This window comes from Pseudomonas iranensis (genome assembly GCF_014268585.2).
GTDB classification, from domain to species: Bacteria; Pseudomonadota; Gammaproteobacteria; order Pseudomonadales; family Pseudomonadaceae; genus Aquipseudomonas; species Aquipseudomonas iranensis.
The window spans coordinates 341,125-398,795 of sequence record NZ_CP077092.1; the positions used below are offsets into that span (position 1 = coordinate 341,125).

30 protein-coding genes, 2 tRNA genes, 4 rRNA genes and 1 pseudogene (2 of these 37 only partly in view) are annotated in these 57,671 nt (G+C 59.6%); 26 read left to right on the forward strand and 11 right to left on the reverse strand.

From position 1 onward, the window contains the following. From HU724_RS01580 to rrf (HU724_RS01610), 7 genes are all read left to right on the forward strand, one after another. A protein-coding gene (locus tag HU724_RS01580) for a CaiB/BaiF CoA transferase family protein (protein WP_133335354.1) crosses the window boundary here: on the forward strand, nt 1–339 show its end. Its footprint begins 882 nt before the window's first position; only the last 339 of its 1,221 coding nucleotides appear in the window; its start codon lies off the left edge, out of view; it ends in the stop codon at nt 337–339. A gap of 630 nt (nt 340–969) precedes the next feature. Next, nucleotides 970–2,506: ribosomal RNA gene (locus tag HU724_RS01585) — 16S ribosomal RNA — on the forward strand. 81 nt (nt 2,507–2,587) lie between these two features. Beyond that, a tRNA-Ile gene (locus tag HU724_RS01590) sits at nt 2,588–2,664 on the forward strand. Nucleotides 2,665–2,694: 30 nt separating this feature from the next. Beyond that, nucleotides 2,695–2,770 (forward strand) — tRNA-Ala (locus HU724_RS01595). Between the two features lie 247 nt (nt 2,771–3,017). Beyond that, a 23S ribosomal RNA gene (locus tag HU724_RS01600) occupies nt 3,018–5,911 on the forward strand. 147 nt (nt 5,912–6,058) lie between these two features. Next, nucleotides 6,059–6,174: ribosomal RNA gene (gene rrf / locus HU724_RS01605) — 5S ribosomal RNA — on the forward strand. Nucleotides 6,175–6,279: 105 nt separating this feature from the next. Beyond that, nucleotides 6,280–6,395 (forward strand): 5S ribosomal RNA (gene rrf, locus HU724_RS01610). The 16S, 23S and 5S rRNA genes sit together here with 2 tRNA genes alongside, the layout of an rRNA operon. A gap of 66 nt (nt 6,396–6,461) precedes the next feature. On the opposite strand, the gene HU724_RS01615 is transcribed toward rrf (HU724_RS01610), so the two are convergent. The 4 genes from HU724_RS01615 to HU724_RS01630 all read right to left on the reverse strand — a co-directional run bounded on the left by HU724_RS01615 (nt 6,462) and on the right by HU724_RS01630 (nt 11,806). Beyond that, the gene (locus HU724_RS01615) at nt 6,462–7,640 is read right to left on the reverse strand and encodes a PepSY-associated TM helix domain-containing protein (protein WP_186569842.1); all 1,179 of its coding nucleotides are present in this window, start codon (nt 7,638–7,640) and stop codon (nt 6,462–6,464) included. Between the two features lie 75 nt (nt 7,641–7,715). Continuing rightward, entirely contained in the window at nt 7,716–10,217 is a 2,502-nt protein-coding gene (locus HU724_RS01620) for a TonB-dependent siderophore receptor (RefSeq protein ID WP_186569843.1), read from the reverse strand. Nucleotides 10,218–10,304: 87 nt separating this feature from the next. After that, nucleotides 10,305–11,306, reverse strand: a complete 1,002-nt coding sequence (locus tag HU724_RS01625; RefSeq protein ID WP_186569844.1) for a FecR domain-containing protein — start codon at nt 11,304–11,306, stop codon at nt 10,305–10,307. After that, nucleotides 11,306–11,806, reverse strand: a complete 501-nt coding sequence (locus tag HU724_RS01630) for a sigma-70 family RNA polymerase sigma factor (RefSeq protein ID WP_186569845.1) — start codon at nt 11,804–11,806, stop codon at nt 11,306–11,308. The genes HU724_RS01625 and HU724_RS01630 overlap by 1 nt, the downstream gene beginning before the upstream one ends. Before the next feature lie 312 nt (nt 11,807–12,118). On the opposite strand from HU724_RS01630, the pseudogene HU724_RS27865 reads away from it, so the two are divergent. Both HU724_RS27865 and HU724_RS27870 read left to right on the forward strand, forming a co-directional pair. Further along, nucleotides 12,119–13,144, forward strand: a pseudogene (locus tag HU724_RS27865) (HAMP domain-containing protein); the annotation flags it as partial. Nucleotides 13,145–13,213: 69 nt separating this feature from the next. Beyond that, a complete protein-coding gene (locus tag HU724_RS27870) occupies nt 13,214–13,999 on the forward strand; it encodes a methyl-accepting chemotaxis protein (RefSeq protein ID WP_370593577.1) in 786 nt (261 codons plus the stop codon). Nucleotides 14,000–14,125: 126 nt separating this feature from the next. On the opposite strand, the gene HU724_RS01640 is transcribed toward HU724_RS27870, so the two are convergent. The 5 genes from HU724_RS01640 to HU724_RS01660 all read right to left on the reverse strand — a co-directional run bounded on the left by HU724_RS01640 (nt 14,126) and on the right by HU724_RS01660 (nt 21,130). Next, nucleotides 14,126–14,593 carry an SRPBCC family protein gene (locus tag HU724_RS01640; RefSeq protein WP_186569846.1) on the reverse strand — a complete coding sequence of 156 codons (468 nt, stop codon included), beginning with the start codon at nt 14,591–14,593 and terminating at the stop codon, nt 14,126–14,128. Nucleotides 14,594–14,615: 22 nt separating this feature from the next. Beyond that, nucleotides 14,616–18,008 carry a non-ribosomal peptide synthetase gene (locus tag HU724_RS01645; RefSeq protein ID WP_186569847.1) on the reverse strand — a complete coding sequence of 1,131 codons (3,393 nt, stop codon included), beginning with the start codon at nt 18,006–18,008 and terminating at the stop codon, nt 14,616–14,618. A gap of 10 nt (nt 18,009–18,018) precedes the next feature. Continuing rightward, the gene (locus HU724_RS01650) at nt 18,019–18,948 is read right to left on the reverse strand and encodes a diiron oxygenase (RefSeq protein ID WP_186569848.1); all 930 of its coding nucleotides are present in this window, start codon (nt 18,946–18,948) and stop codon (nt 18,019–18,021) included. Next, a complete protein-coding gene (locus tag HU724_RS01655; RefSeq protein WP_186569849.1) occupies nt 18,945–19,721 on the reverse strand; it encodes a DUF3050 domain-containing protein in 777 nt (258 codons plus the stop codon). Before HU724_RS01655 ends, HU724_RS01650 begins: the two co-directional genes overlap by 4 nt. A 698-nt stretch (nt 19,722–20,419) precedes the next feature. After that, nucleotides 20,420–21,130: a GntR family transcriptional regulator gene (locus HU724_RS01660; protein ID WP_016772282.1), complete on the reverse strand. Its 711-nt coding sequence runs from the start codon at nt 21,128–21,130 to the stop codon at nt 20,420–20,422. 196 nt (nt 21,131–21,326) lie between these two features. Between HU724_RS01660 and lapG the strand changes: the two genes are divergently transcribed. Continuing rightward, a complete protein-coding gene (gene lapG, locus HU724_RS01665; RefSeq protein WP_041479715.1) occupies nt 21,327–22,019 on the forward strand; it encodes a cysteine protease LapG in 693 nt (230 codons plus the stop codon). A gap of 14 nt (nt 22,020–22,033) precedes the next feature. Further along, nucleotides 22,034–23,986, forward strand: coding sequence for a cyclic di-GMP receptor LapD (gene lapD / locus HU724_RS01670; RefSeq protein WP_186569850.1), 1,953 nt, complete (start codon nt 22,034–22,036; stop codon nt 23,984–23,986). A gap of 190 nt (nt 23,987–24,176) precedes the next feature. Here the strand turns inward: lapD and HU724_RS01675 are convergent, their stop codons facing one another. Then, nucleotides 24,177–24,515, reverse strand: a complete 339-nt coding sequence (locus tag HU724_RS01675; RefSeq protein ID WP_016772279.1) for a hypothetical protein — start codon at nt 24,513–24,515, stop codon at nt 24,177–24,179. A 149-nt stretch (nt 24,516–24,664) separates the two neighbouring features. After that, on the reverse strand, nt 24,665–39,703 hold the full coding sequence (locus tag HU724_RS01680) for a retention module-containing protein (protein ID WP_217847180.1): 15,039 nt from the start codon (nt 39,701–39,703) through the stop codon (nt 24,665–24,667). Nucleotides 39,704–40,064: 361 nt separating this feature from the next. On the opposite strand from HU724_RS01680, the gene HU724_RS01685 reads away from it, so the two are divergent. From HU724_RS01685 to HU724_RS01755, 15 genes are all read left to right on the forward strand, one after another. Beyond that, entirely contained in the window at nt 40,065–41,417 is a 1,353-nt protein-coding gene (locus tag HU724_RS01685) for a TolC family outer membrane protein (protein ID WP_186568435.1), read from the forward strand. 33 nt (nt 41,418–41,450) lie between these two features. Beyond that, the gene (locus tag HU724_RS01690) at nt 41,451–43,607 is read left to right on the forward strand and encodes a type I secretion system permease/ATPase (RefSeq protein WP_125925871.1); all 2,157 of its coding nucleotides are present in this window, start codon (nt 41,451–41,453) and stop codon (nt 43,605–43,607) included. Then, entirely contained in the window at nt 43,597–44,964 is a 1,368-nt protein-coding gene (locus HU724_RS01695) for an HlyD family type I secretion periplasmic adaptor subunit (protein WP_024011116.1), read from the forward strand. Before HU724_RS01690 ends, HU724_RS01695 begins: the two co-directional genes overlap by 11 nt. A gap of 333 nt (nt 44,965–45,297) precedes the next feature. Beyond that, nucleotides 45,298–46,194 carry a TauD/TfdA dioxygenase family protein gene (locus HU724_RS01700; RefSeq protein ID WP_186568437.1) on the forward strand — a complete coding sequence of 299 codons (897 nt, stop codon included), beginning with the start codon at nt 45,298–45,300 and terminating at the stop codon, nt 46,192–46,194. A gap of 17 nt (nt 46,195–46,211) precedes the next feature. Further along, nucleotides 46,212–47,072, forward strand: coding sequence for an ABC transporter ATP-binding protein (locus HU724_RS01705; protein WP_186568439.1), 861 nt, complete (start codon nt 46,212–46,214; stop codon nt 47,070–47,072). Between the two features lie 20 nt (nt 47,073–47,092). Then, nucleotides 47,093–47,959, forward strand: coding sequence for an ABC transporter permease (locus HU724_RS01710; RefSeq protein WP_122698867.1), 867 nt, complete (start codon nt 47,093–47,095; stop codon nt 47,957–47,959). A 173-nt stretch (nt 47,960–48,132) separates the two neighbouring features. Beyond that, a complete protein-coding gene (locus HU724_RS01715; RefSeq protein WP_016772273.1) occupies nt 48,133–49,050 on the forward strand; it encodes a LysR family transcriptional regulator in 918 nt (305 codons plus the stop codon). Between the two features lie 195 nt (nt 49,051–49,245). Next, nucleotides 49,246–50,784: an MFS transporter gene (locus HU724_RS01720; protein WP_186568441.1), complete on the forward strand. Its 1,539-nt coding sequence runs from the start codon at nt 49,246–49,248 to the stop codon at nt 50,782–50,784. A 27-nt stretch (nt 50,785–50,811) separates the two neighbouring features. Continuing rightward, nucleotides 50,812–51,879, forward strand: coding sequence for an HlyD family secretion protein (locus HU724_RS01725; RefSeq protein WP_186568443.1), 1,068 nt, complete (start codon nt 50,812–50,814; stop codon nt 51,877–51,879). Beyond that, on the forward strand, nt 51,876–53,444 hold the full coding sequence (locus HU724_RS01730; protein WP_186568445.1) for an efflux transporter outer membrane subunit: 1,569 nt from the start codon (nt 51,876–51,878) through the stop codon (nt 53,442–53,444). The genes HU724_RS01725 and HU724_RS01730 overlap by 4 nt, the downstream gene beginning before the upstream one ends. A 78-nt stretch (nt 53,445–53,522) precedes the next feature. Continuing rightward, nucleotides 53,523–53,768 (forward strand): DUF2789 domain-containing protein, encoded by a 246-nt coding sequence (locus HU724_RS01735; protein WP_186568447.1) that lies wholly within the window; start codon nt 53,523–53,525, stop codon nt 53,766–53,768. An 80-nt stretch (nt 53,769–53,848) separates the two neighbouring features. Beyond that, on the forward strand, nt 53,849–54,094 hold the full coding sequence (locus tag HU724_RS01740; RefSeq protein ID WP_186568449.1) for a type II toxin-antitoxin system Phd/YefM family antitoxin: 246 nt from the start codon (nt 53,849–53,851) through the stop codon (nt 54,092–54,094). A gap of 178 nt (nt 54,095–54,272) precedes the next feature. After that, complete coding sequence (locus HU724_RS01745) at nt 54,273–55,742, forward strand: Fic family protein (RefSeq protein WP_186568450.1); 1,470 nt, start codon at nt 54,273–54,275, stop codon at nt 55,740–55,742. Between the two features lie 189 nt (nt 55,743–55,931). Beyond that, nucleotides 55,932–56,360, forward strand: coding sequence for a MarR family winged helix-turn-helix transcriptional regulator (locus HU724_RS01750; protein ID WP_125925889.1), 429 nt, complete (start codon nt 55,932–55,934; stop codon nt 56,358–56,360). Beyond that, nucleotides 56,357–57,671, forward strand: partial view of an FUSC family protein gene (locus tag HU724_RS01755; protein WP_133337580.1) — the 5' portion only. Its footprint extends 749 nt past the window's final position; 1,315 of the gene's 2,064 nt are visible here — the first part of the coding sequence; its start codon is at nt 56,357–56,359; its stop codon lies off the right edge, out of view. The genes HU724_RS01750 and HU724_RS01755 overlap by 4 nt, the downstream gene beginning before the upstream one ends.

The window sequence follows — 57,671 nt, forward strand, 5'->3', positions numbered from 1 at the left end:
GTGCTGATTCCCTTGATTCGCCAGGCGACGGTTTTCAAAACGACAGCCGAGTGGGTTGCACAACTGGAGCTGGCGGGTGTGCCTTGTGGGCCGATCAATGATCTGTCGCAGGTGTTTGAGGATCCACAAGTGAAGGCGCGCGGTCTGGCGATCGAACTGCCTCATGCATTGGCGGGGATGGTGCCCCAGGTGGCCAGCCCGATTCGATTGTCGGAGACCCCCGTTGAATATCGTCATGCGCCTCCTTTATTAGGTGAGCACACGTTAGAGGTTCTGCAGCGGGTGCTGGGTCTGGGGGCGGGTGCGGTGGCTATGTTGAAGGAGGAGGGCGTCCTTTAAGCCTTCTTCTATATAGAAGAAGCTCTTTTCTCATCTGATTGGGTGTTTTTTAACCAATACGCAAGTTATTGAAAGAAAAGCGAAATTAACGGTTGACGGCAGATTTCAGAGGTCTATAATTCGCCCCACTTCCGGCGCAGTCGAAACGGAAAACTCCTTGAGATTCAAAGAGTTACGCGGTTTTCGACAGCGACTTGCTTCAGATCATCGAAGCCTGGAAGGAGTTGAAAGAGCAGTGATGTGTGGCTCTTTTAACGGTTCGATCTTCTCGGTCGAAAGCGGAGAAAAAGAGGTGTTGACAGCAGCGATTAACGCTGTAGAATTCGCCTCCCGCTAACGAGAGATCGGAAGCGCAAGTGGTTGAAGTTGTTGAAGAATTCTTCGATAACTTCTGAAAATAATCACTTGACAGCAAATGAGGCTGCTGTAGAATGCGCGCCTCGGTTGAGACGAAAGATCTTAACCAACCGCTCTTTAACAACTGAATCAAGCAATTCGTGTGGGTGCTTGTGCAGTCAGACTGATAGTCAACAAGATTATCAGCATCACAAGTTACTCCGCGAGAAATCAAAGATGTAACCAACGATTGCTGAGCCAAGTTTAGGGTTTCTTAAAAACCCAAAGATGTTTGAACTGAAGAGTTTGATCATGGCTCAGATTGAACGCTGGCGGCAGGCCTAACACATGCAAGTCGAGCGGATGAAAGGAGCTTGCTCCTGGATTCAGCGGCGGACGGGTGAGTAATGCCTAGGAATCTGCCTGGTAGTGGGGGACAACGTTTCGAAAGGAACGCTAATACCGCATACGTCCTACGGGAGAAAGCAGGGGACCTTCGGGCCTTGCGCTATCAGATGAGCCTAGGTCGGATTAGCTAGTTGGTGAGGTAATGGCTCACCAAGGCGACGATCCGTAACTGGTCTGAGAGGATGATCAGTCACACTGGAACTGAGACACGGTCCAGACTCCTACGGGAGGCAGCAGTGGGGAATATTGGACAATGGGCGAAAGCCTGATCCAGCCATGCCGCGTGTGTGAAGAAGGTCTTCGGATTGTAAAGCACTTTAAGTTGGGAGGAAGGGTTGTAGATTAATACTCTGCAATTTTGACGTTACCGACAGAATAAGCACCGGCTAACTCTGTGCCAGCAGCCGCGGTAATACAGAGGGTGCAAGCGTTAATCGGAATTACTGGGCGTAAAGCGCGCGTAGGTGGTTTGTTAAGTTGGATGTGAAATCCCCGGGCTCAACCTGGGAACTGCATCCAAAACTGGCAAGCTAGAGTATGGTAGAGGGTGGTGGAATTTCCTGTGTAGCGGTGAAATGCGTAGATATAGGAAGGAACACCAGTGGCGAAGGCGACCACCTGGACTGATACTGACACTGAGGTGCGAAAGCGTGGGGAGCAAACAGGATTAGATACCCTGGTAGTCCACGCCGTAAACGATGTCAACTAGCCGTTGGGAGCCTTGAGCTCTTAGTGGCGCAGCTAACGCATTAAGTTGACCGCCTGGGGAGTACGGCCGCAAGGTTAAAACTCAAATGAATTGACGGGGGCCCGCACAAGCGGTGGAGCATGTGGTTTAATTCGAAGCAACGCGAAGAACCTTACCAGGCCTTGACATCCAATGAACTTTCCAGAGATGGATTGGTGCCTTCGGGAACATTGAGACAGGTGCTGCATGGCTGTCGTCAGCTCGTGTCGTGAGATGTTGGGTTAAGTCCCGTAACGAGCGCAACCCTTGTCCTTAGTTACCAGCACGTAATGGTGGGCACTCTAAGGAGACTGCCGGTGACAAACCGGAGGAAGGTGGGGATGACGTCAAGTCATCATGGCCCTTACGGCCTGGGCTACACACGTGCTACAATGGTCGGTACAAAGGGTTGCCAAGCCGCGAGGTGGAGCTAATCCCATAAAACCGATCGTAGTCCGGATCGCAGTCTGCAACTCGACTGCGTGAAGTCGGAATCGCTAGTAATCGCGAATCAGAATGTCGCGGTGAATACGTTCCCGGGCCTTGTACACACCGCCCGTCACACCATGGGAGTGGGTTGCACCAGAAGTAGCTAGTCTAACCTTCGGGAGGACGGTTACCACGGTGTGATTCATGACTGGGGTGAAGTCGTAACAAGGTAGCCGTAGGGGAACCTGCGGCTGGATCACCTCCTTAATCGACGACATCAGCTGCTGCATGAGCTCCCACACGAATTGCTTGATTCATTGAAGAAGACGATAGAAGCAGCCCGAAATTGGGTCTGTAGCTCAGTTGGTTAGAGCGCACCCCTGATAAGGGTGAGGTCGGCAGTTCGAATCTGCCCAGACCCACCAATTTTGTGTGGGAAACGCCTGTAGAAATACGGGGCCATAGCTCAGCTGGGAGAGCGCCTGCCTTGCACGCAGGAGGTCAGCGGTTCGATCCCGCTTGGCTCCACCACTACTGCTTCTGAAGTTTGAAAGCTTAGAAATGAGCATTCCACCGGTATGGTGATGAATGTTGATTTCTAGTCTTTGACTAGATCGTTCTTTAAAAATTTGGGTATGTGATAGAAAGATAGACTGAACGTTACTTTCACTGGTAACGGATCAGGCTAAGGTAAAATTTGTGAGTTCTCTTAGTTGAGAAATTCGAATTTTCGGCGAATGTCGTCTTCACAGTATAACCAGATTGCTTGGGGTTATATGGTCAAGTGAAGAAGCGCATACGGTGGATGCCTTGGCAGTCAGAGGCGATGAAAGACGTGGTAGCCTGCGAAAAGCTTCGGGGAGTCGGCAAACAGACTTTGATCCGGAGATGTCTGAATGGGGGAACCCAGCCATCATAAGATGGTTATCTTGTACTGAATACATAGGTGCAAGAGGCGAACCAGGGGAACTGAAACATCTAAGTACCCTGAGGAAAAGAAATCAACCGAGATTCCCTTAGTAGTGGCGAGCGAACGGGGACTAGCCCTTAAGTTGATTTGAGATTAGCGGAACGCTCTGGAAAGTGCGGCCATAGTGGGTGATAGCCCTGTACGCGAAAATCTCTTATCAATGAAATCGAGTAGGACGGAGCACGAGAAACTTTGTCTGAATATGGGGGGACCATCCTCCAAGGCTAAATACTACTGACTGACCGATAGTGAACTAGTACCGTGAGGGAAAGGCGAAAAGAACCCCGGAGAGGGGAGTGAAATAGATCCTGAAACCGTATGCGTACAAGCAGTGGGAGCAGACTTTGTTCTGTGACTGCGTACCTTTTGTATAATGGGTCAGCGACTTATTTTCAGTGGCGAGCTTAACCGAATAGGGGAGGCGTAGCGAAAGCGAGTCTTAATAGGGCGTCTAGTCGCTGGGAATAGACCCGAAACCGGGCGATCTATCCATGGGCAGGTTGAAGGTTAGGTAACACTGACTGGAGGACCGAACCGACTACCGTTGAAAAGTTAGCGGATGACCTGTGGATCGGAGTGAAAGGCTAATCAAGCTCGGAGATAGCTGGTTCTCCTCGAAAGCTATTTAGGTAGCGCCTCATGTATCACTGTAGGGGGTAGAGCACTGTTTCGGCTAGGGGGTCATCCCGACTTACCAAACCGATGCAAACTCCGAATACCTACAAGTGCCGAGCATGGGAGACACACGGCGGGTGCTAACGTCCGTCGTGAAAAGGGAAACAACCCAGACCGTCAGCTAAGGTCCCAAAGTTATGGTTAAGTGGGAAACGATGTGGGAAGGCTTAGACAGCTAGGAGGTTGGCTTAGAAGCAGCCACCCTTTAAAGAAAGCGTAATAGCTCACTAGTCGAGTCGGCCTGCGCGGAAGATGTAACGGGGCTCAAACCATACACCGAAGCTACGGGTATCACCTTCGGGTGATGCGGTAGAGGAGCGTTCTGTAAGCCTGTGAAGGTGAGTTGAGAAGCTTGCTGGAGGTATCAGAAGTGCGAATGCTGACATGAGTAACGACAATGGGTGTGAAAAACACCCACGCCGAAAGACCAAGGTTTCCTGCGCAACGTTAATCGACGCAGGGTTAGTCGGTCCCTAAGGCGAGGCTGAAAAGCGTAGTCGATGGAAAACAGGTTAATATTCCTGTACTTCTGGTTATTGCGATGGAGGGACGGAGAAGGCTAGGCCAGCTTGGCGTTGGTTGTCCAAGTTTAAGGTGGTAGGCTGAGATCTTAGGTAAATCCGGGATCTTAAGGCCGAGAGCTGATGACGAGTTACCCTTTGGGTGACGAAGTGGTTGATGCCATGCTTCCAAGAAAAGCTTCTAAGCTTCAGGTAACCAGGAACCGTACCCCAAACCGACACAGGTGGTTGGGTAGAGAATACCAAGGCGCTTGAGAGAACTCGGGTGAAGGAACTAGGCAAAATGGCACCGTAACTTCGGGAGAAGGTGCGCCGGTGAGGGTGAAGGACTTGCTCCGTAAGCTCATGCCGGTCGAAGATACCAGGCCGCTGCGACTGTTTATTAAAAACACAGCACTCTGCAAACACGAAAGTGGACGTATAGGGTGTGACGCCTGCCCGGTGCCGGAAGGTTAATTGATGGGGTTAGCTAACGCGAAGCTCTTGATCGAAGCCCCGGTAAACGGCGGCCGTAACTATAACGGTCCTAAGGTAGCGAAATTCCTTGTCGGGTAAGTTCCGACCTGCACGAATGGCGTAACGATGGCGGCGCTGTCTCCACCCGAGACTCAGTGAAATTGAAATCGCTGTGAAGATGCAGTGTATCCGCGGCTAGACGGAAAGACCCCGTGAACCTTTACTATAGCTTTGCACTGGACTTTGAATTTGCTTGTGTAGGATAGGTGGGAGGCTTTGAAGCGTGGACGCCAGTTCGCGTGGAGCCATCCTTGAAATACCACCCTGGCAACTTTGAGGTTCTAACTCAGGTCCGTTATCCGGATCGAGGACAGTGTATGGTGGGTAGTTTGACTGGGGCGGTCTCCTCCTAAAGAGTAACGGAGGAGTACGAAGGTGCGCTCAGACCGGTCGGAAATCGGTCGTAGAGTATAAAGGCAAAAGCGCGCTTGACTGCGAGACAGACACGTCGAGCAGGTACGAAAGTAGGTCTTAGTGATCCGGTGGTTCTGTATGGAAGGGCCATCGCTCAACGGATAAAAGGTACTCCGGGGATAACAGGCTGATACCGCCCAAGAGTTCATATCGACGGCGGTGTTTGGCACCTCGATGTCGGCTCATCACATCCTGGGGCTGAAGCCGGTCCCAAGGGTATGGCTGTTCGCCATTTAAAGTGGTACGCGAGCTGGGTTTAGAACGTCGTGAGACAGTTCGGTCCCTATCTGCCGTGGACGTTTGAGATTTGAGAGGGGCTGCTCCTAGTACGAGAGGACCGGAGTGGACGAACCTCTGGTGTTCCGGTTGTCACGCCAGTGGCATTGCCGGGTAGCTATGTTCGGGAAAGATAACCGCTGAAAGCATCTAAGCGGGAAACTTGCCTCAAGATGAGATCTCACTGGAACCTTGAGTTCCCTGAAGGGCCGTCGAAGACTACGACGTTGATAGGTTGGGTGTGTAAGCGCTGTGAGGCGTTGAGCTAACCAATACTAATTGCCCGTGAGGCTTGACCATATAACACCCAAGCAATTTGCGTCGAAAGGCCAGATTGCGGTGTGTGAAGACGAAACGAACCGAAAGTTCGAAACGCACAAACACCAGCTGTCACATACCCAATTTGCTGAAGCGAGACCATCTGGTCACGAGTCAGTACCCGAATTTCTTGACGACCATAGAGCGTTGGAACCACCTGATCCCATCCCGAACTCAGCAGTGAAACGATGCATCGCCGATGGTAGTGTGGGGTTTCCCCATGTGAGAGTAGGTCATCGTCAAGATTAAATTCCGAAACCCCAATTGCGAAAGCAGTTGGGGTTTTGTTTTAGTAGAAGTTCCTGTTTTTGCTGGCTTGTTACCGTGTTGACGGGTCAGATAAAGAATTTCTTGACGACCATAGAACATTGGAACCACCTGATCCCATCCCGAACTCAGCAGTGAAACGATGTATCGCCGATGGTAGTGTGGGGTTTCCCCATGTGAGAGTAGGTCATCGTCAAGATTGAATTCCGAAACCCCTGTCTGCTAACGCAGACAGGGGTTTTGTCATTTAAGCGTGTACGAAAGATCAGGCTGTTCTTCGGATCCTAGTTTTGCGTCTTGCCTGCCACTTGCACCACCAGATATAAAGTCCCGTCCCTGATAACACCGCAATCAACACACCCAGCACCGCGATCATTACCTGCCCTGTCACCCCGATGATCCTTCCTCCATGTATGGGCAACTGAAGTCGATAGAACTGCTCTCCGAGCGTGCCCTGTCCCGCGATCTCCTGTCCCAATAATCGACCATCGGTACCGTGAAAGAACAACCAGGATTTACCGTGTGCGTCCGTATCGTGCTGTCCAAATCCTGCGCCGTAGAAGTTGTACTCAAAGCTGTAATACAACTCGCCGATTGCCGCCGTCAGTCCTAATCGTTTCCCTTCCTGCAATGCCCTTTGGTACGCCTGTTGATAACTCAACTGTGTCGTACCCAGTTGATTGGCGGGCATTCGTCCTCTGGATTCATATACGCTCGGCTCGATGGGCGAAAACAAAGAAACCGCAGGCTTGAATACCTGGCTCGGCAAGTTCATCGCCACGCTACTAACGGCGATCGGTAAGAGCAGTAGCCACAACCACAATCCGCCAGCGCGATGCAGATCGAAGTTCAAGCGGTAGGCATGCCCGCCTTTGACCTTCCATGCAGTAGCCCACTTCTTCCAGAATGGCTTGCCGCGCGGCAAGGTCAGCCACAATGCGACAAAACAGTCGATCACCCACGCGATGGCCACCAAGCCCATCAACAGCAGTCCCCAGTTACCGGGCAACGTCAGGTTGTAGTGAAACTCCAGAATGAAAGGAATGAAGTTCTCCCGCTGAAAACAGCATTCACCCCAGTAGCGCGCGCCTTTTTGCTCCGCGCTGACCGGGTCCAGATAGAACACCTGATTGAGCTCATCGAACGGCTGGCCCGTTGCTGGATCTTTACGAGGAACGGCCGCCAGTAGCGCCGTATGCCCCGCCTCCTGCGGATACTCCATGTACCAGACTTGCAGTTTCGGATGTGCAGTCTGCACTGCATCTACCAACGCGCCCGGCGACAAGCGCTCACCCACTGATGTCGCCTCGTAGAACTGCGGATTCAGCCACTCATCCAGTTCGTGATTAAACGCCAGCACACTGCCGGTAAGCCCGGCCAACAATAAAAACACCGCACTGGCCAAGCCAATGTACCGATGCAACAACACCAGAAACGCACGCATACAAAACACCCCGAAGATACGACAAAGCCAGCCCCTGATAGCAGGGGCTGGCTTTTTTATGCACAGGACATAGCTTTAAAACTGATAGCTGACGGTCGCCGCTACGTTGCGTTCTTCGCCCATGTAGCAGAAGTTCAGACTGGCGCAGGACGCGACATAGGATTCATTGGTCAGGTTGTTCGCGTTGAGCCGAACATCAACACCCTTCAAACCAATCTTGCCCAGGTCATAACCAATCGAGGCATCGAACAGCGTGTAAGACGGCACCTTCATCGTGTTCTCCGCATCGGCCCAGCTGTAGCCGACATAGCGCACCCCACCACCCAGGCGCAGCCCATCAAGTGCGGCGCTGTCGAACTTGTAGTCAGCCCACAGCGAGGCCATGTGTCGCGGCGCCTGAGTCGGTGAGTTGCCCTTGTTCTCGATTACATCGGTCGGCGTGCTCAAGGTGCTGATCATCGATTTGGAATATTCGATATCAGTGAAGGTGTAACTGCCGAGCACTTTCAAGTTATCGGTCAGTTGCATGTGCGCTTCCAGCTCCAGACCTTGCGAGCGTACGGCACCGACCGCGCGATAGAAGTTTTCCTGCGGCAGTTTGGTTGCGAGGTTTTCCTGGTCGATGCGGAACAGCGAGGCGGTAAACAGGTTATCGGTGCCCGGCGGCTGATACTTCAAACCGACTTCCCACTGTGTGCCATCGGTAGGGGCGAGTGGATTACCGGCGCTGTCGGCATAGGAGTTCGGGTTAAACGACTCGGAGTAGCTGATGTATGGCGCCAGACCGTTATCAAACAGATATAAAGCGCCGGCACGCCCAGTGAGTTTCGTGCGCCGATCATTGATCTCTGTACCCACCGGCCGCCCCGCTTCGGCGATGCGGTTTTCATCGGATGTCTCGACCCAGTCCTGACGCAGGCCCAGCGAGAAGCGCCACTTGTCCATCTCGATCAGGTCTTGCAGATACACACCGGTCTGCTCCAGACGACGCAGATAGCTGGTGTCGCCGTACATCTCGATCGCCGAGTTACCGTACACCGGATTGAACGCATTGATCGGCGCGAGGCCACCGCTGGTCCAGTCGACCACGGTTTTGCGCCGTTGATAGTCCGCGCCCATCAGGACTGTGTGCTTGGTCGCGCCGGTGAAGAATTCGGCCTGCAGCATGTTGTCGACGATGAACGCATGCAGGCGCTCATCACCGCCGGTGTAATAGCGGTTCAGTTCATTGCTGGTCGGGGTGGTCCAGCCATAGGCGTAGACCTGATCCATGTTCACTTTGGAATCGAGATAGCGGAAGTTCTGCCGTGCCGTGAAGACATCGTTGAAGCGATGTTCGAACTGGTAGCCGAACGATTGCTGGTCACGGGAGTAACCATCGATACCCGGCTCGCCCTCGAAGAAGCGCGGCGAGATGCGTTCGCCATTGCGCTGATGGATCGTGCCGTCCGCCGGAACGCCGCCGTGGTAGCCGCCGTCCGGATCGTGTTGCAGATAGGCCTGCAGGGTCAGCGAGGTGTCTTCGCTGAAATCGATGCTCAACGTCGGCGCGAGGGCGAAGCGTTTTTCCTTGTTGTGATCGAATTGCGTGTCGGACTGATCGCTCAATCCGGTCAGACGATAGGCAATGCGCTTGTCGTCATCGACCGGACCGCTGAAGTCAAACCCAACCCCACGCTGGCCTTGCGTCCCCACTGTGGCCTGAACCTGATGATAAGCCTCGTACAACGGCTTTTTGCTGGTCAGCGCGACCAGACCGCCGGGCGAGCTACGGCCGTACAGCACGGACGACGGGCCTTTGAGAATGTCCACACGCTCAAGGAAATACGGATCGACCTGCATGGTGCTGTAGGTGCCGCTGTCGCCCATCGACTTGAGGCCGTCGAGGTAGATGTTGTCCACCGAGCCGTCGTTGAAACCGCGCATCGCCACGTAGTCGTAACGATGGGTGGCGCCATACGGGTTGGTCAGCACACCCGGGGTGTAGCGCATCGCTTGCGAGACGGTTTGCGAGCCTTGGTCATCCATTTGCTCACGCGTCACCACGGATACGCTTTGCGAGGTCTCCAGCAGCGCGGTACTGGTCTTGGTGGCGATCTGGCTGTGCGTGGCGTTGTAGCCGGCCATGCTGCCCAGCGCGTTGCCGAGGGCGAAGCCTTTGATGTCGGTGGTCGGCAAGGCCAGTGCTTCGCTTTCAGCCAGCGGGCGCAGAATGTAGCTGCTGCCGTCCTGGCTGACGGCTTCCAGTCCGGAGCCGCCGAGCAAATGGCTCAAGGCCTGGTCGGTCGAATATTCACCCTGCACGCCGGGAGATTGCTGACCTTGAGTCTGTTGCGGAGTCATCGCCAAGGTGATGCCGGCCTGCCGGGCAAACTGATTCAACGCTTCACCCAATGGCCCGGGAGCAATGTTGTAGCGGTGGCTGATCTCGGTGCCGGTGTTGGCGGCCAGACTCAGGCTCGGTAAAACGCTGACGCCCAGCGCGGTGGTCAGCAGTGCCGCGCGAACCGCATGGCGCAGTAGTGTCGATTCTGCAGTGAAATTCAGAGGGTTCTTACAAATGGCGCGGACAGTCATTGTGGATTTCCGTAGGCAGTCGCGTGGGCTGAGTTGAAGTGCTTACTGACTAAGCCGGACTGCCTGCGAAAACCCGCCAAAAATAAATCACACCGCACGTTCCAGGGTCACCCACCAGCGGGTGCGATAACGCAATTGCACCGGCAGCGTCTGCGGCAGGACCGCCAGCAGCCTGTCGGTGTCCTCCAGACGGAACACCCCAGAAAGGCGCAGGTCTGCGATATCCGCCGAACAATGGAGATAACCCGGGCGATAACGGCCGACTTCAGCGAGGAAGTCGCCCAGCCGCATATTGCGCGTGACAATCAAACCGTCGAGCCAGGCGCCCGCATCCATATCCAGTGTCGGTGCAGCGCGCAAACCGCTTTGGTCGACCAGAAAACTTTGCCCGGCGAGCGCTTCGAGGGAATGACCGCCAGCGCGAACCAACACCCGGCCACGGGTAACGCTGAGCCGCGTGCACCGTTCTTCCTGACGCAAAATGAAACGCGCATCGACCGGCGCATAACTGCCGTGGCGATTCTGTATGCGCAGCGGTCGATCGGTCGCCGCGCCCTCGTCAGAGCCGCCGCAGGTAACGATGATTTCGCCACGGCTCAGTTTGATCAGACGTTGCTGCGCGGTGTAGTCCAGATCCACGGCGCTGGCGGTGTTGAGTTCGATCCGCGTACCGTCGGGCAACTGGAAACCGCGCCGTTCGCCGGTCGCCGTCGCGTAGTCGGCACTCCATTGCTGCCAGGCGGCGCTGTCCTTGGCCAGCCACGCGGCGGAGCCCATCAACAGCGCGCCCGACAATAACTTCAAGGCCTGGCGTCGGCCCAGCCCCTGCGTACTGTTTTCCAAGGTGTTGAAAGCGACCTGCGCACCCGGCACGGCGCGCAGACTGGAGTTCAATTCGGCTTGCAGCGACTGCACCCGCTGCCAGGCGATTTCATGTTCGTGATGCTCGGCGCGCCACTGCTCGCATTGGCGAGTCAGCCGCGAATTGCCGTGGTTGTTGCGTAGCCGCAGCAGCCAGTGAATCGCTTGCTTGACCACCTGTTGCCGCGGTTCGACGCGGCGAGCGAGTGAGAGGTTATCCACAGGCATCAGCTTTCATACCGCAACACATAGCAGTGATATAGCGCGTCGGCGACGTAGCGTTCCACTGAACGTACCGCCACGCCCAACTGCTCGGCGATCTGTTTGTGAGTCAAACCTTCGCACTGCGCCAGGAGAAACGCCTGACGCACTTTCGGCTTAAGTCCTTCGAGCATGCGCGCAATGCTTTCCAGCAGTTCCAAGACCAACGCGCGCGATTCGGCGTCAGGTACTTCGCCTTCAGGCAAGTGAGCAATGGTCTCCAGATAGGCCCGCTCGATTTCCTCGCGGCGCCAATGATCGATTACCAGACCGCGCGCGATGGTTCGCAGGAAAGCTCGGGGCGCTTTCAGTTCGAGGCGTTCGGTACGTTGCAGCAGGCGCAGGAAAGTGTCCTGAGCCAGATCCGCTGCATCCGCTGCGTTGCCCAGCCGCGCGCGCAGCCAAGCGTTGAGCCAGCCGTGATGACTACCGTAAAGCGCCTGTACGACCAACTCAGGTGAAGACATGACCACGCCAGCCCGAACGTCACAAATGATAATTAGTCGCATTGTCATCAAGGGTTGCAGATTTTGCAACTATCGCCCCCATGTCGATGCGAAAAATTCCCTCGCAGCCGCTCTGGCACGCCGTTCGGCGGGAATCCTGCACAAACCCCGTCCATTTCTCACGCGCCCCTAAGATTTCTCCGTCGCTGGCCGACAGACTGGTGAGAAATGCGTGCACCAAAGTAGAGCGGCCAGAAGAACGCTGCCTGCGCCGTACATGGAATGTTGCATCCGGAAACGCATCCCCCCTTTTGGCATAAGAAGTCCCATGAAATGAATCTCAAGTTCAGCCATAAAATCCTCCTGGCCGCTTCGGGCGTCGTGGTCCTGGCGTTCGCGTTGTTCACGCTCTACAACGATTATCTGCAGCGAAACACCATTCGCCAGAACCTGCAGTCCTCCGTGCAACAGGCCGGTGACCTCACCGCCAGCAGCGTGCAGAACTGGATGAGCGGGCGCATTCTGGTGCTGGAAAACCTCGCGCAGAACGTTGCCCATCAAGGCAGGAATGCCGACCTCCCCGGTCTTGTCGATCAACCGGCCTTCACGTCGAACTTCCAGTTCACTTATGTCGGGCAGGCCAACGGTGTCTTCACCCAGCGCCCCGATGCGAAGATGCCGGACGGTTACGATCCGCGTCAGCGCCCTTGGTACAAGCAGGCAGTGGCCGCCGATAAAACCATGCTGACCCCGCCGTACATGGCGGCCGTCGGTGGCCTGGTGGTGACCATCGCCATGCCGGTGAAAAAGGACGGTGAATTGCTCGGTGTGGTCGGCGGTGACCTGAGCCTGGAAACCCTGGTGAAGATCATCAACTCGGTGGACTTCGGTGGCCTCGGCCATGCGTTTCTGGTCAGTGCCGACGGTCAGGTGATCGTCAGCCCGGACAAAGATCAGGTAATGAAAAACCTCAAGGACATCTACCCGAACACCAGCGTGCGCATCGAGAAGGGCAACCAGAACGTCGTGCTCAACGGTCAGGAGCGCATTCTCTCGTTCACCCCGGTCAGCGATCTGCCGAATGCGCAGTGGTACATCGGTCTGTCGATCGATCGCGACAAGGCCTACGCCGCCCTCAGCCAATTCCGCACCTCGGCATTGATCGCCATGTTTGTCGCAGTCGCGGCGATTGCGTTGCTGTTGAGCCTGTTGATCAACGTGTTGATGCGTCCGCTGACCACCATGGGCCGCGCGATGAAGGACATTGCCCAGGGCGAGGGCGACCTGACCCGGCGTCTGGTGGTTGAAAGCAAAGACGAGTTCGGTGAACTGGGCAGCGCGTTTAACCAGTTCGTTGAACGGATTCACGCATCGATTTCCGAAGTGTCGTCGGCGACCCGTCACGTACATGACCTGTCGCAACGGGTGATGGCTTCGTCCAACGCTTCGATCGTCGGTTCCGACGAGCAAAGTGCGCGCACCAACAGCGTCGCGGCGGCGATCAATCAGCTGGGCGCCGCCACTCAGGAGATCGCGCGCAACGCGGCGGATGCTTCGCAGCACGCCAGCGGTGCTTCCGAGCAGGCCGACGACGGTCGTCAGGTGGTCGAGCAAACCATTCAGGCGATGACCGAGCTGTCGCAGAAGATCAGCCTGTCGTGCACGCAGATCGAAACCTTGAACGCGAGCACCGACAACATTGGCCACATTCTCGATGTGATCAAAGGCATCTCGCAGCAGACCAACCTGCTGGCGCTCAACGCTGCCATCGAGGCCGCGCGTGCCGGTGAAGCCGGGCGCGGTTTTGCCGTGGTCGCCGATGAGGTGCGTAACCTCGCGCATCGCACTCAGGAATCGGCGGAAGAGATCCACAAGATGATCACCTCGCTGCAGGTCGGCTCGCGCGAAGCGGTGAGCACGATGAACGCCAGTCAGGCGTCCAGCGAGCAGAGCGTGGAAGTGGCGAATCAGGCCGGTCTGCGTCTGGTCAGCGTGACCCAGCGCATCGGCGAAATCGACGGTATGAACCAATCGGTTGCAGCGGCGACTGAAGAGCAGACGGCGGTGGTGGAAACGCTGAACGTCGACGTCAATCAGATCAACCTGTTGAACCAGCAGAGCGTGGCCAACCTCAACGAAACGTTGAAGGATTGTGATGCGTTGTCGCAGCAGGCGAACCGGTTGAAGCAGTTGGTCGACAGCTTCAAGATCTGATTCACAGATCGCAGACCGCGTTATCGTTCTTCGCGAGCAGGCTCGCTCCCACAGGGAAATGCATTCCAAATGTGGGAGCGAGCCTGCTCGCGAAAGCGGCGGTTCAATCACCGCCAAACCGATGCCTTAAACAAACAGCTTCAGCACATTGCCCATCGCATCATCGGCAAACCCCTGCACGAAATCCCTGAACCCCGGCAATGCTTCATCCCCACCCGCAGCCGGTTCGGCAATGATCGTCCAGGTCGCCCGCGACTTCCCTTCGCTCAGCGACTCCACCTGCATCGCTGCCCACAGATTCGCCACCCCCAACGTGTTGTAGATCGTCGTCCAGGTCATGCGCCGCGCCTGTTCATCGCGCGAGTTGAGTTGCTCGACCACGACGTTGCCGTCCTTGAAGATTTTCTTGCGCAGCGATGACACGCCCTCGCCGGTCATTTCGGTGTGCGACAGCGCCGGAATGAATCGATCGAAGCCAGCGAAATCGCCAACGATCGCCCAGACTTTTGCCGCGTCCGCCGGCACTTCCACCGACGACACAACGCGGCAGCCTTGCGGGTTTTTGATCAGGGTGTCGGGTTGCAGATTGCTCATGGTGTTGCTCCTTGTGGATGAGTCAGATGAAGTTGATTTCTTTCAGGTAGTCGCAGCCGCGACGCAGCAGCGCCGGGGATTTCTGTGGGTAGTGCGCGCCCATCTGCTGCACGCCGGCCTCGGCGTTGGCGTGGCCGATCAGCGAGATGTCGCCGATGTCTTCTTCGAAACCATTTAGGTAGAAGCCGAGCACGCCAAACAGCGCGTTGTCGGCGTCGACCCGACTCAATTGCTGCTGCCAGTCGGCGACGCTGACCAGCGCAAACTCGCTGCCGGTTTCGCGGAACGAAGCGACGTAGGCATCCCAGCTCAGCGGCTCGGGGTTGTGCAGATTGAACACCGCGCGATCCGCTGAATAACGGCTGGCATGAAAGGCGATGAAGCGGGCGAGAAAGTCCACCGGCATCAAGTCGAAATTTAACGCAAAGGCCGGCACCTGACCGAGCTGGATCGAGCCTTTGAGCATCAGCATCAAACGGTTTTTGTGCGGCTGGCAAACGCCGCTGAGGCTGTTGAAACTGATGTTGCCAGGGCGATAAAGATTGACCCGCACACCGCGCTCGCGCGCCCGTTCGAGGATGCGTTCGCCGGCCCACTTCGACAGGTTGTAGCCGTTGCGAATGTAGATCGGCGGCGTCGCGGCGGCGGGCAGTTCCAGCACTCGACCGGCATCATCCACGGTGCTGGATGCCGACAGGGTCGAGACAAAGTTGAAGACCTTCTTGCTCCGCCCTTCGCACAGCTTCAGCAGGGCGAAGATGGGCTCGACGTTGTCCGCCGCCAGCGACTCGTAATCGAGTACGTGGTTGACGTTGGCGGCGTTGTGCACCAGCGCACCGAACTCGCGATCCAGGCGCTGATAATCCTCATCGCCCAGGCCCAGTTGCGGGCGACTGATGTCCGCTGGATAGACCCGCACACGGCTCAGGTCGAGGTGCTCCAGACGGTTCTCGCGCAGTGCCTGAGCGAAGCGTTGCGCCGCCGTTTGCTCGGCGCCGTCGCGCACCAGACAGGCCACTTCGCTGGCGCCCCAACCGAGCAGCGCTTCGACGATGTGCACGCCTACAAAACTGTTGGCACCGGTGACGATGACCTTGTGCACATCGCCCATGCGGCTGATCGGCAGCGGTTCGATGTCCAGCGCGCGCTCGGCGTCGGCCATGGCCTGAGCGCTGAGCACGGCGCTGTCATCGGTGCCGCGCACCAGCGTCGCCAGTTTGCTGATAGTGGGCAGTTCGATGAAGCGATTGATCGAAATGCTTCGGCCGAATTCCTCCCGCAAGCGCAGCAACATTCGCGACAGCAGGATCGAATGACCGCCGAGATTGAAGAAGCTTTCGTCAGTGGAAATGTCGCTGGTCGGCAGTTCCAGCAGTTCGGCCCAGACCTCAAGAAGCAGCGCTTCGTCAGCATTGGCCGGCAGGCATTTCGCAGCGCTGTCCTGGACCGTCACCGGCAATGCCAACAGCGCCTTGCGATCGACTTTGCCGTTACTGGCGAACGGCATCTGCGCCAGTTCGGTCCACGCTCCCGGTTGCATGTAGTCCGGCAGAAACTGCCGGGCGTGAGCCTTCAATGCGTCGCGGGCAGTCTCGGTCTGTGGCTGGGCGAGGAACGCCAGAATGCGCCGCTGACTGTCGATGACCACGGCGATCTGCCGATACAAGCGGCTCTCGCGCAGGCAGCGCTCGATCTCTTCCGGCTCGACGCGGAAGCCACGGATTTTCACCTGATTGTCGCGCCGCCCGCACAGCTCGATACCGTGCTCTCCCCACTTGGCCATGTCGCCGCTACGGTAGGCGCGCAGGGTTTCGCCGCCGGGCAGTGACAGGCTCAGATAACGCTCGGCGGTCTGCTGCGGATTGTTCAGGTAACCGAGGCAGATACCGGGGCCGACGATGAACAGTTCACCGACGGTTTGATCGGGCACCGGTTGCAGATCGTCGTCGAGAATCAGCACCCGACTGTTGGCGATCGGCCCTCCCAGCGTGCGGTTGCTGTCGCCCGGTTTGAGCTGGCGCGCGGTGATCAGCACGGTGGCTTCGGTCGGGCCATACAGGTTGTGCAGAGTGCCTTGGCGGGTCAGTTGCTCGATGACGTACGGCTCGCAGACATCACCGCCGGTCATCACCTGCACGCCCTCCAGTTGCTCCAGCGGCAGGATGCTCAACAGCGCTGGCGGCAAGAAGGCGTGGGTCAGTTGCCGACGGCGAATCAGCGCAACCAGTTGCAAGGGATCACGGCGCTGGGTGTCGTCGGGCACGATCAGTTCCGCCCCAGCGAGCAGGCTGGGGAAGATATCGATCAGCGAAGAATCGAAGCTCAGCGAAGAGAACTGCAACACCCGGCTTCCGGCGTGCAACTGCACGTAGTCGGCGTACCACGCGGTGAAGTGGGCGAGATTGGCCTGGCTGAGCAGCACGCCTTTCGGATGCCCGGTGGTGCCCGAGGTATAGAGCGCCATGCACGGCGCATCAAGTTCCGGGCGGTGCTGCATCAGCGGCCGGTCGAGATCGGCGTTCGGCGCTTCGATGCCACTGACCTCCAGCCCCGCTATCGACTCGCTGAGCGCCTGCTGTCCATCGTGAAGCAACAGCACCGCGCCGGCGTTTTCCAGGATGTATTGCTGACGCGGCAATGGATGGCTCGGTTCCAGGGGCAAGTACACCGCGCCGCTGCCGAGAATCGCCAGAATCGAGGCGAACAGCGCCGGGCTTTTGCCTTGGCAGACGCCGACTACCCACGGCTGCGGATATTGCTCAAGCAAGGGCAGCAACCGCTGCTGGATCGCCCGGCTGTGGGCGTGCAATTGGCGGTAGCTGATGGACTGTCCGCCGAGGTGCAGCGCCGGTCGTTCGGCATGCTCGATCAGACTCTGTTGCAGGCGCTCGATCAGCGGGATTTGCGCCTGCTCCAGCAGCGTCGGGTTTGTCGTGTCATTGAGACGGTGGACGTACGCCAGTTTGTCGAGAAACAGCAGGTCTTCCAGCCGTTCGAAATCCGGCGCTTTGAGGACCGGGGCATGCCTCAAATAATCGGCATCGCGGGAAAAGCGGCTGACCAGCAACGCCACTTCGTCGACCACATGGGCGAGCGCTCGTTGGCGTAGCGACTGACCGTTGCCGGACGGCTCATCGCCGATCGGCACACGGCTGATCAGCGACGAGCCGAGAAAGCACAGCAAGTCGAGGGTCGGCAGGCCGCCATGCTCTTGCGCGGCGACACCCAGGCGCAAGTGCAGATGCGGGATGGCGCAGAAGTCGCCGGCAGCGATAAAACCATCGTCGATGATCAGATCCAACGCCGTTTGAGCCACGCCGCTGCGGGTCACAGCATGGCCATGCTGTTCGAGCTCCCGGGCCAGATCGGTCATGGCCTGGCCGGCGCCGGTGAGCAAAATGTCGAGACGTTTCATGTCGGCCTCCTCAAACCAGATAGTCGCGCAGGGCGTGCTGCACGCACGGTGTGTCGAGCAGCGAGCTGTTGTGGAAAAACCTGACGATGTTGCACACCAACGGGTGGTGGCGATTGATCGGAAAGGCGAATCCCGCGATCTCCTCACGCAATGACTGTCGGGTGGTTTCGCTGACCGGCAGCGCATCGATCAGGCGCAAATCGAAGGACTTCTGGATGTCGTTGGTCAGGTAATGGCCGATGAACACCGGCAGAATCTGCGCGATGGTTTCGCGGTCCGTGTCGCTGGCGGTGTGCCAATAGATGCGCACCATCCGCGCCCAGAAACTCGAGTGGCGACCTTCGTCGAGCAAGTGGTCGGCCATCAGGCCCTTGATCGACGGCTTGACCGAATCGTCGCGGGCGAACGCGGCGACATCACCGGTCACGGTGTTTTCGGCGATCGCCACGCAGATCAGTTCCACCGCGCTGCGCAGGTGGTCCGGCGCCAGCGCAACAGCGGCGGGAATTGCCCGGCTCAGCTCGATTTCGTCGGGCAACGGAATCGGTTCGATACCGGTCAGCGCTACCGTTTGCTGCATGAAATCCATGGCCACCAGCGCGTGGTAATCCTCATCGACCACCACGGTCATCGCGTCGTAGCGACAGGCGAACGGGAACGCCACGGCAAAGCGATTCTTGGCAATGCTGCGGGCGGTCTTGTCGACGATTTCCGTCTCGAAAATCACTACGTCGTTGATGAATTTGTACAACGTCTGCACCAGGGCGAAATCACGTTGCTGTGGGCATTCACGCAGGAAGGTTTCGCTGAGCACCAGCGGCTGGCGGCTGAGCGGGTAGATCAGGCGCTGATCGTCTTCCAGCAGCCGCCGTGGACGGGTGCGGATGGTCGCGCGGCTTTCCCAGGCCTCGGCGAAGGATTGATAGTCGGCAGCGTTCATTGGGCCACCTCGGCAACTTCCACGCCCATGCTCAGGCGCAGCCCGTCCCACAAGGCGATGCGGCTTTCCACGGCGGCGATGGCGCTGGCGTAAACCTCGGCTGCGCGCTGCGGATCGCCGTCCACCAGACGCTCCAGCAACTGCTCGGCGGCGGGGCCGTGATCTTCGGAATCGACTTCGATATGCCGTTGCAGGTAGTAACGGAAAGTCGGTGCCTGTTCGATGCCGATGCCCCAGTCATCGAGGATGCGCTGGAACATTGTCGGAATGACGCTCTCGCGACCATGCAGGAACGCGGCGGCAACGCTGTGTCCCGGCGCCTCCAGGGCAATGCGCAAGGTATCGCGGACAAACTGCGCGGCCGCCGGGTCGACGTCGACGCTCTGCAACGCGACGTCATAACTCACGCCTTCCTGCTGCAGGGCGACAAAGCGCTCTACCGCCGTGGTGCTCGCGCCGATCTCGCGCATCGCATCCAGGTACAACTCGAAGTGGCTGTAATGGCCGGCATCGAGGCGATCGTCCGATTCCTCGCCCAGCACGATCTCGTTGATCAACCGCGCCGCGTGGGGATCGCGCGGCGGCAACCAGGGTAAACGCGTGCAGGTCAGTTCCTGTTGCAGGCGCTTGGTCAGCGACATGAAGTCCCATACGGCAAATACATGGGTTTCCATGAAACGGCGTAATACCGATAACGAAGTAATCTCGGAAAAGATCGGATGAATACTCAGTTCGACTTTCTTCAGGGCGAGTTGCTGCTTAGTGGGCATCATGATGTCCTTTATCATTGATTGAAGTGCACGGTTCTTTTCAGTTGCTGTAAGCGGTCGAGCAAGTTGGATAGCAAGTTGGTCGGGCAAATATTGATTGCGCTGTGGCGCCGTTGCGGCGCCACGGGTGCTGCGGTTGGTGCGTGAGGTATGCCGCGCTGAACGGCGACGTTCAAACCTGGCGAGAGAAAAACTAATACAGGGCAAATGCATTTAACAAGTTTATTTTCAATTATTTTAAGTTGGCTGTTTTTTGAATATAAGAGTTACCGATAAAACTTTCAGATCAAGTTTTATTAGGGCGTAGTTACTCCTTTCGGCTAATAACGGCCAAAATCGATAACAAGAGTGAATGCCTCACTCGAAGCAACTTTTAAACAAGGGAAATTTATGAATTCAAAGGGGGCGAAAGTTGGCCGGGACCGGCGCCATGACTTCCTGTTTCCCGTGACAAGGCTCCTTCCGTAGGTTCCTGTTGCGGGGACTGTGCCGTCAGGGCGGCGCGTCCCCGTTCTGTAGGGGTGGCGCTGGAAGAGTGCGGGTAAATTGCCGTCACGGCTATTACCGATTGGTCATCGGCGGGCAGCAGAAATGCGTCGGCAGGGCCGGGGCGGGCACCAGCGGGCACGCCGATCCGCTGCCAGAGCCGGCAGCAGAGCGGTCGCGAAGATTTGTAAGAGGATTATTCGACGTACGAGATATCAGCGTGCGGTGTGACGCTTCTGTGCGGCGGGAGTCGCCAGGTAGCGGGTGATAACCTCAACGCCACGGTTGAGGTGCTGCTCCAGCATTGCGAGCGAGCGCGGTATGTCCCGCTCGATCACGGCCTGAAGCATGGCGCGGTGGTCATCCTGGGACAGCTTGCCTAAGCCCATCGCTTCCAGATTGAACCGCAGAAAACGTTCTTCTTCGTTCAGCCCGTCCTCCACTAGGCGCAGCAGTCGCTGATTGGGCGCTTTGCTGTACAAGGCCATGTGAAAGAGACGGTTGAGGCGGCCGATTTCGTTGTAGTCGTGCTGCGCTTCCAGTTCGTCGATGTAGCCAGCGGCGAGTTGATGCTCGGCCTCAGTCAGCAGCGGAATGGACTGCCGCAATGCCTCGGATTCGAGCAGAATGCGCAACTCGTAGGTTTCAGCGGCATCGCCCTGGATCAGCGGGGCGACCACGGCGCCTTTGTGCGTAGTGACGCTAAGCAGCTCCTGCGCTTCGAGCTGGCGCAAGGCTTCGCGCACCGGCATGCGGCTGACCCCGAACAGATCGGCCAGATCCTGCTGGCGCAGTGCAGTGCCACAGGGCAGGCGGCCATCGAGAATGGCCGAGCGCAGGGTTTCTTCGATCACCGACCGGGCCAGATGCGCAGGAATCGGTCCTTCGACTTTGATGCTGTGCAGCGGTTTGGGCTTCTGAGTCACGACAACACACCCTGTAGGTCGCAATATTTGGATCCAAATGACACTAGTGATTGCTCTACAGGTTGTCAAACCTTGTAAAACGTTGCGCGGCAATCTCAAGTCTAGCGCGTCTTCGATGATCTCACGGTGCCATTGTTTTTTGCCGGGCTAAGCTTCACCATCAAACGCTTCCTTTCTGTCCTTCTGGAAACCTGCAGTGGCGGTACGTTTCGCGATCCCTCGGACCTTGCGCTGGCTTGGCTGCGCATTGCTGCTGGCCGGCGTCATGCTGGGCGGCCTGCACGCCGATTGGGATTTTTCCGCGATCAGCCGCAAGGCCACGGCTCTCTATGGGCCACTGGGCGCGGGGCAGCAGCGCATCGACGCCTGGCAGAACCTGCTGGCGACGCAAAAGCAGGCCAGTGAGATGGACAAGCTCAAGGTGGTGAACCTGTTCTTCAACAAGCAGGTGCGTTACGTCGAAGACATCGATCTGTGGCGCGAAGTGGATTATTGGGAAACCCCGATCGAAGCGCTGTGGAAGGGCGCCGGCGACTGCGAAGACTACGCCATCGCCAAGTATTTCAGCCTGCGCCATCTCGGCGTTTCCAGTGACAAGCTGCGCATCACCTACGTCAAGGCGCTGCGCCAGAACCGCGCGCACATGGTGTTGACGTACTATGCGACCCCCGATGCCATGCCGCTGGTGCTCGACAGCCTGATCGATCCGATCCAGCCGGCGTCGCAGCGGACCGATTTGCTGCCGGTCTACTCTTTCAATGCCGAAGGTCTGTATCTGCCCGGCGCCAAGGGCAATAAAAAGGTCGGCGACACCAAACGCCTGTCGCGCTGGCAGGATGTGCTGAAAAAAATGCAGGCCGAAGGTTTTCCGGTCGAGACGACTAACTAGGAGCACGCGCTCAGATGTCTTTGTTCAAACAGCTGTTGATCGCTATCTGTCTGTTCCTGGTCGTGGCCTTCACCGGCAGCTTCATGGTCAGCCTGGAGAGCTCGCGCACCCAGTACGTCAATCAGTTGCGCTCCCACGCACAGGACGCGGCGACGGCACTGGCGTTGTCGCTGACGCCGAATATCGACGACCCGGCGATGGTCGAGCTGCTGGTCAGTTCGATTTTCGACAGCGGTTATTACGCGAGCATCCGCGTGGTCGACGTGAAGACCGAGCAGACCATTGTCGAGCGCAGCGGTACCCCGGCGGTGAGCAATGTGCCGGACTGGTTCGTCAGACTGATCGGCCTCGAACCGGCGGGTGGCGATGCGCTGGTCAGCCGTGGCTGGGAGCAGGCGGCGCGGGTCGAGGTGGTCAGCCATCCGATGTTCGCCGTGGCCAAGCTATGGCAGAGCGCACTGGGCAGCCTTGGCTGGTTGCTGATCTGCGGCGCATTGAGTGCGGTGCTCGGCGCGCTGTTGCTGCGTCGGCAGTTGAAGCCCCTCGATTACATGGTCCAGCAGTCCCATGCGATTGCCCGCCGCGAGTTTCTCAGCCTGCCGGATCTGCCGCGCACGCCTGAATTGCGTCGCGTGGTGCAGGCAATGAATCAGATGGTCGAGAAGCTCAAGACGCTGTTCCAGGAGCAGGCCGAGCGCAGTGAAAAACTGCGTACCGAGTCCTATCAGGACAACCTCACCGGCTTGGCCAACCGCCGCTATTTCGAGATGCAACTGCACAACCGCGTGAGCAACCCGGAGCAGGCCAGTTCGGGTTATCTGCTGCTGTTGCGGGTCAAGGACCTGGCCGGTCTCAACCAGCGTCTCGGCGGCCAGCGTACCGACCAGTTGCTCAAGGCCGTCGGCGAGCAACTGACCCGCGAGTGCGCCAGATATCCACAAACCCAGGACTTGGTCACGCGCATTCGCGGCGGTGAATTCGCCGTGTTGGCGCCGGGGCTGGTGCGCGAGGAAGCGCTGCAGCTGGCGCAGAATCTCGACAATGCCTTGAGCAGCCTGCACGCCACTGGCGCGACCGATGTGCCGGCGGTGGCTTCGATCGGGCTGGCGCCGTTTGCCCATGGTGATTCACCACAAGCGGTGCTGACATTGGGCGATCAGGCGCTCGCACAGGCCGAAGGACAGGGCGAGCAGAATTGGGCGTGCATCGATCAGAGTCTGGTGGCGGAGGTCGGTGACGATCATCACGCCTGGCATCGACTGCTGGATGAGGCCTTGAGTCAGCAGCGTTTCGAGCTGTACTTCCAGCCGGTGGTCGCTGCGCAGGACACGCAACTGGTGCTGCATTACAAGGTGCTGTCACGCCTGCTCGACGAGCAGGGCCAGACCATTCCCGCCGGACGCTTCCTGCCTTGGCTGGAGCGCTTCGGCTGGACCGCACGGCTCGATCGCCTGATGCTTGAACGCGTGCTCGAGCAGATGAAAGGGCACGAGGATTCGCTGGCGCTGAACCTGTCCTCGGCAACGCTGGCCGACCCGCAGGCGCTGAACAAAGTCTTCGAAATTCTGCGCGCGCATTCCAATCTCGGCGCGCGTCTTACTCTGGAGATCGGCGAGGAGCAATTGCCTGAACAAGCCGTACTGGAGCAGTTGATCCGACGCCTGCGCGAGCTCGGGTTCTCGCTGAGCCTGCAGCGCTTCGGCGGGCGCTTCAGCATGATCGGCAACCTGGCGCGGTTGGGTCTGGCGTATTTGAAGATCGATGGCAGCTACATTCGGGCGATCGATCAGGAGAGCGACAAGCGCCTGTTCATCGAAGCGATCCAGCGCGCGGCGCACAGCATCGATCTGCCGCTGATTGCCGAACGGGTCGAGACTGAAGGGGAGCTGTCAGTGATTCGCGAGATGGGCTTGTATGGCGTGCAGGGGCAGTTGCTCGGTGAACCGAAGCCCTGGGGCCTGAACTGATCGTTCCCACGCTCTGCGTGGGAATGCAGCCCGTGATGCTCTGCGTCACAACGGTGACGGGCCGTGATAACTGAGTTGCGGTCGGAACGCGGAGCGTCCCTTGATGCATTCCCACGCGGAGCGTGGGAACGATCATTGTGGGAGCGAGCCTGCTCGCGAAAGGGCCAGTTCAGTCGGTGAAGATCCAGGATCAGATCAACCCACCCTCATCCTCATCGATCAACTGGCTCAGCCCGCCCAGCGCTTCACGCGCCTGGGTGCGGTCCATCAGTTTGGCCTGGGCCGCCGCTGGCAGGTCGGTGACGCGGATCACGCCTTTCTGGGTCAGCACCTGAATCAGGTCGTCGAGTACCCGAATCATTTCAAAGTCGCTCTGCTTGAGCTGTTTGAGGCTGTTTTCCACGGCTTCGTTGGCGTACCACGCCTGGATTTCATGGTTATCGGCGGGCAGCGTTTCCGTGGCCTCGGCGTACGCCGCAGCTTCCACGCGAATCAACTGGCCTTGCGCATCGCGTTGCACGTAAAACATTGAGCATCCCTCACAAATGAACAGCGTCATGCTGTCAGCAGCATAGCCAACTGCGCGCCAGTATGCGGGGCGACGATGAAATCGTCACCGCTGCATTGCCCGCAAACGCGACGGCCGCCCCACAGGAGGCGGCCGTCGTTGTTTCAGCCTCAGCTGTTGTTGTGATCGACCTTGATGGTCGGGTCGCTGCCGGCAATCAGATTGTGCAGGTTGGCGCTCGCCCAGTTGTTGCCTTCCAGTTTGATCGTCACGTCCGGCGTGGCCGCAGCGGCATCGCCCGAGTTGAATTTGCCCGCCGAGCTGACTTGCAGCGACGACGTGCCATCCACTGTGGTGATTTTCAGGAAGTTGTCGATCGTGCTGCCGGTCTCGCCCTGCAACAGGTCGCGCAGGTCGATGCGGTCGCCTTCGCTGGCTTTGAAGTCCTTGATCACGTCGTTACCGGTGTCGCCCGATTTCCAGACGAAGGTGTCGCCACCGGAACCGCCGATGAGGATGTCGTTGCCCTGACCGCCGATCAGCGTGTCGTTGCCAGTGCCGCCGAGCAGGATGTCATTGCCTTTGCCGCCGTCGAGCAGGTCGGTGCCGCCCGAGCCGAACAGGATGTCATTGCCTGCGCCACCGAGCAGCGTGTCGTTGCCATCGTGCGCGCCGGATACATCGAACGCCTGATAGTGCTCGGTGATGTACTGGTGCACATTACTGGTGCTGACTTTGCTGACATCAACGCCGGTTTCCTTGGCGACGAACGCCTGCATCGCCTGGTAACCCTCGCCGGCAATGCCGTTGAAGCTGACCAGATCGCCGAACAGGATGTCGTTGCCTTCGCCACCGTTGACGGTGTCGTTACCCGGCATCGTCGCTTCGGTATGGCCGATGATCGAGTTGGCCAGGTCCTTCGGATCGATGTTGGTTTGCGGCGTTTTGTCCGAGTCGTACGGCTTGAGGTCGTTGAGGCTGACGTCGTTGTTCAGACCAATGGCTTCGACGCTCGACAACCCGCTCAACAAGGCAAAGCCGCTGGTCGAGTTGCTGGTCGTCGACGAGTTGGTGCTGTTGCCGGTACCCGCGAGGTTCGACAATTCATAAGTACCGTCGCCCTGCGCATGAATCGTGCCCAGGGTCTCGCTGCTCCAGCCCCACCACGAGTTGTAGGTTTGCAGCACAACGCTGCCGGCACTGTTGATGGTCAGGTAGTGCGAGTTGTCGATGTAGGTGCTGAACGTGTCGCCCTGCTTGTAGTTGCTGGTGTTCACCACGCTGTCGAGTTTCACGTTGCCATACAGCGTCGGGTTGGTCTGCTCGCCGGTCTGGTAGTAGGTCGGCTGGCCGTCGGTGATGAAGTACGTGAGGTTCTTCGCCCCGGTGTTGGCGACCGCATCGGCACTCTGGAACCAGTTGGCCGTGGTCTTGAACACGTCCTCGTAGTTGGTACCGCCGCCGGAGCCCATCGAGTTCAGCACTACTTTGAGCAATGTCAGCGCATTCGGGTCGTTGAGATTCACCGACACCGACTTGTTGACCTGGGTATCGAAGTCCACCAGGAAGATGTTCACCGTACCCGAGTTGCTGCCGCCCAGGCTTTGCTTGAGGCTGTTGAACACCGAGGTCAGCGAGTCTTTTGCGGCGTTCAGCGACGAGGTGCTCATGCTGCCCGAGCTGTCGACCATGAACGCGATGTTGTAGTTGGTGCCCGGCACAACGGTCAGCCCGCCGATGTCGGCGACGATGATGTCGTTGGCGTCGGTGCCGGTGACGTTGTCATCACCCGAGGTGGCGGTGACCGCGTTGTACACCGCAGGCACCACGGTGACCGGAATGGTCGCGCTGCTGCTTGCCGAACCGCCGACCTGTTCGGTGGACGTCGAGGTCACGGTCAGGTTGAACTGGCCGTTGTAGTAGGTCGGCGGAGTCACGGTAAGAGAGCCGAGGTTCCAGCCGGTGACGTTGGCTTCGCCATTGCTCGCGGTAACGGTGAAGGTATGACCCGCGCCATCGCTGAGCACCGAACCGACCGGTGCACCGCTGATCTTCACAGTCAGGGTTTCCGAGCCGTCGGTGTCGGTCAGCGCGGTGCTGATCGCCGACAGTTTCACCGTGGTGCCTTCGGCGCCGGTGTTGAGCTTGTAGCCGTCGTAATAACCTTCGCCGTTGGTGCCGTGCAGATCGGAGACGGTCACGCCCGAGTTGATCAGATCCTGCACACCGGTGTAGATCGGCACGCCGGCGTTGCTCAGATCGATCGGCGTGCTGCCGTTTACCGAGAGATTGACGTCGTAGCTGCCCGGGCCGCTCTGGTTGTGGTGATAGATGTCGAGGGTGTAATAACCGCTGGTGGTCGGGGTGAACGAACCGTTGATCGCACCGCCCGCGCCCCAGGTACCCGACGCCACGTTCTTGCCACCGATGGTGATCAGCAGGCTGTCATCGGCCACGCCGCTGAAGCTGTAGGTCTTGCCGGCTTCCAGGTAGATCAGGCCAGAGGTCTTCGACGCCGTACCGGCGGCGACACTGCCGTCAGACTGCACGTTGGTGACATTGCCGCTGGAGTTCGGTTTGCCGGCGGCGTCGATGACGTTTTTCAGGGTGGTCGAATTCGCTCCGCTGCCGTCAGTGCCCAGACCCGACAGACCGGTCCAGACTTCCTTGATCAGGCCAGTGGATTTAACGCTGTTATCGGCCACGGCCACGGTCGGCGCATCCGCCACTGGCGTGATGTCGATCTTCACTGTGCCGGTGCTGCCCAGCGCCTGGCCATCGGTAGGCTGGAACTTGATCTGCGCGTAGTCCGCCTGCTTGTTGCCCAGACCGGTGCCGCCGTAACCGTTGGTGCCCGACTCGTTGGCATCCGGCAGGAAGCGCAGCTTGCCGGCGTCGATGTCGGCCTTGCTGAAGGTCTGGTTGTTGGCCACATCCTTCCAGGTCGAGCCGTCCAGATACTGCAGTTTGCCCTCGCCCGGCAGCTGCGTGATCTTGATACCGAGGCTGCTCGCCGGGCTGTCGACATCGCTGACGCCGAAGGTCGACCAGCCGAGTACCAGCGGCGTATCTTCGGTGCCGGTGACATTGCTCGGCGCAGCGACCGGTGCATCGTTGACCGCCACCACGTTGACCGTGGTCGTCGCGGTGTTCGAGTAGTTGCCGCCATCGGTCACCGTCACGGTGATGATGCGCGGCACGGTGCTCGGGTTTTCGCTGCTGTTGGTGAAGCTGATGTTCTTGATGGCCTGCATGTAGTCGGCCAGGGTCGCGTTACCCGAGAGGGTCAGGGTCACCGTGCCATTGGTGCTGTTGGCATTGATGGTGATGCCGTTGACGCTGTTGCCCAGATTCAGCGCATCGCCATCCTGACGGTTGGTCAGCACCACGGTGGCACCGGTCAGCATCGTGCTGTCCGGGTCGGTGATGCTGATGTCGGTGTCAGCGATCGATACGCCGGCGCCCGGGGTGTTCTCGGTGAACGTCACTTTGTAATCGGCACCGGTCGCTCCGCTGGAGTTGTTGGCGTCCAGATCGAGCACCGGTGGTGCGTCGTTGTCGATGATCGAGGTACTGACGCTGCCATTGGTGCTGCTGACTGCGAGGTTCTCGAAGTTGCCGCCGGTAGCCGAATCGATCTTGACCACGAAGTTCTCGGTGCCTTCGGTGATCTTGTCATCGAGGGTGGCGACGTTGAACTGCGCGCTGCTGGCGCCCGCCGGGATCTTCACGGTGTACACGCCGGTGAAGTCCGAACCGTCGGCAGCAGTGCCGCTGTAGACGATTTTCAGGGTCACTTCGGTCTGCGCCGGGTGATTGAGGCTGACGGTGTAGCTGGCGGTCTGGCCTTCGGTCACCGAGCTGCTGCCAGTGATGCTGACGGTGGTGGTGTCGACGGTGTCGGTGACGCTGGTCACCGCTGGCGTGGTGCTCGGTACCAGTTTTTCGAAGTTGCCACCGGTGGCGCTGCTGATGGTCGCCTGCACGGTGCCGGCGTCTTTGTAGACGTCGTCAGCTGGCGCTGGAACGTTCACGGTGCCGGTGGTCTTGCCGGCGTCGATGGTGATCACGGCGCCGTTCGACAAGGTGACGGTCACAGGCGAGCCTGCGGCGTTGGTCAATGTCGCGGTGTACGTAATCTGGCCACCTTCTGCTACCGAACCGGTCGCGCTGAGCGACAGGTTGGTGGTGTCGACGGTGTCGGTCACGGTGGTGCTGACCGGAGTCTTGTCGGCGACGAGATTTTCGAAGTTGCCGCCGCTGACGTTGGTGATCGAGTTGGTCAGCGGAGCGTTGCCGGTCAGCGCATCGTTCGGTGCGACGGCGGTTACGGTGCCGGTGGTCTGGCCGACCGCGATGGTGATGTTCTGGCCGTTGGCCAGAGTGACCACCACTGGCGAACCGGCGACTGGCGCGCCGACGGTTCCGGTGTAGACGACGTTGCCGCCTTCTGCCGCTGTGGCGGTTGCGCTCAGTTTTACGGTGGTGGTGTCGATGGTATCGGTGACGCTGGTGACTGCTGGCGAGGTGCTTGGTACCAGGTTTTCGAAGTTACCACCGGTCGCGGTTTTGATCGTGGCTTGCACGGAACCGGAGTCTTTATAGACGTCATCGGAAGGTGCCGGAACGGTCACATTGCCGGTGGTTTCGCCAGCCTTGATGGTGATCACAGCGCCGTTCGACAGGGTCACGGTCACTGGTGAGCCAGCAGCATTGGTCAATGTCGCGGTGTAGGTGATCTGGCCACCTTCGGCAACAGAGTTGGTGGCGCTCAACGACAGATTTGTAGTGTCGGCAACGTCGGTGACGGAAGTCGAAACCGGAGTTTTGTCCGCCACCAGATCTTCGAAATTGCCACCGCTCACGCCAGTGATCGAGTTGGTGATCGGAGCGTTGCCGGTCAGTGCATCGTTCGAAGCGACAGCGGTTGCGGTGCCAGCAGTCTGGCCGACTCCGATGGTGATGGTCTGACCGTTGGCCAGGGTCACAACCACAGGCGAGCCAGTCACTGGCGCACCAACCGTGGCGGTGTAAGTCACGGTGCCGCCTTCAGCCACCGAAGTATCGGCGGTCAGTTTGACGGTCGAGGTATCGATGGTGTCGGTGACTGTTGTCACCGCTGGAGCAGTGCTCGGTATCAGGTTCTCGAAATTGCCACCGGTAGCGCTGGTGATCGTTGCCTGCACAGAGCCGGCGTCTTTGTAGACGTCGTCGGACGGGGCAGGAACGGTTGCGGTGCCGGTTGTTTCGCCTGCCTTGATGGTGATCACGGCGCCGTTCGACAAGGTCACGGTTACTGGCGAGCCAGCGGCATTGGTCAGTGTAGCGGTGTAAACAATCGAACCACCTTCGGCCACAGAACCGGTCGCACTCAGCGACAGGTTAGTGGTGTCGGCAACGTCTGTGACAGAAGTCGAAACCGGAGTTTTGTCTGCAACCAGATCTTCGAAATTGCCACCGCTCACGCCAGTGATCGAATTGGTGATCGGCGCGTTGCCGGTCAGCGCATCGTTCGCAGCAACAGCAGTTGCAGTGCCAGTAGTCTGGCCGACGCCGATGGTGATGGTCTGACCGTTGGCCAGGGTCACAACCACAGGCGAGCCAGTCACTGGCGCACCAACCGTGGCGGTGTAAGTCACGGTGCCGCCTTCAGCCACCGAAGTATCGGCGGTCAGTTTGACGGTCGAGGTATCGATGGTGTCGGTGACTGTTGTCACCGCTGGAGCAGTGCTCGGTATCAGGTTCTCGAAATTGCCACCGGTAGCGCTGGTGATCGTTGCCTGCACAGAGCCGGCGTCTTTGTAGACGTCGTCGGACGGGGCAGGAACGGTTGCGGTGCCGGTTGTTTCGCCTGCCTTGATGGTGATCACGGCGCCGTTCGACAAGGTCACGGTTACTGGCGAGCCAGCGGCATTGGTCAGTGTAGCGGTGTAAACAATCGAACCACCTTCGGCCACAGAACCGGTCGCACTCAGCGACAGGTTAGTGGTGTCGGCAACGTCTGTGACAGAAGTCGAAACCGGAGTTTTGTCTGCAACCAGATCTTCGAAATTGCCACCGCTCACGCCAGTGATCGAATTGGTGATCGGCGCGTTGCCGGTCAGCGCATCGTTCGCAGCAACAGCAGTTGCAGTGCCAGTAGTCTGGCCGACGCCGATGGTGATGGTCTGACCGTTGGCCAGGGTCACAACCACAGGCGAGCCAGTCACTGGCGCACCAACCGTGGCGGTGTAAGTCACGGTGCCGCCTTCAGCCACCGAAGTATCGGCGGTCAGTTTGACGGTCGAGGTATCGATGGTGTCGGTGACTGTTGTCACCGCTGGAGCAGTGCTCGGTATCAGGTTCTCGAAATTGCCACCGGTAGCGCTGGTGATCGTTGCCTGCACAGAGCCGGCGTCTTTGTAGACGTCGTCGGACGGGGCAGGAACGGTTGCGGTGCCGGTTGTTTCGCCTGCCTTGATGGTGATCACGGCGCCGTTCGACAAGGTCACGGTTACTGGCGAGCCAGCGGCATTGGTCAGTGTAGCGGTGTAAACAATCGAACCACCTTCGGCCACAGAACCGGTCGCACTCAGCGACAGGTTAGTGGTGTCGGCAACGTCTGTGACAGAAGTCGAAACCGGAGTTTTGTCTGCAACCAGATCTTCGAAATTGCCACCGCTCACGCCAGTGATCGAATTGGTGATCGGCGCGTTGCCGGTCAGCGCATCGTTCGCAGCAACAGCAGTTGCAGTGCCAGTAGTCTGGCCGACGCCGATGGTGATGGTCTGACCGTTGGCCAGGGTCACAACCACAGGCGAGCCAGTCACTGGCGCACCAACCGTGGCGGTGTAAGTCACGGTGCCGCCTTCAGCGACCGACGTATCGGCGGTCAGTTTGACGGTCGAGGTGTCGATGGTGTCGGTGACAGTCGTCACGGCCGGAGCTGTGCTCGGAACGAGATTCTCGAAATTGCCACCGGCAGCGCTCGTGATCGTCGCCTGCACAGAGCCGGCGTCTTTGTAGACGTCATCAGAAGGTGCCGGAACGGTCGCGGTGCCGGTGGTTTCGCCTGCTTTGATGGTGATCACGGCGCCGTTCGACAGGGTCACGGTCACTGGCGAGCCAGCGGCGTTGGTCAGGGTTGCGGTGTACGTAATCTGGCCACCTTCAGCCACCGAATTGCTGGCGCTGAGCGACAGATTTGTAGTGTCGGCAACGTCGGTGACGGAAGTTGAAACCGGAGTTTTGTCCGCCACCAGATCTTCGAAATTGCCGCCAGTTACGCCAGTGATCGAGTTGGTGATCGGGGCGTTGCCAGTCAGTGCATCGTTCGGAGCAACAGCGGTTGCAGTGCCAGTGGTCTGACCGACGCCGATGGTGATGGTCTGGCCGTTGGCCAGAGTTACCACAACAGGCGAACCAGTAACTGGCGCACCAACGGTGGCGGTGTAAGTCACGGTGCCGCCTTCGGCTACCGACGTATCGGCGGTCAGTTTGACGGTCGACGTGTCGATGGTGTCGGTGACCTGAGTGATCGCAGGCGTAGTGCTCGGAACGAGATTCTCGAAGTTACCGCCGGTAGCGCTGGTGATCGTCGCCTGCACAGAGCCGGCGTCTTTGTAAACGTCATCGGACGGTGCCGGAACGGTCACATTGCCGGTGGTTTCGCCAGCCTTGATGGTGATCACAGCGCCGTTCGACAGGGTCACGGTCACTGGCGAGCCAGCGGCGTTGGTCAATGTCGCGGTGTAAGTGATCTGGCCACCTTCAGCCACCGAATTGCTGGCGCTGAGCGACAGATTGGTGGTGTCGTTGACATCCGTAACAGTGGTCGAGACCGGAGTTTTGTCGGCAACCAGATCTTCGAAGTTGCCGCCGGTCACGCCAGTGATCGAATTGGTGATCGGAGCATTACCGGCCAACGCATCGTTCGCAGCAACAGCAGTTGCAGTGCCAGTAGTCTGGCCGACGCCAATGGTGATGGTCTGACCGTTCGCCAACGTCACGACAACAGGCGAACCGGTTACCGGCGCTCCGACGGTGGCGGTGTAAGTCACAGTGCCGCCTTCGGCTACCGACGTATCGGCGGTCAGTTTGACGGTCGAAGTGTCAATGGTGTCGGTGACTGTCGTCACGGCCGGAGCAGTGCTCGGAACGAGGTTTTCGAAGTTACCACCGGTGGCACTGGTGATCGTGGCCTGAACAGAGCCGGCATCTTTGTAGACGTCATCAGATGGTGCCGCAACGGTTGCAGTGCCGGTGGTTTCGCCAGCCTTGATGGTGATCAAAGCGCCGTTCGACAAGGTCACCGTCACTGGCGAGCCAGCGGCGTTGGTCAAGGTCGCGGTGTAGGTGATCTGGCCACCTTCGGCAACAGAGTTGGTGGCGCTCAAGGACAGATTTGTAGTGTCGGTAACGTCGGTGACAGAAGTCGAGACCGGAGTTTTGTCCGCCACCAGATCTTCGAAATTGCCGCCAGTTACGCCAGTGATCGAGTTGGTAATCGGAGCATTCCCGGTCAGCGCATCGTTCGCAGCAACAGCGGTTGCAGTGCCAGTGGTCTGACCGACGCCGATGGTGATTGTCTGGCCGTTGGCCAAAGTCACGACGACAGGCGAACCGGTAACCGGAGCGCCGACGGTGGCGGTGTAGGTGACAGTGCCGCCTTCAGCCACCGAAGTATCGGCAGTCAGTTTGACGGTCGAAGTGTCGATGGTATCGGTGACATTGGTCACCGCTGGAACCGCGCTTGGCACCAGGTTCTCGAAGTTGCCGCCGGTCGCACCCTCGATGGTCACTTCGACTTTGCCGGCATCTTTATAGACGTCATCTTTCGGTGCGTCGACGGTCACGGTGCCGGTGGTTTTGCCTGCATCAATAGTGATCGTGGCGCCGTTCGACAGGGTCACGGTCACCGGTGTGCCGGCCGGGTTGGTCAGCGTTGCGGTGTAAGTGATCTGGCCGCCTTCGGCTACCGAATCGCTGGCGCTCAGGTTCAGGTTGGTGGTGTCGGTGGTGTCGGAAACCACGGTGTCTGCGGACTTGCCGTCGACCACCAGTTTTTCGTAATTGCCACCCGTGGCGCCATCAATGGTCACGCTCAACGAGCTGCCGCCCGCCAGCGGGCTGTTCGGCGCGACGTAGTTGACGCTGCCGGTGGTTTCGCCAACGGCGATGGTGATGGTCTGGCCGTTGGACAGGCTGACGGTGACCGGCGAACCGGTCACTGGCGCGCCCACCGTGGCGGTGTAGACCACGGTTTCGCCTTCAGCGACGTTCGCAGTGGCGCTCAGCGACACGGTGGTGGTGTCGATGGTGTCGTTGACCGTCGTCACCGCTGGCGCTGTGCTGGTGACGAGGTTTTCGAAGTTGCCGCCGGTTGCGCTCTGGATGGTCGCTTCAACGCTGCCGGCGTCTTTGTAGACGTCGTCTTTTGGAGCATCGACAGTCACGGTGCCGGTGGTCTTGCCGGCCTCGATGAGGATGGTCGCACCGTTCGACAGGGTCACGGTGACCGGTGTGCCGGCGGCGTTGCTCAGGGTTGCGGTGTAGGTAATCTGGCCGCCTTCGTTCACCGCGCCGGTCGCGCTGAGCGACAGGTTGGTGGTGTCGACGGTGTCGGTCACTGTGGTGCTGACCGGGGTCTGGTCGGCAACGAGGTTTTCGAAGTTGCCGCCGCTGACGTTGGTGATCGAGTTGGTCAGCGGCGCGTGGCCGGCGAGTACGTCGTTCGGCGCGGTGGTGCTCACGCTGCCGCTGGTCTTGCCGACTTCGATAGTGATGTTCTGACCATTGGCCAGGGTCACGACCACAGGCGAGCCGGTGACCGGCGCGCCGACGGTGGCGGTGTAGGTGACGGTGCCACCTTCGGCTGCGGTTTCGGTGGCGGTCAGTTTGACCGTCGAGGTGTCGACGGTGTCGGTGACATCGGTAACCGCTGGCGTGGTGCTTGGCACCAGGTTTTCAAAGTTGCCGCCAGTGGCGTCCTTGATCGTGACTTCAACTTTGCCAGCGTCTTTATAGACGTCATCGGCAGGTGCCGTAACGGTGACGGTGCCGCTGGTTTTGCCGGCCTCGATGGTGATCACTGCGCCGTTGCTCAGATTCACGGTCACGGGGGTACCGGCCGGGTTGCTCAGGGTCGCGGTGTAGACAATCGAACCGCCCTCGGCCACGGAGCCGGTCGCGGACAGCGACAGGTTGGTGGTGTCGGCAACGTCGGTTACCGAGGTCACCGCCGGGGTTTGGTCGGCGACGAGATTTTCGTAATTGCCACCACTGGCGCCGTCGATTTTCACGCTCAGGGTGTTGCCGCCGGCCTGTGCATCGTTCGGCGCGGTGAAGTTGACGCTGGCGCTGCTGGCGCCGACCGGAATGGTGATGGTCTGGCCGTTGGACAAAGTCACCAGCACTGGCGAACCAGTGACCGGGGCGGTCACGGACGCGGTGTAGACAACCACGCCGCCTTCTATCGCGCTGGCGCTGGCGGTCAGCGAAACCGTGCTGTTGTCGATGGTGTCGGTGACATCAGTTACCGCAGGCGTCTTGTCGATCACCAGGTTTTCAAAGTTGCCGCCGCTGGTCTTGGTGATGCTCGCATCGACCTTGCCGGCGTGCTTGTACACGTCATCGCCAGGCGCAGCGACGGTCGCAGTGCCAGTGCTCGCACCCTTGGCAATGTTGATCACCGCGCCGTTGCTCAGGGTCACGCTCATGGCGGTGCCGGCCGGATTGCTCAGGGTCGCCGTGTAGACGATCGAGCCGCCCTCGGCAACGCTGCCGGTGGCGCTCAGGCTGATGTCGGTGGTGTCAACGGCGTCGGTGACTTTGGTCACCACAGCCGAACGATCGGCATCGACGCGCTCGAAATTGCCGCCGCTGTGGCTGGCGATCGCCGTCCGCACGTTGCTGCCATCGATGTACGGCGTATTGGCGGGCGCCGGGAAATTCACCGAACCGCTGGTAGCACCGGCAGCGATGTTGATCACCGCGCCGTTGGCCAGGGTCACGGTCATCGCAGTGCCGGCCGGGTTGCTCAGGGTCGCGGTGTAGGTGATCTGGCCACCTTCGCTGACGGTATCGCTGGCGGTGAGGGTCAGTGCGGTTGTGTCGACGGTGTCGTTGACCGTGGTGCTGACCGGGGTCTTGCTGACGTCGAGTTTCTCGAAGTTGCCGCCGCTGGCGTCGGTCATGGTTACGGTGAGCTTGCTGACGTCCTTGTAGACGTCATCGCTCGGTGCGGCAATCGTCACCGAACCGCTGGTCTTGCCGGCTTCGATGGTGATGGTCTGGCCATTGCTCAGGTTGACGGTCACCGGCGTCTGCGCGGCGTTGGTCAGCGTGGCGGTGTAAGTGATCGAAGAGCCTTCGAGCACATAGCTTTCTGCGCTGAGGGTCAGGTGCGTGGTGTTGACCGTGTCGGCAACGTTGGTCACCGCAGGCGTAGTGCTCGGCACCAGATTTTCGAAGTTGCCGCCGGTGGCGTCCTTGATGGTGACTTCGACTTTGCCGGCGTCTTTGTAGACGTCATCGGCAGGTGCCGGAACGGTCACGGTGCCGGTGGTCTTGCCGGCTTCAATTGTGATGACCGAACCGTTGCTCAGGTTAACCGTGACCGGCGTACCGGCCGGGTTGCTCAGCGTCGCGGTGTAGGTGATCTGCCCGCCTTCGTTGACGTTGCCGGTGGCAGTCAGCGCGACGCTGGTGGTGTCGACGGTGTCGGTCACAGTGGTGCTGACCGGGGTCTTGTCGGCCACCAGATTCTCGTAGTTGCCGCCGCTGACGTTGGTGATCGAGTTGGTCAGTGGTGCGTGACCGATCTGCACGTCATTCGATACCGGGGCGGTGACGCTGCCGGTGGTCTGGCCCACGGCGATGGTGATGCTCTGGCCGTTGGCCAGGGTCACGACAACAGGCGAGCCGGTGACGGGTGCGCCGACAGTGGCGGTGTAGGTGACGGTGCCGCCTTCCGCGACCGAGGTGTCGGTGGTCAATTTGACCGTCGAGGTGTCGATGGTGTCGGTGACTTGAGTGACCGCTGGCGTGGTGCTCGGAACGAGGTTCTCGAAGTTGCCGCCGGTGGCGCTGGTGATGGTGGCCTGCACGGAGCCTGAGTCTTTGTAGACGTCGTCGGACGGAGCCGGGAAGGTCACATTACCGCTGGTTTCACCTGCCTTGATGGTGATGGCGGCGCCGTTCGACAAGGTCACGGTCACTGGCGAGCCAGCAGCATTGGTCAAGGTGGCGGTGTAAGTGATCTGGCCGCCTTCAGCCACGGAAGCGGTCGCACTCAGCGACAGATTGGTGGTGTCGGCCACGTCGGTGACGGTGGTCGAAACTGGAGTGTTGTCCGCCACCAGGTTTTCGTAATTGCCGCCGCTTACGCCAGTGATCGAGTTGGTCAGCGGAGCGTTGCCGGTCAAGGCATCGTTCGGTGCAGTGTAGGTGATGGAGCCAGTGGTCTGGCCGACGGCAATGGTGATGTTCTGGCCGTTGGCCAACGTCACGACGACAGGCGAGCCGGTGACTGGCGCGCCGACGGTGGCGGTGTAAGTCACGGTGCCGCCTTCCGCAACCGAGTTGTCTGCGGTCAGTTTCACCGTCGAGGTATCGACGGTGTCAGTGATTTCGGTCACAGCAGGCGTAATGTTCGGCACCAGATTTTCAAAGTTGCCGCCGGTGGCGTCCTTGATGCTGACTTCGACCTGGCCGGCGTCTTTGTAGGCGTCATCGGCCGGCGCTGGAACGGTAACGGTGCCTGTGGTTTTGCCGGCATCAATGGTGATCACCGAGCCGTTGCTCAGGGTCACGGTTACCGGGGTGCCGGCCGGATTCGTCAGCGTGGCGGTGTAGGTGATCTGGCCACCCTCGGCCACAGAGCCGGTGGCGCTGAGGCTCAGGCCAGTGTCATCAACCGAGTCGGTGATGGTGGTCACGGCAGGTGTGGTGTTTGGCACCAGGTTTTCAAAGTTGCCGCCGGTAGCGCCAGTGATGGTCGTGCTGACGGTGCTGCCATTGTTGTAAACGTCATTGGCCGCAGTCGGCACGTTCACGGTGCCAACGGTCTCGCCCGCAGCAATGGTGATGGTCGAACCGTTCGACAGGGTGACGGTAACCGGGGTTTGTGCCGGATTGGTCAGGGTCGCGGTGTAAGTGATCTGACCGCCTTCAACGATGTTGTTGGTCGCGGTCAACGTCAGACCGGTGTTATCAACCGAATCAGTGATCGTGGTAACGGCTGGCGTGGTGTTTGGCACCAGGTTTTCGAAGTTGCCACCGGTAGCGCCAGTGATCGTGGTGCTGACGGTGCTGCCATTGTTGTAAACGTCATTGGCCGCAGTCGGCACGTTGACGGTGCCTACGGTTTCGCCAGCCGCAATGGTGATGGTCGAGCCGTTCGACAGGGTGACGGTAACCGGGGTTTGCGCCGGGTTGGTCAAGGTCGCGGTGTAAGTGATCTGGCCGCCTTCGACGATGTTGTTGGTCGCGGTCAGGGTCAGGCCGGTGTTGTCGACCGAGTCGGTAATGGTGGTAACGGCTGGCGTCGGGTTCGGCACCAGGTTTTCGAAGTTGCCGCCGGTAGCGCCAGTGATCGTGGTGCTGAGGGTGCTGCCATTGTTGTAAACGTCATTGGCCGCAGTCGGCACGTTGACGGTGCCTACGGTTTCGCCAGCAGCAATGGTGATGGTCGAGCCGTTGGACAGCGTGACGGTTACCGGGGTTTGTGCCGGGTTGGTCAACGTCGCGGTGTAAGTGATCTGGCCGCCTTCAACAATGTTGTTGGTCGCGGTCAGGGTCAGCCCGGTGTTGTCGACCGAATCAGTGATCGTGGTAACGGCAGGCGTGGTGTTCGGGACCAGGTTTTCGAAATTGCCGCCAGTTGCGCCAGTGATCGTGGTGCTGACGGTGCTGCCATTGTTGTACACGTCGTTGGCCGCAGTCGGCACGTTGACGGTGCCCACGGTTTCGCCAGCCGCAATGGTGATGGTCGAGCCGTTCGACAGAGTGACGGTCACCGGGGTTTGCGCCGGGTTGGTCAACGTCGCGGTGTAGGTGATCTGACCGCCTTCAACAATATTGTTGGTCGCGGTCAGGGTCAGGCCAGTGTTATCGACCGAGTCGGTGATCGTAGTTACTGCTGGCGTCGGATTCGGCACCAGATTTTCGAAATTGCCACCGGTAGCGCCGGTGATCGTGGTCGTAACGGTGCTGCCATTGTTGTAAACGTCATTGGCTGGGGTCGGCACGTTGACGGTGCCGGTAGTCTGGCCAGCGCCAATGGTAATGGTTGAGCCGTTCGACAGCGTGACGGTTACCGGAGTTTGCGCCGGGTTGGTCAAAGTCGCCGTATAGGTAATCTGACCGCCTTCGGTCACGCTCGAACCAGCCGTCAGCGTGACGGTAGTGGTATCGACGGTGTCGGTGACCTGCGTGGTCGCCGGGATAGTTGACGGGGTCACGGTGATGCCGTTGCCGCCGCTGGTGCCGGTGACGGTCACGTCGATCTGGGTCGGGTCGTTGTAGACCGTGTCGTTCGGCGCCAGCGGCACGTTGACGGTGCCGGTGGTGGCGCCGGCCGGGATAACGATCACTGCGCCATTGGACAGGGTGATGGTCAGGTCGGTCAGCGGCGCCTGGGTCAGGGTCGCGGTGTACACCAGCACGCCGCCGGCTTCGGTGATGGTCGGCGTGGCGCTGAGGCTCAGGGTCGAGTCACGCAGCGCGTTGGTGGTGGTGTCGGTGGTCAGGCCGCCGGTGGTGTCCTGCGCGACTTGCCCGGCAGAATTGATGCCCGCCGTCGGAAAGCCAATGGTCGGATCGACGCGGCCTGCGGTGGCGTCGAGCATGACGAAGCTGTGACCGCCACCGGCAGCACCACCGGTACCTGCGGCGGTCGGGCCGGCCGCGGTGGATTCAAGTGCGGTGGTCGGGTCGACACCGGCGGCAATGGCTTGCTGCAGTTCTTCTACAGAAGGCGCAGCCTGCGCGGTGGCTTCGGCCAGGTCAGTGCTGGAGTCAGGCGAGCTGGCGCTCCACTGGGTGTCGCGACCCAGATCGAGCATGCGGCCATCGGCCAGTTCCAGCGACACCGCGCCGGACAGACCGGTATCGATCTGGTCGCCGACATACAGGCGATCGCCTTCAACGAGTACGCGACGCACGCCCTCTGGGGACACCACGAAAACCTGACCGACAATGCTTTTGACGACGGCAACAACACTGCTCATTGAAGACTCTCCGGGGTGTCACATTCAGTTGACTTCCATGGACCTGACGGGCGTCGGCGCCACTTCAGTCTGGACGTACTTTCTATAGATGGATAACTTATTGACGCTGTATTTCCGTCAAAAATATGGCTATAAATTATCGCGATTAACTTTATGCCAAACTATTGACCTTCTGGGAGCCATCCTAAACAATCGCCCCACTAATGTCACATTGATATTTCCGCGGCGACCTGTCCTTCAGCCTGTCATCCAGTTCCTGTTTTGAACTTTCCGACATACGGTCTTTCGGGTTGCCATCATCCGACGCAGCGCCACGTTTCTGCTGTGATTCAAGACAAGAAGTTCCGGGAAAATTCCAACCATGCGTTCGCTTTTGCTCTTTGCCGCTCCCTTCGCTCTCGCCGCCTCTTTTGTACAAGCACAATCCTTACCAGAAGCCATGCAACAGGCGCTGGATGTCCATCCGGAGATTCAGGCGGGGGTCAACAGTCGGTTGGCGGCGGATTATCAGTTAAAGGCTGCGAAAGGGGGGTACCTGCCCAAGGTCGATCTGCTCGGCGGTTATGGCCGTGAAGGCACTGACAGTGTGACCACTCGAGCGAACGGTGGAAGCAATCACTGGGAGACGTTGAACCGCAGCGAGTCAAGTTTACGTCTCTCGCAAATGGTTTTTGACGGTTTCGCGACGTCCAACGAAGTTGCGCGTCAACAAGCCAACGTCAGCTCCCGCGCTTACTCGTTGCTGGGCACTTCCGAGCGTACTGCGCTGACCGTCGCCCAGGTGTATCTGGACGTGCTGACCCGTCGCGAATTCGTCCGTCTGGCCGAGCAAAACCTCAAGAGCCACCAGCGCATCTACGATCAGATCCAGCTGCGCACCCAGCGCGGTGTCGGCAGCGGTGCCGACCTTGATCAGGCCGAAGCCCGTATGGCCCAGGCCCGCAACAATCTGATCACCGAACAGACCAACCTCGCCGACGCGGAAACCAACTTCCTCAGCGCCGTCGGCCAGATGCCCGACCAGCTCGAGCGCCCGGCGCCGTTCATGGCGATGATGCCGGCCAACCTCAATGAAGCCCGCGCGCAGATGCTGGAAAACAGCCCGATCCTGCGTTCCGCCGAGTCGGACATCGCCGCTGCCGAGAAGCAGTTCGCTACCGCCAAATCGACCTTTTACCCGCGCTTCGACGCGGAACTGGGCCGTACCGCCGATAACGATATCGACGGCCAGAACGGCCACAACAACGAATGGCAGGCCATGCTGCGCATGCGCTTCAACCTGTATTCCGGTGGCAGCAACAAGGCCGATCTGGAATCCAAGTCGTACCTGGCCAACCAGGCGCTGGACATCCGTAACAACGCCCTGCGTCAGTTGAACGAAGAGCTCGGCCTGGCCTGGAACGCCCTGAACAACGCCAACGCTCAGGTGCCGATCGCTCAGCAATACGTCGATCGCAGCACTTCGGTGCGTACTGCCTACCAGCGTCAATTCAGCCTCGGCGAACGCACCCTGCTGGATTTGCTCGACAGCGAAAACGAGCTGTTCACCGCCTCGCGGCGTCTGGCGGAAATCAAGAACATTCAGTTATTTACTCAGTACCGAATCAAGGCGACCATGGGCCAATTGCTCAAAAGCCAGGGAGTGGTCGCGCCGTTGGCATCCGTTGTGCAGAACGACGTGAAGCCCAAGGTCCAGCTGCCTGGGATGAACTGAGTTATCCCTTTCAACTGTTAAAGAGTGTCGAGCGTGGAATCAGAAGTCAGTCGAGTTCAACTCAGCCATGATCCACGCGCGTTGCATGACGATCCGTTGCTGGATGGTCTGCTCGCCCTGTGCATGCTGCACCAGAAGCCTGCCAGCGCGGCGATGCTGACCACCGGCCTGCCGCTGCCCAAACAACGTTTGAGTGTCGAGTTGCTGCCGCGCGCAGCGGCCCGCGCCGGGCTGCAGGGGCGGGTGTTGCAGCGCAAGCTCGAAGAAATTCCGGCGATCGCCATGCCCGCGTTGTTGCTGCTCAAGGATGGCCGCAGTGCCGTCCTGCTCGGCTGGCAGGGCAACAACGAAGCACGCGTACTGCTCAGCGAAAGCGACGGCGGCGAATCGGTGGTCAGCCGCGAACTGCTGAGCGACGATTACACCGGCAAAGTGTTCTTCGCCCAGCCGCAGCACAAATTCGACGTCAACCACGGCACGCTGATCCCGCGTGCACGCTCGTGGTTTCGCGACACCCTCAAGCGTTCGCGCTGGCTGTACGCCGATGCGATCGCCGCCAGTTTCCTGATCAACATCATCGCCATGGCCGCGCCGCTGTTCGTGATGAACGTCTACGACCGCGTGGTGCCAAACCAGGCCGAAGCAACCCTTTGGGTGCTGGCGCTGGGCATCACCGGCGCTTACATCTTCGACTTGATCCTCAAGAGCCTGCGCAGCCTGTGCCTGGATCTGGCCGGGAAGAAAACCGACCTGATCATCTCCGCCACGCTGTTCGAGCGCATTGTCGGCATGGCGATGAAATACCGCCCGGCGCGGGTCGGCAGTTTTGCCCAGAACATCCATGAGTTTCAGAGTCTGCGCGACTTTCTCGCCTCGCTGACCCTGACCAGTCTGATCGACCTGCCGTTTACCATCCTGATTTTCATCGTCATCGCCATTCTCGGCGGGCATCTGGTGTGGATCCCGGTCCTGGCGTTCCCGATTGCCCTGCTGATCGGCTACGCCTTGCAGAAGCCGCTGATCGCGACCATGGAACGGACCATGGCGCTGGGCGCCGAGCGCCAGTCGAGCCTGATCGAAACCCTCGCCGGGCTGGACGCGGTCAAGGTCAACAACGCCGAAAGCGAGCGCCAGTATCAGTGGGAGCAGACCATCGGCACCCTCAGTCGCCTCGAGCTGCGAGTGAAAATGCTCTCCGGTCTGGCGATGAACATCACCTTGCTGATCCAGCAACTGGCCGGGGTGATCATGATCGTCTTCGGCGTGTACCAGATCATCGCCGGCAACCTGAGCATGGGCGGGCTGATCGCCTGTTACATGCTCAGTGGCCGCGCCCTCAGCCCGCTGGCGTCGCTGTCCGGCCTGCTCACGCGCTATCAACAGGCGCGGGTGACCATGACCTCGGTCGACCAGATGATGGAACTGCCGCAGGAGCGCAATTTCGAAGAGCGCCCGCTGAGCCGCAAGGTTCTGCAGGGTGCGATCGAATGCCGTCAGCTCAGCTTCACCTACCCGGACCAGCAGAACCCGGCGCTGAAGAACATCAACCTGGTGATCCGTCCCGGCGAGAAGATCGGCATCATCGGCCGCAGCGGTTCGGGCAAGAGTTCGCTGGCGAAACTGCTGGTGGGCCTGTACCAACCGGACGACGGTGCGTTGCTGGTCGATGGCGTGGACATCCGCCAGATCGACGTCAGCGAACTGCGCTACAACATCGGCTACGTACCGCAGGACATTCAGCTGCTGTCCGGCACCCTGCGTGACAATCTGGTGTCCGGCGCGCGTTACGTCGAAGACGAGCTGGTGCTGCAAGCCGCCGAACTGGCCGGCGTCCACGAATTCGCCCGTCTGCACCCGCAAGGCTACGAGCTGCAAGTCGGTGAGCGCGGGCAGAACCTTTCCGGCGGCCAGCGGCAGAACGTCGCCCTGGCCCGGGCGCTGTTGCTCAATCCGCCGATTCTGCTGATGGATGAGCCAACCAGTGCGATGGACAACACCGGCGAAGAACGCCTCAAGCAACGCCTCGCAGCAGTGATTGAAAACAAGACCGTGGTGCTGGTCACGCACCGGGCATCGCTGTTGTCGCTGGTCGATCGCCTGCTGGTGATCGATCGCGGGCAGATTCTCGCCGACGGCCCGAAAGCCGCCGTGATGGAAGCGTTGAAGAAGGGGCAGATCAGTGTTGCTTAAGTCCGGTGTCAAGGAGTCGATCCGTCGCTACTTCAAAGGCTCTGCCTCGCTGCAGGGCCAGCCGCTGCCAGAGGTCAACAAGGCGCTGATCGAAGACGCCCCGCGCGTCGTGCGCCTGACCATCTGGGCGATCATCGGCTTCTTCGTGTTCCTCATGCTCTGGGCCAACTTCGCCGTGATCGACGAAGTGACCAAGGGCGACGGCAAGGCGATTCCGTCGTCGAAGATCCAGAAAATCCAGAACCTCGAGGGCGGTATCGTTTCCGAGCTGTTCGTCAAGGAAGGCCAGATCGTCGAGGCCGGCGCGCCGTTGATTCGTCTCGACGACACGCGTTTTGCCTCCAACGTCGGCGAAACCGAGGCCGATCGCCTGTCGATGCTGCTGCGGGTCGAGCGCCTGAGCGCGGAAGTCGATGATCGTCCGCTGAATTTCCCCGAGGACGTACTCAAAGCCGTGCCGGGCCAGGCCAAAAGCGAAGAGTCGCTGTACATCAGCCGCCGTCAGCAATTACACGATGAAATCGGCGGCTTGCAGGAGCAGTTGATCCAGCGTCAGCAGGAGCTGCGTGAGTTCAGCTCCAAGCAGGCGCAGTACCGTCAGCAACTCGGCTTGCAGCGTCAGGAAATCAACATGTCCGAGCCGCTGGTGGCGCAGGGCGCGGTCTCGCCGGTGGAAGTGTTGCGCCTCAAGCGTGCCGAAGTGGAAACCCGTGGCCAGCTCGATGCGACCACGCTGGCCATTCCGCGCGCGGAATCGGCGATCAAGGAAGTGCAGCGCAAGATCGACGAAACCCGCGGCAAATTCCGCAGCGAAGCGCTGACCCAGCTCAACGAAGCGCGCACCGATCTGAACAAGGCCCAGGCCACCGGCAAGGCGCTGGAAGACCGCGTCAGCCGTACGCTGGTTACCTCACCCGTGCGGGGTATCGTCAACAAGTTGCTGGTCAACACTATCGGCGGCGTGATCCAGCCGGGCAGCGACATGGTTGAAATCGTGCCGCTGGACGACACCCTGCTGGTCGAAGCCAAGATCCGCCCGCAGGACATCGCGTTCCTGCATCCGGGTCAGGAAGCGATCGTCAAATTCACCGCCTATGACTACACCATTTACGGCGGCCTGAAGGCACAGCTGGAGCAGATCGGTGCGGACACCATCACCGACGAAGACAAGAAAACCACCTACTACGTGATCAAGGTGCGTACCGAGCGCAGCCACTTGGGCACGGATGAAAAGCCTTTGCTGATCATTCCCGGGATGGTCGCTTCGGTGGATATCATCACTGGCAAGAAATCGGTGTTGAGCTATTTGCTCAAGCCGATCATCCGCGCGCGGGCTGAGGCGTTGCACGAGCGCTAGATCTTCGGCGCTGGTGACGGCCCATTCGCGAGCAGGCTCGCTCCCACAGGAGATTGCATTCCAACTGTGGGAGCGAGCCTGCTCGCGAAGGCGCCCGCTGAGGCGCTACATATCCGTCGGTAAGTGACACAAATGGTCACCCACGCCCTCACCATTCGCCATATCGTTATTCATTAACGGTATTTAATTTCCAATTCTTATAGCTATAAAGTCACCCACCTGCGTACCTGCCGACCAATCGGCGCGCCGCACGACCTGAACCGACACGCAATCCAGCGTGAGTGTCTGATCGACGAGCGCGGCCATGAGCGCGCCGTGCGTGGGAGATGATTGATGTCCGCCGCTACTGCCACCGAAAGCGCCGCAACTGTCGCGCCGCAAATCTTCGAAATTCGTCCCTTCAGCGGTGCCGTCGGCGCCGAGATCGTTGGCCTCGACCTCAGCCGGCCGGTCAATGATCAGGACTTCGCGCGCATTCACCGCGCACATCTGGATCACCATGTCGTGGTCTTCCGCGATCAGCAGATCACCCCGCAACAGCAAATCGATTTCAGCCGCCGCTTCGGCGTGTTGCAGATCCACGTGCTCAAACAATTCCTCTTGGCCAACCACCCGGAAATCCTCATCGTTTCCAACATCATCGAGAACGGCCAGAACATCGGTCTCGGTGACGCCGGCAAGTTCTGGCATTCCGATCTTTCCTATAAAGAGCTGCCAGGTCTCGGCTCAATGCTGCACGCCCAAGAGCTGCCCGCCGAGGGCGGCGACACGCTGTTCGCCGACATGCACAAAGCCTGGGACGACTTGCCCGCTGCGTTGTGCACTGCGGTCGAAGGACGTTCCGCTGCGCATTCCTATACCGCGCGCTACAGCGAAACCAAGTTCGAAGGCAACTGGCGCCCGACCCTGACCCCTGAACAGTTGGCTCAGGTCGCCGAAGTGGTGCATCCGGTGGTGCGCACCCATCCGGAAAACGGCCGCAAGGCCTTGTTCGTCAGCGAAGGCTTCACCACGCGAATTGTCGGTCTGCCGGAAGACGAAAGTCGTCAGTTGCTCGGCGAACTCTTCGCCCACAGCGTGCTGCCGCAAAACGTCTACCGCCATCAGTGGGAACCGCATGACCTAGTGTTCTGGGACAACCGCTCGCTGATCCACCTTGCCGCCGGCTGCCCTGCGCATCTGCGCCGCAAGCTGTATCGCACGACCATTCAGGGCGACGCGCCTTTCTGATTTGCCGGAGATCGATCATGAACGCCCCATTGCCAGGCCACGCGGCCAGCAACCCGATCGCCCGCAGCGAAGCCTTGCTGGCCGTCGATCACGTCAGCCTTGAATACCGCACGCCGCAGCGAGTGGTGCGCGCTACCCATCAAGTCAGTTTCACCGTCGACCCGGCTGATCGTTTCGTCCTGCTCGGCCCGTCCGGTTGCGGGAAATCGACCTTGCTCAAGGCGGTCGCCGGGTTCATCCAGCCTTGCGAAGGCGAGATCCGCCTGCAAGACCAGCGCGTCGATGCGCCGGGGCCGGACCGCATTGTGGTGTTTCAGGAATTCGACCAGTTGCCGCCGTGGAAAACCGTCAAGCAGAACGTGATGTTCCCGCTGCTCGCCTCGCGCACCTTGAACAAGAAAGACGCCGAAGAACGCGCACTGCACTATCTGGAAAAAGTCGGCCTCGCTGCGTTCGCCGACGCCTATCCGCACACCTTGTCCGGCGGCATGAAAGCGCGGGTGGCGATCGCCCGGGCGTTGGCCATGCAGCCGAAAATTCTTTTGATGGACGAACCCTTCGCTGCACTCGATGCGTTGACTCGCCGCAAGATGCAGGAGGAATTGCTGCTGCTCTGGGAAGAGGTTCGTTTCACCCTGCTGTTCGTCACTCATTCGATCGAAGAAGCCTTGGTGGTGGGCAATCGCATCCTCTTGTTGTCGCCGCATCCGGGGCGGGTGCGCGCCGAAGTGCACAGCCATCAATACGATCTGCACAGCCTCGGCGGCGTAGCATTTCAGGAATCGGCGCGGCGCATTCATCGTCTGCTGTTCGATGAGGGCCAGGCGCCGGAGACCGAACGTGATCACCACTTCAACGACATTCGCATCGCCTATTGAGCGGCCAGGAGGACTACCCGATGAGCCATTCATCATCCGTGCGTGAAGAATTCGAAACGGTGCTCGAGCCGCTGACCGCAGTGCCGGTCGAGCGCGAATTGCCGCTTGGCACGCGCCTGTGGCAACAGGGCTGGTTGCGCAAAAGCCTGATCCTGATCGTGCTGGCGATCATCTGGGAAGTGGTCGCGCGGATTCAGAACAATGACCTGATGCTGCCGAGTTTTCTGCAAACCGCACATGCCTTGTTCGACGGGCTGCTCAGTGGCGAGTTGCTGGCCAAGGTGTGGATCTCCCTGGTGGTGCTGATCAAGGGCTACCTGATCGGCATCGTCCTCGCGTTCGCCCTGACGACATTGGCGGTCTCGACCCAGTTGGGACGTGATCTGCTCAGCACCATGACTTCGATGTTCAACCCGTTGCCGGCGATTGCCCTGCTGCCGTTGGCGCTGCTCTGGTTCGGCTTGGGCCAGAACAGCCTGATTTTCGTGCTGGTGCATTCGGTGCTGTGGGCGCTGGCGCTGAACACCTATGCCGGATTTCTCGGCGTCTCCGAAACGCTGCGTATGGCCGGGCGCAATTATGGTCTCAAGGGGTTGCGCCTTGTGTTGTTCATACTGATCCCGGCGGCACTGCCGTCGATTCTCGCCGGACTGAAAATTGGCTGGGCGTTTGCCTGGCGCACCTTGATCGCTGCCGAACTGGTGTTTGGCGCGACCAGTGGCAAGGGCGGGCTGGGCTGGTACATCTTCCAGAATCGCAATGAGCTGTACACCGACAAGGTGTTTGCCGGGTTGGCGGTGGTGATCCTGATTGGTCTGCTGGTGGAGAATCTGGTGTTTGCCACCCTTGAGCGGGTGACCGTCAAGCGCTGGGGTATGCAGCGCTGAGATCTTCGTTGGCTGGGCGGCCTCTTCGCGAGCAGGCTCGCTTCCATATGAGAACGCATTCCAAGGTGGGAGCGAGCCTGCTCGCGAAGAGGCCAGCGCTGGCATCGTCACTCTTGAGGGATGTTTGCTAGCATTGCGCCCGGATCAATCCAGATCAGCCAAGAGTGCTCAACATGCAACTCCCGGACATGAACCTTCTGGTCGCCCTCGATGCCTTGCTCGACGAGGGCAGTGTGGTCGGTGCGGCGCGGCGGATGAACCTCAGCCCGGCGGCCATGAGCCGCACACTGACGCGGATCCGCGAAGCCATCGGCGATCCGATTCTGGTGCGCGCCGGGCGTGGTCTGGTGCCGACCCCCAAAGCCCTGGAACTGCGCGAACAGGTGCGCGATGTGGTCGAGCAGGCGGCGCTGTTGTTTCGCTCCGCCGATAGCGTCGAGCTGGGCACCTTGCGCCGACGCTTCAGCATTCGCGCCAATGATTTCTTCGTCGGCGTTTATGGCGGCAAGCTGTTCGACACCCTCGACCAGCTCGCCCCGCATTGCGAATTGCGCTTCGTCCCGGAAGGTGACGGCGACGATGAGGCACTGCGCGAAGGGCGCATCGATCTGAGCGTGAGCAACACCCGTCCGCTTACGCCGGAGGTTAAGGTACAGAACCTGTTCTCCACGCATTTCGTCGGCCTGGTGCGCGAGAACCATCCTCTGCTCGACGGCGAAATCACCGCCGAGCGCTACGCCGGTTTTTCCCACATCAGCATGTCGCGACGTGGCATCGCTCGCGGCCCGATCGACACGGCGTTGAATGCGTTGGGGCTGGAGCGTCGAGTGGCGGTGATCGCGCCGAGTTTCCATGCAGCGATGTTTGCCTTGCCCGACTCCGACCTGATCCTGCCGGTGCCCAAAGAAGCGTTGCTCAGCGTGCGGCGGCTGGGCCTGAAACTGCGTTCATTCGATCTGCCGATTCCGCTGCCCATGCTGATGCTGACCCAAGCCTGGCACCCGCGCTTCGACAAGGACCCGGCCCACCGCTGGCTGCGTGAAACCCTCAAGACCTGCTGCGATGAAACGTGGCTGGCGGCACAGCCATAAAAAGCAAAGCAAAGATCGCAGCCTTCGGCAGCTCCTACACTGGAATGCATTCCCCCTGTAGGAGCTGCCGAAGGCTGCGATCTTTTGCTTTTGATATTTGTGTCTGATGCACTTATAACCTGCCAATAAGTCAATTTTCGTCAGCATCAAGCCCCACTAAAATGCTCCGGTATTTCACCGCCGGAGTTTTCATTCATGACATCCCTGACGGTCCCGGCACCCCTTGCCGCGACCAGCCCGGCGACGGCGGCTGCGCCTGCGGTGTTCGGGGCGCGGATCATCGTTGGTCTGGTCGGCGTGCTGTTGGCCGTGCTGGTCTCGGGCCTCAACGAGATGGTCACCAAAGCCGCACTCGCCGATATTCGCGGCGCGCTGCACATCGGTTACGACGAAGGCACCTGGCTGGTCGCCAGCTACACGGCCACGTCGGTCGCGGCCATGGCCTTCGCGCCGTGGTGCTCGGTGACCTTCTCGCTGCGCCGCTTCACCCTCTGCGCGATCGGCCTGTTTACTCTGCTCGGCGTGCTGTGCCCGTTCGCCCCGAACTACGAAAGTCTGCTGCTGATGCGCATCCTCCAGGGCCTTGCCGGTGGTGCATTGCCGCCGATGCTGATGACCGTCGCGCTGCGCTTCCTCCCGGCGAACATCAAACTCTACGGACTGGCCGGCTACGCACTGACCGCGACTTTCGGCCCGGGACTCGGCACGCCGCTGGCCGGTCTGTGGACTGAATACGTCGGCTGGCAATGGACCTTCTGGCAGATCATCGTGCCGTGCCTGATCGCCATGGCCGCCGTGGCTTACGGATTGCCGCAGGATCCGCTGCGGCTGGAACGTCTCAGGGCGTTCAACTGGAAAGGCCTGCTGCTGGGCTTTCCGGCGATCTGCATGCTGGTGATCGGTCTGTTGCAGGGCAATCGACTGGACTGGTTCGAGTCGAATCTGATCTGTGGATTACTAGGTGCCGGTTCGCTACTGCTGGTGGCTTTTATGATCAATGAATGGTCGCAGCCGATTCCGTTTTTCAAACTGCAAATGCTCGGCATCCGCAACCTGCTGTTTGCGTTGATCACCCTCGCCGGGGTGCTGATCGTGCTGCTGGCGGTGGTGCTGATTCCGTCGAGTTATCTGGCCCAGGTGCAGGGTTATCGTCCGGCGCAAACCGCGCCGATCATGCTCATTGCCGCGCTGCCGCAGTTGATCGCGCTGCCGCTGGTGGCAGCGCTGTGCAATTTGCGCTGGGTCGATTGCCGCTGGGTGCTCGGCATTGGTCTGAGCATGCTCGCGCTGTCCTGCCTGGGCGGTTCGCACCTGACTTCGGCGTGGATTCGCGATGATTTCTACGTCCTGCAATGGCTGCAGATTTTCGGCCAGCCGATGGCGGTGTTGCCGCTGCTGATGTTGTCGACCGGCAGTATCACGCCGATGGAAGGGCCGTTCGCGTCGGCGTGGTTCAACACCGTCAAAGGCCTGGCTGCCGTGGTTGCCACCGGCGTCATCGAAGCGCTGACCACCGCGCGCCTGCATTTTCATTCGACCATGTTGGTCGACAGCCTCGGCAATTCGCCGCTGGCCGATCACAGCGATCCGGGCCTTGCTCTCCGCGTGCATGAGCAGGCGGTGGTGCTGACTTCGTCCGATTTGTACGTGTGCATGGCCGGCGTCGCCGTGGCGTTGATTCTGCTGATTTTCTGGCTGCCGACGCGGATTTATCCGCCGCGCGCGCCGACCTGATCGCTGTACTGAAACTGAAGGTTTTTTATGACTCAATCCAAGCAAAAACTCGCGGTGGCCGTGGCTGCCGCGCTGGCGGTAGGCGTGCTGGTGTATCTGGCAATGCCCGGGCTGTTCGGCCAACGCACCGAGCAAACCACCAATGACGCCTTTGTCTCCGCCGACTACACGCTGGTGGTGCCGCGCGTGGCCGGGTTCATCAAGCAGGTGCTGGTCGAAGACAACCAACAGGTCAAGGCCGGGCAGTTGCTGGCGTTGATCGATGACCGTGATTTGCGCGCAGCGGCGGAGGCGGCGGATGCGCAAACCCTGGTCGCGCGGGCGCAGTTGCAGAACGCCAACGCGACTCTCGAGCGGCAGGCTTCGCTGATCGCTCAGGCGCAGGCCACCGTGGTCTCGGCCAAAGCGCAAATGGCTTTTGCGCAGCAGGAACTGAACCGCTACAACCATCTCGCCGGTGTCGGCGCTGGCACCGTGCAGAACGCGCAGCAGGCGCGCACGCGCATTGATCAGGCCTCGGCGCGCCTCGACACCGCGACCGCGAAGCTGGCGGCCGAACGCAAGCAGGTCGAGATTCTCACCGCCCAGCGCAACGCCGCCGACGGCAATCTGAAACACGCGCAGGCGGCGCTGGAGATTGCCAGTTTCAACTTGTCCTACACGCGTATCACCGCGCCGCAGGACGGCATGATCGGCGAGCGTGCGGTGCGCGTCGGCGCCTACGTCACGCCGGGCAGCAAACTGTTGGCGGTGGTGCCGTTGCAGCAGGCCTATGTGGTGGCCAATTTTCAGGAAACCCAGTTGACCGATGTGCAGCCCGGGCAGGATGTGCAAGTCCGAGTGGATAGTCTCGGTGGCGAAGCCCTGACCGGCCGCGTCGAGAGTATTGCGCCGGCAACTGGCGTGACCTTTGCGGCGGTGAAACCGGATAACGCCACCGGTAATTTCACCAAGGTTGTGCAGCGGATTCCGGTGAAGATCGTGCTGGAACCGGGCCAGCCACTGGCTGAGCGGTTGCGGGTGGGGATGTCGGTCGAGGCGAGCATTGATACCGCCAGCTCAAAGGCGTCCGGGCGCGAGGTGACGCAGCGATGATCGGTGTTGAATCGGCTGCCGCCTTCGCGAGCAGGCTCGCTCCCACATTTTTTAATGCGTTCCCCCTGTGGGAGCGAGCCTGCTCGCGAAAAAGCCAGTGGCAGCAGCTAACCTTCAGTGCCTTGCTCACAATTAGTCTCACCGCCTGCACTGTCGGCCCCGACTTCCAGAAACCCGAATCCCCTCAACCTGCCGACTGGGCCAAACCCGCCCGGGCCGCCCCGAGCCAGGCCGTCAGCGAACCCCTGAACGAACGCTGGTGGGAAACCTTCCACGACCCGCAACTTTCCGCGCTCACCCAGCGCGCGCTGAACAGCAACCTCGACCTGCAACTGGCCAGCAGCCGCCTGCAACAAAGCCGCGCCGCGCGCCAGGTGATCACCGCCGAGCGTTATCCGAACAGCACCGCCAGCGGCAGCTACGGGCGCAAACGCAACAGTGGCAAAGGCTTGAACGATCCATCGGGAAATAACGGCGACGAGGCTTTCAATCTGTGGGATGCCGGTTTCTCCGCCTCATGGGAACTGGACGTCTGGGGTCGCGTGCGCCGCGAAACCGAAGCCGCTGATGCCAATCTCGAAGTGGCGGAAAATGATCGTCGCGGTGTGCTGCTGACGGTGCTTGCCGACACCGCGCAAAACTACATTCAGCTGCGCGGGGTGCAGAACACCCGCGCTGTCACCGAGCAGAACCTCGACGTCGCCCGCCACAGCCTGAAACTCTCGCAGCTGCGGCTGGCCGATGGCGTGGCCACCGATCTCGACGTCGCCGAAGCCGCCGCGCAAGTCGCCGCCATCAAGGCACGGCTGCCGGCGCTCGAGCAGCGTCAGGCGCAACTGATCAACGCGATCAGTCTGCTGATGGGCGAACCGCCGCAGGCCCTCGCTCAAGCGTTATCCACAGACGCGGCAGTGCCGCAGTCGCCACTGCAAGTCGCCATCGGCCTGCCGTCGCAATTGGCCGAACGTCGTCCGGATATCCGCCAGGCCGAAGCGCGTCTGCACGCTGCTACTGCCAACATCGGCGTGGCCAAGGGCGACTTTTATCCGCGCATCACCCTGTCCGGCAACCTCGGTTCACAGGCCATGCAACTGAGCGATTTCGGTTCATGGGGCTCGCGTGCCTTCGGCATCGGCCCGCAATTCAGCCTGCCGTTATTTGACGGCGGACGCCTGCGCGGCATGCTGCAACTGCGTGAAGCGCAACAGCAGGAAGCGGCCATCGCCTACCAGCAAACCGTGCTGCGTGCCTGGCATGAAATCGATGATCAATTGACCGCCTACAACGCCAGCCAGCGCCGTCGCGACAGCCTCGGCGAAGCCGTGCGTCAGAACCAGATCGCCCTGCGCACCGCGCAACAGCAATACGTCGAAGGCGTGGTCGATTTCGTCAACGTCCTCACCGTGCAGAGCGCTTTGCTCGCCACCCAGGAACAATGGGTGGAAAGCTCGACCGGCGTCTCGCTGGCAATGGTCGGCTTGTATAAGGCGTTGGGCGGCGGATGGCAGTCGGTCTATCCGGCAGCGCAACTGGCCGCAGGCTCGCCGGACGCCGCCAAACCCTGAACCCACCGCGACAGCTATGATCAACTTCACTGCAGCGAACGGCGCAACGCCGGACCTGAATTGCAGAGGAGTTGCATCATGGAAAATCCGCAGCACAGCCTACCGGCCCTGTTCAAGCAACTCGGCCTCGCCGACGACCCGACCGGCATCGACCAATTCATCGCCAGCCATTCCCCGCTCAAGCCGGATTTGCATCTGGCTGACGCGTTTTTCTGGATAGCAGGTCAGGCGCAGTTTCTGCGCGAAGAGATTTTGGACGATGCGGATTGGGCAGAGGTTGTAGATCAACTGAATGTGATGTTGCACAAGGGGCGACTAGGGTGAACCTTTGCGACCTCTGTAACCACAGCAATTGATAAGCTTCGATATCGACCGAAATTTCGATCGCATTCGAGGTCTTTACCATGCAAAGCGTTCTGGCCGATATGGCCGTCAGTATTTCTCAATTGAAGAAAAATCCTGCTGCCGTGCTAAAAGACGCAAATGGGGGTGCTGTGGCAGTGCTCAATCATAACCGGGTCATGGGCTACATGGTGCCTGCTGATGTGTACGAAGCATTGGTCGAGCGGCTTGATGATCTTGAGCTTATGCAGATTGCGCGTTCCCGAGCTCACGAGACACCCATGCCCGTAGATCTGGATGACTTATAAGCTTGAGTTTCTGTTGTCTGGAAACAAGCTGCGTCATTGGTTGCCGGGGCGCTTCACGAAAGAAACGCAGCGTGTAAAAAAAATTGTAGGAAAAGGCTGAAATGTAAAAAAAACATGCCTACTGTAAAAAAAACTGGGCTTTAATCGTCGCAGTGGATTTTTTCTGTGGAAGATGACGATGCCAGCTGTTGGATATGCCTACCTGCGTGACGCGCTGAAGCTCAAGGCATTTGCTCCCAAGCGCGTTGCGATGATCAAACCGGTCACCCGAGTTACCTTGATCGGTGATTGTCTTGCTGTTCCAGCCGCCGTCGCGCCTGCACAGGGATCAACGATCGAGCACATTCTTTTTGCGCTAAAACATGAAGGAATAAACCTGTGCATTCTTGCCCAGGCCTTGGAATCTGTTGAAGCGAGCGATCTGTTAAGTGAGCTTGGCAGATCCCCGAACGGGGTATACATCCGTAAAGCCTGTTTTCTATGGGAAAGCTTTACTGGCAAACAACTGGACTACTCAGTCCCGGTTCGAGGCAGTGTCGTCGCCTTGTTCGATCCCAAGCGCTACGTCACCGGGCCAGCGGTTCGGAATAGTCGCTGGCGAGTCGATTTCAATGGTTTGGGGTCATTGCATTACTGCGCCACCGTTGAGCGAACGGTGAAACTACAGGAGCTGATCGATCGGGACATCATTGGGCGAGCCCAGGTTTTCATGGCGACGTTGCCGCCGGAGATGATGGATCGGGCAATCAATTGGGCCTACCTGCATGAGACTCGCGATTCCTTCGCTATCGAAAAAGAAGAGCCCAGCGAAGAAAAGTCGCGGCGCTTTGTTCGGCTCTTACGTCAAGCTCACGAGCGCACAGAGCTCAGCGAGGACTATCTGGTCGAGTTGCAAAACAGCACGGTCTCGAATCCCTTCGATAAAGCAGTGCTCTTCCGTCATCAACAGAACCATTTACACAACGGCTTGAGAGGCGCCGCCGGAGTCAGTTATGTGCCGCCAGATCCGCAATTGTGTCGTGAGTTGATGGAGAATTTGATGGCGTTCGCCAATCACTCGGCGAAGCAGGTGGATCCGCTGATAGCAGCGGCGGTTGTGGCGTTTGGGTTTGTTTTTCTTCACCCGTTCATGGATGGCAACGGTCGGCTCTCACGATTTCTTATTCACCAGACGCTTTGCCATTCCGGTGCACTGCAAAACGGCTTGTTGCTGCCCGTTTCCGTGGCGATGAAGCATGAGGAATCCAGCTACTTGGAAGCGCTGAAAGAGTTTTCGAAACCAGCAAGAGAGTTCTGGAATGTCACTTGGCTGGATTCCGATGAGATGACGTTCGATTTCATCGGTCACGACGCTATCTACCGATTCTGGGATGCTACTCAATGCGCAGAATTTACTTTGCAGATGGCCATGCGGGCACTGGAAGTGGAGCTACGCGAGGAGACCGCGTTTCTTGAAAAATACGATTTCGTCATCAAAGCGGTGAATGACCGTTTCGATGTTCGGGGAAGCGATCTTTCGAAGTTGGTAATGATGTGCCTGGACAACGCTGACAAGGTTTCAAAGCATCGCCGCAAGCAATTTCAGTACAGCGTGCCGGAGGAGGTGTTCGATTACATCGAGGAAATGTCCTCAGCCTATGGCGGCTGACGATTCTGCTATGACCAAGCGCTTGGGCAATGCCGGATGTTATGGCAGGCGCTTGATCAGGGTATTCGCCGCGAGTGCTTCAAAGATTTGTTTCAAAACTTGACTGAAATTCCCATCCAATGCGATATTGATAGTTAGCAAACTAACAGTGTCCGTTATCCCGTGTCCGATTCCCTCGACAGTCTCCAGATGAACATCAGCAGCGCCATGGTGGTGGCCGCCCGGCATTGGCGGAAGATCTGCCAGACCACGCTGGTCAACTATGGAATTTCCGAAGCCTGCGCCGTGCCCTTGTTGATGATCGGGCGTTTGGGTGAGGGCGTGCGTCAGGTGCAAGTCGCCCAGGCTGCGGGGATGGAGAGTCCTTCGCTGGTGCGCTTGCTCGATCAGTTGTGCCATGCCGGTTACGTCTGTCGCACCGAAGATGCGCAGGATCGCCGCGCCAAGTGCCTGAGCCTGACCGATACCGGCCGCGATCTGGTGCAAGCGGTCGAAGCCGAGCTGGTGCGCTTGCGCCACGAAGTGCTGGAAGGCATCGAACGCAGCGATCTGGAAGCTACGCTTCGGGTACTGAGGGCTTTTGAGGCGGCGAGTTCGCCTGTGGTGGTCAACTCTTGAACGGTTTTTTCACTGGCATGCCGCCGGCCCGTGACTGGTTTTACGGGGTCCGTACTTTTGCAGCGTCGATGATTGCGCTGTACATCGCCTTGCTCATGCAAATGCCGCGTCCGTATTGGGCGATGGCCACGGTGTACATCGTCTCCAGCCCGTTTCTCGGCCCGACCAGCTCCAAAGCGCTGTACCGCGCGGCCGGTACATTTCTCGGCGCAGCGGCGGCGGTGCTGTTCGTGCCGATGTTCGTGCAGAGCCCCTATGTGCTGGTGGTGGTGATCGCGTTGTGGACCGGCATTCTGCTGTTCATGTCCCTGCATCTGCGCACGGCCAACAGCTATGCGCTGATGCTGGCCGGTTACACCTTGCCGCTGATTGCCCTGCCGGTGGTGGATAATCCGCTGGCGGTGTGGGACGTAGCCGAGGCGCGTACCGAAGAGATTTTCCTTGGCATCGCCGTCGCTGCGGTGGTCGGTGCGATGTTCTGGCCGCGTCGGCTGGCGCCGGTGTTCAACGATGCAGTAAGCAAGTGGTTCGCCGACGCGACGAGCTACAGCCTGAAGTTTCTCAGCCGCGATGTGCAGCCGGAAGAAGTTACCGCGCTGCGCATGGCCATGGTCGCCAACTTCAACAGCCTCGAGTTGATGATCGGCCAGTTGCCCCACGAAGGCGCGCGGCCACAAACCGTGCGTAACACCAAGGAACTGCGCGGGCGGATGATTCACCTGTTGCCGGTGATCGATGCCCTCGAGGATTCGCTTTACGCCCTCGAACGCCGCACCCCGGAACTGGTGGAAAAATTCCAGCCGTTGCTGACCGCGACCCGGGAATGGCTGGGCCACGCGGACGCCAATCTCGAGCGCTGGCAAGCACTGAGAGATCAACTCGACGCGTTGCAACCGAGCGCCGAAGCGCTGGAGGAGCGCAAACAGTTGCTGTTCTCCAACGCGATCTACCGCCTCGGTGAATTCATCGATCTGTGGCAGGACTGCCGCAGCCTGCAGGATGCGATCCTGTGCGAGCGCCAGGACAGCTGGCGCGCGGTCTATCGGCACTGGCGCCTGGGCCGCTTGACGCCGTTCATCGATCGCGGGCTGATGCTCTACTCGGTGACCTCGACCATTCTGGCGATCATCGTTGCTTCGGTGCTGTGGATCCTGCTCGGCTGGCCGGACGGCGGCAGCGCGGTGATTCTGGCGGCGGTGGCGTGCAGCTTCTTTGCCTCGATGGACGACCCGGCGCCGCAGATTTACCGGTTCTTTTTCTGGACCGGGATGTCGGTGCTGTTCGCCAGCCTTTATCTGTTTCTGATTCTGC

Coding starts and splice junctions, on each gene's coding strand:
- HU724_RS01625 (WP_186569844.1), bottom strand. CDS start 11,306: ATGCCTGTGGATAACCTCTCACTCGCTCGCCGCGTCGAACCGCGGCAA.
- HU724_RS27870 (WP_370593577.1), top strand. CDS start 13,214: ATGGCTTCGTCCAACGCTTCGATCGTCGGTTCCGACGAGCAAAGTGCG.
- HU724_RS01640 (WP_186569846.1), bottom strand. CDS start 14,593: ATGAGCAATCTGCAACCCGACACCCTGATCAAAAACCCGCAAGGCTGC.
- HU724_RS01620 (WP_186569843.1), bottom strand. CDS start 10,217: ATGACTGTCCGCGCCATTTGTAAGAACCCTCTGAATTTCACTGCAGAA.
- HU724_RS01720 (WP_186568441.1), top strand. CDS start 49,246: ATGACATCCCTGACGGTCCCGGCACCCCTTGCCGCGACCAGCCCGGCG.
- HU724_RS01630 (WP_186569845.1), bottom strand. CDS start 11,806: ATGTCTTCACCTGAGTTGGTCGTACAGGCGCTTTACGGTAGTCATCAC.
- HU724_RS01715 (WP_016772273.1), top strand. CDS start 48,133: ATGCAACTCCCGGACATGAACCTTCTGGTCGCCCTCGATGCCTTGCTC.
- HU724_RS01685 (WP_186568435.1), top strand. CDS start 40,065: ATGCGTTCGCTTTTGCTCTTTGCCGCTCCCTTCGCTCTCGCCGCCTCT.
- HU724_RS01675 (WP_016772279.1), bottom strand. CDS start 24,515: ATGTTTTACGTGCAACGCGATGCGCAAGGCCAGTTGATTCGCGTGGAA.
- HU724_RS01655 (WP_186569849.1), bottom strand. CDS start 19,721: ATGATGCCCACTAAGCAGCAACTCGCCCTGAAGAAAGTCGAACTGAGT.
- HU724_RS01750 (WP_125925889.1), top strand. CDS start 55,932: ATGAACATCAGCAGCGCCATGGTGGTGGCCGCCCGGCATTGGCGGAAG.
- HU724_RS01705 (WP_186568439.1), top strand. CDS start 46,212: ATGAACGCCCCATTGCCAGGCCACGCGGCCAGCAACCCGATCGCCCGC.
- HU724_RS01745 (WP_186568450.1), top strand. CDS start 54,273: ATGCCAGCTGTTGGATATGCCTACCTGCGTGACGCGCTGAAGCTCAAG.
- HU724_RS01700 (WP_186568437.1), top strand. CDS start 45,298: ATGTCCGCCGCTACTGCCACCGAAAGCGCCGCAACTGTCGCGCCGCAA.
- HU724_RS01730 (WP_186568445.1), top strand. CDS start 51,876: ATGATCGGTGTTGAATCGGCTGCCGCCTTCGCGAGCAGGCTCGCTCCC.
- HU724_RS01650 (WP_186569848.1), bottom strand. CDS start 18,948: ATGAACGCTGCCGACTATCAATCCTTCGCCGAGGCCTGGGAAAGCCGC.
- lapD (WP_186569850.1), top strand. CDS start 22,034: ATGTCTTTGTTCAAACAGCTGTTGATCGCTATCTGTCTGTTCCTGGTC.
- HU724_RS01645 (WP_186569847.1), bottom strand. CDS start 18,008: ATGAAACGTCTCGACATTTTGCTCACCGGCGCCGGCCAGGCCATGACC.
- HU724_RS01735 (WP_186568447.1), top strand. CDS start 53,523: ATGGAAAATCCGCAGCACAGCCTACCGGCCCTGTTCAAGCAACTCGGC.
- HU724_RS01740 (WP_186568449.1), top strand. CDS start 53,849: ATGCAAAGCGTTCTGGCCGATATGGCCGTCAGTATTTCTCAATTGAAG.
- HU724_RS01615 (WP_186569842.1), bottom strand. CDS start 7,640: ATGCGTGCGTTTCTGGTGTTGTTGCATCGGTACATTGGCTTGGCCAGT.
- HU724_RS01680 (WP_217847180.1), bottom strand. CDS start 39,703: ATGAGCAGTGTTGTTGCCGTCGTCAAAAGCATTGTCGGTCAGGTTTTC.
- HU724_RS01725 (WP_186568443.1), top strand. CDS start 50,812: ATGACTCAATCCAAGCAAAAACTCGCGGTGGCCGTGGCTGCCGCGCTG.
- HU724_RS01710 (WP_122698867.1), top strand. CDS start 47,093: ATGAGCCATTCATCATCCGTGCGTGAAGAATTCGAAACGGTGCTCGAG.